Origin of the sequence: Lactobacillus gallinarum DSM 10532 = JCM 2011 (assembly GCF_001434975.1) — a bacterium.
GTDB lineage: Bacteria > Bacillota > Bacilli > Lactobacillales > Lactobacillaceae > Lactobacillus > Lactobacillus gallinarum.
In genome coordinates, this window is record NZ_AZEL01000011.1 from 1 (window position 1) to 56,434 (window position 56,434).

Here is a 56,434-nt window from a genome sequence, read left to right on the forward strand (position 1 = left end):
CATCACCTTGCCATGGTGGGGGTCGCGGGTTCGAATCCCGTCTTCCGCTCCAAGATAGAAGGCTCACCGAATGGTGAGTCTTTTTTTCGGGAAATAGCTCAGTTTGGTAGAGCGCTACGTTCGGGACGTAGAGGTCGCGCGTTCAAATCGCGTTTTCCCGATTATATTTAAGCTGTCTTAATAGACAGCTTTTTTCTTTTTGCTATAATACACACTAAAACTATAGGGGACATGAGAATGACAGCTACTACGAAAGAAAATTATGAATTGTTAGTGCAGCAGGCAAAGGCACTAGTTGATGGCGAAGATGACTGGATTGCCAATACTGCTAATTTATCTGCGCTTTTGTTTAATTCGCTTAATAATGTTAATTTTGCTGGTGTTTATCGCTTTGAAAACGGCGAGTTGATTTTAGGCCCATTCCAAGGGATGCCAGCTTGTGTGCATATTCAAATGGGTAAAGGCGTTTGCGGAACAGCAGCTAAGGAAGAAAAAACGCAAATTGTGCCCAACGTCCATGAATTTGCTGGTCACATCGCTTGCGACAGTGCTTCGAATTCTGAAATCGTCGTGCCTATTTTTAAGGATGAAAAATTATGGGGCGTTTTCGATTTTGATTCTACTAAGCTAAACAATTTTGATGAAACAGATCAAAAATATTTAACTGAAATTGCCGCCGCAATTTTTGATTAATTGCGCGTTTTTGATCATAATGATCACGGAGATAAGTTAAATTATTTTACTTACTGACAAAATAAAAGTAAAATACCATAACGTATTTTAAAGGGGTGGTGTTTGTATGGAAAACTCATATAGTAAAAGCGTTAATCAAGTATTGGAAATTGCACGTGAACAAGCACAGAATTTCCATCATCGCTTAATCGGAACAGAACACGTTTTATTGGCTTTAGTAATTGAAACAGACGGTGAAGCAGGGAAGATACTTCGTTCATGGGGCTTAACTCCTACTGCTGTGCGTGAAGAAATTGAGCGCTACACCGGCTACGGTTCAGCACCTAAAGCTAGTTATATGGAAATGTCACCTCGTTTAAGCTTGGCACTAGATTATGCAAAAAGACAAGCCGATCAAGGTGGATATAAAGAAATTGAAACTAATCATGTTTTGCTTGGAATAACAGCTAGTGAACAAGTCTTGTCGGCCATGATTCTCAAGAATTTAAATGTGGATATTGGTCGCTTACGTCAAGATGTTAATGATAGCTTAGATCAGGAACAAGATTTTGGCGACTCAGCAAGCTGGTTAGGTAATAGCAATACAGCTACAGGGCAAAAGAAACGTAAAAATAGTACTACACCAACTCTAGATAAAGTAGCTGTTAATTTGAATCAACGTACTCGTGAAGGCGGTATTGATCCAGTTATTGGCCGCGAAAAGGAAATTAAGCGAGTTATTCAAATTTTGTCTCGTCGTACTAAGAATAATCCAGTTTTAGTAGGTGAACCTGGTGTAGGTAAGACTGCAGTCGCTGAAGCAATTGCTACAGAAATTGTTAATAAAAGAGTGCCAGAAGATTTACTCAATAAACGAGTAATGGCTCTTAACATGGGCAGTTTAGTAGCAGGTACCAAGTATCGTGGCGAGTTTGAAGATAGAATGAAGAAGATTTTGGATGAAATTGCTAAAGATGGCAAGGTCATTCTGTTTGTTGATGAAATGCATACTTTGATTGGTGCTGGTGGTGCTGAAGGAGCAATCGATGCTTCTAATATCTTGAAGCCATCACTTGCTCGTGGCGATATTCAAATGATTGGCGCTACTACATTTGATGAATATCAAAAGTATATTGAAAAAGATCAAGCATTAGCCCGGCGTTTTCAACAAGTACGTTTGAATGAACCTACTAAGAAAGATACATTGGCTATATTGAAGGGACTTAGACCTAAATATGAGAAGTTCCACCATGTAACTATTTCAGATGCCAGTCTTGAGGATGCTGTTGATCTATCTAGCCGTTACATTACCAATCGTTTCTTACCCGATAAGGCAATTGATCTGGTAGATGAAGCCAGTGCAGCTGTTAAAATTAAGACTAATGTTGGTTCAAATAAAGATTTAGTTCAAATTAATGAAAAAATAAAGAGTATTATTGAGCAAAAAAATGAAGCTGCTGCAAGTCAAAACTTTGTTCAGGCTGCGCAACTTCAAGAAGCACAAAATAACTTGCAAATGCAACGAGAAAAAATGGAAAATGCGCTGCAAGTTAAAGTTAGTGCTGAGGCTATTGTTGAACCAGAAGATATTGCCAAGGTAGTGTCTGATTGGACAGGCGTACCAGTTACTCAAATGAAGAGGGATGAGAGTCGCCAATTAGCTAACCTCGAAAGTATTTTGCACAAACGAGTTATTGGACAAGATAAAGCTGTCTCTGCTGTAGCTCGTGCAATTCGTCGTAGTAGAAGTGGTATTAAAGATGAACGACGCCCAATTGGATCATTCTTATTCTTGGGCCCAACTGGTGTAGGTAAAACGGAACTTGCTAAGTCAGTTGCAGCCGCAATGTTTGGCTCAGAAGATAATTTGATCAGATTAGATATGTCAGAATATATGGATCAAATCGCTTCCAGCAAGTTAATCGGGTCAGCACCTGGTTATGTTGGTTATGAAGAGGGCGGTCAACTTTCTGAACAAGTTCGTCGTCATCCATATTCTGTTGTCTTGCTTGATGAAGTTGAAAAAGCTCACCCAGATGTATTCAATTTACTTTTGCAAGTCTTAGATGAAGGATTTTTGACAGATTCTAAAGGCAGAAAAGTTGATTTTAGAAATACGATTATTATCATGACTTCTAATCTGGGATCACGTACTTTATTTGACAGCAAGGCTGTAGGCTTTAATGCTGATAAGGTTGATCAAGCTAAGGCAAGACAAGCTAAGGTAGAGCAAGCAATTAAACAATTCTTCCGTCCAGAATTTTTGAATAGAATCGATGAGACGATTATCTTTGATGAATTAACTAAGAAACAATTGCGTGACATTGTTACCTTGTTGACTCATAAATTGGTAGTTCGTTTGCAGAAGAAAGGAATCACACTTAAGATTTCTCGCGCTGCTCTAGATAAAATCGTTCAAGATGGTTATGATCCCGAAAATGGTGCTCGACCACTTAGAAGAGCAATTCAAAATGATATCGAAGATAAATTGGCAGAAATGTTGATTACCAGTGAAGTAAAATCAAATGATACTTTAAAAATCGGTAGTCAACATGGCCATTTAAAATTTGATGTTGTTTCTGATAAAAAGCTGGTAAAAACTAAGTGATATCAGGCATTAGACCTTGACAAAAAGTAGAAAAAGGCATATAATTTTTGCTGGTTTAAAAAGACTGAGATTCAGGATTTTGCTGATCTATTGTCCAGCAAAATGATAAGGACAAAAACGAAAAAGCTTCGTTTTTGTCTTTTTTATGCCTAAAATTGCAGTTTTTTGAATTTGTAACAGAAATGTAATATTTGCTTTCTTAGACAGAAAGGATGTTTTTCCTTGTTAAATGGACACGTAGTGAACTACGGTAAGCATCGAACTAGACGTAGCTTCTCTCGCATTAAAGAAGTATTGAAGCTCCCTAACTTAACTGATGTTCAAACCGAATCATATAAGTGGTTTCTTGATAAAGGCATTAAAGAAGTCTTTGATGACATCATGCCTATTAGTGACTTCTCAGGTAAGCTTTCATTAGAATATGTTGGCTACAAGCTTCAAAAGCCTAAGTATACAGTTGATGAAGCTCGTGATCATGATGCAACTTATGCTGCACCAATGCACGTAACTTTGAAGCTTACTAACCAAGAAACTGGTGAAATTAAGACTCAAGATGTATTCTTTGGCGATTTACCATTAATGACTGAATCAGGTTCATTTATCGTCAATGGTGCCGAAAGAGTTATTGTTTCTCAATTAGTAAGATCTCCAGGTGTGTACTACACTGGTGATTACGACAAGAATGGTCGTCAAATCTTTGGTACTACTGTTATTCCTAACCGTGGTGCTTGGCTTGAATATGAAACTGATGCTAAGAATGTTTCATTCGTTCGTGTAGACCGTACTCGTAAGTTGCCACTTACTGTTTTAATTAGAGCTATGGGTATTGGCTCAGACAGTGACATCATCGATATGTTTGGTCAAAGCGATACTTTGCAATTTACTTTGGACAAAGATGTTCACAAGAATCCAGCAGATTCTCGTGTAGCCGAAGCTTTAAAGGATATTTACGAAAGATTACGTCCAGGTGAACCTAAGACAACTGATTCATCACGTTCACTTTTGTATGCTCGTTTCTTCGATCCACGTCGTTATGATTTAGCACCAGTTGGTCGTTACAAGATCAACAAGAAGCTTTCTCTTAAGAATCGTTTGTATGGTCAAACTTTAGCTGAAACTTTGGCTGATCCAGATACTGGTGAAATCATTGCTAAGAAGGATACTGTTGTTACTCACGAAGTAATGGACAAGTTAGCTCCATACCTTGATCGTGATGACTTCAAGATGGTAACTTACCAACCTTCAAAGGAAGGCGTATTACCAGATCCTATTACAGTTCAAGAAATTAAGGTTTACTCAAAGGTAGATCCTGAACGTGAAGTCAAGTTAATGTCAAATGGTCACATTGCTGCAGATGTTAAGCATTTAACTCCAGCAGATGTTTTGGCTTCAATCAACTACTTCTTCGCATTGCAAGACAAGATCGGTACAACTGATGATATTGACCACTTGGGTAACCGTCGTATTCGTCGTGTTGGTGAACTTCTTCAAAACCAATTCAGAATCGGTTTGGCAAGAATGGAACGTGTTGTTCGTGAAAGAATGTCAATCCAAGATCCTTCAACTGTTACTCCACAACAATTGATCAATATTCGTCCAATTGTTGCAAGTATCAAGGAATTCTTCGGTTCATCACAACTTTCACAGTTCATGGATCAACACAACCCATTGGGTGAATTGACTCACAAGCGTCGTATGTCAGCCTTAGGGCCTGGTGGTTTGACTCGTGACCGTGCTGGATATGAAGTTCGTGACGTTCACTATACTCACTATGGTCGTTTATGTCCTATCGAAACTCCAGAAGGTCCTAACATTGGGTTGATTAACTCACTTGCTTCATACGCAATCATTAACAAGTATGGTTTCATCGAAACTCCATACCGTCGTGTATCTTGGAAGACCCACAAGGTTACTGACAAGATCGACTACTTGACTGCTGATGAAGAAGATAACTACATCATTGCTGGTGCTAACACTCCTTTGAATGATGATGGTTCATTTAAGAGTGATTTAATCTTAGCTCGTCAAAAGGAAGATAACGTCGAAGTTACTCCAGACAAGATTGACTACATGGACGTTATTCCTAAACAAGTTGTTTCTGTAGCTTCAGCATGTATCCCATTCCTTGAAAACGATGACTCTAACCGTGCTTTGATGGGTGCCAACCAGCAACGTCAGGCTGCTCCTTTGATCAATCCACATGGCTCACTTGTTGGTACTGGTATGGAATATCGTGCAGCTCACGATTCAGGTGCTGCCTTAGTAGCTAAGGATGCTGGTACTGTTGAATACGTAGATGCAAACGAAATCCGTATTAGACGTGAAGATGGTACTTTAGACAAGTACACTCTTGAAAAGTATCGTCGTTCAAACAACTCTAAGTCATACAACCAAACTCCTAATGTTAAGTTGGGTGATCATGTTGATGCTAGTGATGTTATTGCTAACGGTCCAACTATGGATCATGGTGAACTTGCTTTAGGTCAAAACCCACTTATTGCCTTCATGACTTGGAACATGTACAACTATGAAGATGCCATCATGCTTTCAGAACGTTTGGTTAAGGATGATGTTTATACTTCAATTAGTATTGAAGACTACGAATCAGAAGCTCGTGATACTAAGCTTGGTCCTGAAGAAATCACAAGAGAACTTCCTAACATCGGTGAAGATGCTTTGAAGGACCTTGATGCTGATGGTATTGTCCGCGTCGGTGCTGAAGTTCACGATGGTGATATTTTGGTAGGTAAGGTAACTCCTAAGGGCGTAACTGAATTATCTGCTGAAGAAAGATTACTTCACGCTATCTTTGGTGAAAAAGCTCGTGAAGTTCGTGATACTTCACTTCGTGTACCACACGGTGGTGGCGGTATCGTTCAAGACGTTAAGGTTTACACCCGTGAAGCCGGCGATGAACTTTCACCAGGTGTTAATACTATGGTTCGTGTTTACATTGCACAAAAGAGAAAGATTCAAGTTGGGGACAAGATGTCTGGTCGTCACGGTAACAAGGGTACTGTTGCTGCTGTCGTTCCAGAAGAAGATATGCCATACTTACCAGATGGTACTCCAGTAGATATCTGTTTGAACCCAATGGGTGTTCCATCACGTATGAACATTGGACAGCTTCTTGAATTGCACTTGGGTGCTGCAGCACGTCAATTAGGTATTCACGTAGCTACTCCAGTATTTGATGGTGCTAATGAAAGTGATGTTTGGGACACTGTTCGTCAAGCTGGTGTTGATAAAGACGGTAAGACTGTTATCTACGATGGTCGTACCGGTGAACCATTCCACAACCGTGTTTCAGTTGGTGTCATGCACTACTTGAAACTTACTCACATGGTTGATGACAAGATCCACGCACGTTCAATTGGGCCTTACTCATTGGTTACTCAACAACCTTTGGGTGGTAAAGCTCAGTTTGGTGGTCAGCGTTTCGGTGAAATGGAAGTTTGGGCCCTTGAAGCTTATGGTGCAGCTTACACATTGCAAGAAATCTTGACTTATAAGTCAGATGACGTTGTTGGTCGTGTAAAGGCATATGAAGCAATTGTTAAGGGCGAAAGAATTCCTAAGCCAGGTGTTCCAGAATCATTCCGTGTGCTTGTTAAGGAACTTCAATCATTAGGTTTGGATATTCGTGTTCTTGATATGAATCATAATGAAATTGAACTTCGTGATATGGATGAAGATTCAAGTGAACATTTAAACATTGATTCATTGTCACGTATGGCAGAAGAACAAGAAAAAAAGAAGTTAGCCGAAGAAACTGGAAAATCAGAAGATAAAAAAGACGATAAGAAAGATGCAGATAAGCCAGTAGCTCCTGCAGATGAATCTGACGACAAAGTTTCTAAATAGTAGGAGGTTAAACTTTTGATCGACGTAAATAAATTTGAAAGTATGCAAATTGGTCTTGCATCACCTAACAAGATCAGAAGCTGGTCATATGGTGAAGTTAAGAAGCCTGAAACCATCAACTACCGTACTTTAAAACCTGAAAAAGATGGTCTATTTGATGAAAGAATCTTTGGACCAACTAAAGATTGGTCATGTGCCTGTGGTAAATATAAGGGTGTTAGATACCGTGGCATCGTTTGTGACCGTTGCGGTGTTGAAGTTACTTCTTCAAAAGTAAGAAGAGAACGTATGGGACACATTGAATTAGCTGCCCCTGTAACCCACATTTGGTACTTCAAAGGTATCCCTTCAAGAATGGGTTTAGTATTGGATATTTCTCCAAGATTGCTTGAAGAAGTTATCTACTTTGCTGCATATATCGTAATTGATCCAGGTGATACTGATCTTGAGCCTAAGCAATTATTAACTGAAGCAGAATACCGTGAACAAAAAGCTAAATACGGTAACCGTTTTGAAGCTAAGATGGGTGCTGAAGCTATTCGCGAATTGCTCAAGAAAGTTGACCTTGATAAAGAAGTTAAAGATTTGAAGAAAGAGCTTCAAACCGCAACTGGTCAAAAACGTACTCGTGCAATTAGACGTTTGGATATTTTGGACGCATTTAAGAATTCAGGTAATAAGCCTGAATGGATGGTTATGGATGCAGTTCCAGTTATTCCACCAGATCTTCGTCCAATGGTTCAACTTGAAGGTGGCCGTTTTGCTACCTCAGATTTGAACGATTTATATAGACGTGTAATTAACCGTAACAATCGTTTGAAGAGATTGCTTGATTTGAACGCTCCTAACATCATCGTTCAAAACGAAAAGCGTATGCTTCAAGAAGCTGTTGATGCTTTGATTGACAACGGTCGTCGTGGTCGTCCAGTTGTTGGACCAGGTAACCGTCCACTTAAGTCACTTTCACACATGCTTAAGGGTAAGCAAGGTCGTTTCCGTCAAAACTTGCTTGGTAAGCGTGTTGACTACTCCGGTCGTTCAGTTATCGATGTTTCACCAAAATTGAAGTTCTATCAATGTGGTGTTCCACGTCCAATGGCTTTGGAATTATTTAAGCCATTTGTAATGCACGAATTGGTTAAGCGCGGTATTGCTTCTAACATTAAGAATGCTAAGCGTAAGATTGATCGTGAAGATGATGATATTTGGGATGTACTTGAAGACGTTATTAAGGAACGTCCAGTTCTTTTGAACCGTGCACCTACTCTTCACCGTTTGAGTATTCAAGCATTTGAACCAGTTTTAGTACCAGGTAAGTCAATCAGACTTCACCCATTAGCTTGTGAAGCCTACAATGCCGACTTCGATGGTGACCAGATGGCCATCCACGTACCACTTTCTGATGAAGCTGTTGCTGAATCTCGTTTACTTATGCTTGCTGCTCACCACATCTTGGCTCCTAAGGATGGTAAGCCAATCGTTACTCCATCACAGGATATCGTTTTGGGTAACTACTGGTTGACTCAAGCTGAACGTGGTCGTGAAGGTGAAGGCATGATCTTTAGTTCACCAGCTGAAGCAACTGTAGCTTATGAAAATGGTGATATTCACTACCATACTATTATTGGTATGTCAGCTGATGCTATGCCTAAGAAGCCATGGCCACAAGGTCATGAACATGGCATTTTCATTACTACATACGGTAAGCTTGTCTTTAACCAATTATTCCCAGATGATTACTTCTACATCAATGAACCAAGTGAAGAAAACTTAAATAATCCTTTGGATGCTAAGTACTTCTTAGGTGAGGGTCAAGATATTCATGACAAGATTGATGAAGTTGGCGATGATTTAATTGCTACACCATTCAAGAGTAGTTTCTTGTCAGACTCTATTGCTACTATCTACAAGTACTACAAGGTTCAAAGAACTTCAGAATACTTGGATGACTTGAAGAAGTTAGGTTACACTAGTTCAACTACTTCAGGTATTACTATTGGTATGAATGACGTTCCAGAAATTCAAGATAAGGATGAAAAGGTAGCTAAGGCACGTAAGCAAGTTGATATTGTTTCTAAGCAATTCAGACGTGGTTTAATTACTGAACAAGAACGTCACGACCGGGTAATTAGTATTTGGAATGCATGTAAGGATGAAATCCAAAACGAAATTGCTCAAATTCACTCACCACGTAACCCAATTTCAATCATGGCCGACTCAGGTGCCCGTGGTAACATTTCTAACTTTACTCAGTTAGCTGGTATGCGTGGTTTGATGGCTACTCCTAACGGTGGTTTGTTCGAAATTCCTGTTACTTCAAACTTCAAGGAAGGTTTGTCAGTATTGGAATTATTCATGTCCACTCACGGTGCTCGTAAGGGTATGACGGATACTGCCTTGAAGACTGCTCAGTCAGGTTACTTAACTCGTCGTTTGGTTGATGTTGCTCAGGACGTTATTATTCGTGATGATGATTGTGGTACTGATCGTGGTATTACAGTTAGCGCCATCATGGAAGGTGACGAAATGATCGAACCATTATTTGATCGTTTGGTTGGTCGTTTCACTGCTGAAACAGTTAAGGATCCTAAGACTGGTGAAGCTATTGTTGGCAGAGATGTCATGATGGATGAAAACATGGCTCATAAGATCTGTGATGCAGGAGTAACCCATGTTAAGATTCGTTCAATTCTTACCTGTGATACTCCACACGGTGTATGTCGCAAGTGTTACGGTATGAACCTTGCTACTGGTGAAGAAGTTGAAGTTGGTGAAGCAGTAGGTACTGTTGCCGCTCAATCAATTGGTGAACCTGGTACTCAGCTTACTTTGAGAACTTTCCACAACGGTGGTGTTGCCGGTGCCGAAGATATTACTCAAGGTTTGCCTCGTGTGCAAGAATTGTTCGAAGCACGTAACCCTAAGGGTCGTGCAACCATTTCTGAAGTAGATGGTGTAATTGATTCAATTCAAGAAAATCCAGCAGAACATACTCGTGAAATTACTGTTAAAGGTAAGATTGATACTAGAAGTTACAGTGTTCCTTACACTGCTTCTGTTGCTGTATCTGAAGGCGATTATGTTCACCGTGGTGATAAGTTGACTCTCGGTTCTGTTGATCCTAAGGAATTGATCCAAGTTACTGATACTTTAACTACTGAAAAGTACATCTTGGCTGAAGTTCAAAAGGCATATAGAATGCAGGGTGTAGACATTGCCGACAAGCACGTCGAGGTATTGACTCGTCAAATGCTTCAAAAGGTACGTGTCCTTGATCCAGGTGAAACTGACATCTTGCCAGGTGAAGTTATGGATATCGGTCAATTTAGAGACCGTAACAAGGAAGTTATTATTTCTGGTGGTATTCCAGCAACTGCACAAAGCGTTATCTTGGGTATTACTAAGGCTGCTTTGGAAACTAATAGTTTCTTGTCAGCTGCTTCATTCCAGGAAACTACTCGTGTTCTTACTGATGCTTCAATCAGAGGTAAGAATGATCCACTTCTTGGACTTAAGGAAAACGTTATTATCGGTAAGATTATTCCAGCTGGTACTGGTATGCCTGTATACCGCAGCATGGAACCTGAAGCTGACGTTAAGAAGCCAGATTCAGTTTACTCAATTGCTGATATTGAAAAGCAAATGAAAGAAAAAGAACAAAGTAAGTAAAATTTAGTTCTTATAAAAAGCGTTTCTATTCATAAAGAATAGGAACGCTTTTTTAGTTTGAAAATTGTGTTAGAACTAAACCTAAGAAAATAAATGGTATGAAAGGATAATGATAGTTGGAATCTTTATGTTCAATTACGAAAAATAATAAAAGTGAGAAGCAAGCAAATAAAAATATTATGTTAGCAATAGAAGGAGTTAAGTAACTGGCAATAGTGAGATAAATTAATAGGTCGCCTAGCCCCATTTTATGCTTAAAAATATTCCAACTGAAAATTGAAATAATTAATATAAGAGAAATAAAATCTAAGGTCGTAAAAGCAGAGAACTTATTTTCTAAGATAGCGATAGTTATTGCAGGAAAAAGAAAGAAAAGATCAAATTCTTTTTCATAAAAATCAGCGATAGCCGTCAAAAGAAGAGAGGAAAGAAACACAGAAGATGTGATGCCACTAATAGAGCTGAAGTCAATCAAAGAAAAGGCAAATCCTCCAACTAATTCAAACAGAAATAATTCACTTGGAATAGATTGTTTACAATAATGACAACGTCCTTTCAATAATAAGTAAGAAATAAGAGGAATCTCGTCCAGCAAAGATAATTCAAAGTGACAATTTTTGCAATAAGAGCGAGAAAAAATGAAATTTCTGTTCTCCCATCGATCAAAAACTACTGCCATGTGGGATGCAATACAAGTTCCAATTGCAAAATTAGTAAAAGTATAAATTAAATTCAAAAAATCACCTCACTATTTAATACGCAAAAAATCATTGTTTTTCTTTTTTTATTTTGAAAAAGTTTGATTTCTATTAAAAACCGAGTACAATAGTGTTTGTATGTTTTGAAGAGTCTGTTCGTGAGTATAAAAAGAAACTCCCGGATGTGTGAACAAAATAGTAATTTTAGGAGGAAATTTTAATGCCAACCATTAATCAATTGGTAAGAAAAGGCCGTCATTCAAAGGTTACTAAGTCAAAGTCACCTGCTTTGAATTACAGCTACAACAGTATGAAGAAGGAATCAGTATTCAACCCAGCTCCACAAATGCGTGGTGTTGCAACTCGTGTGGGTACTATGACTCCAAGGAAGCCTAACTCAGCTTTACGTAAGTACGCTCGTGTTCGTCTTTCAAACTTAATCGAGGTTACTGCTTACATTCCAGGTGAAGGACACAACTTGCAAGAACACTCAGTTGTTTTAATTCGTGGTGGTCGTGTAAAGGACCTTCCTGGTGTTCGTTACCACATCATTCGTGGTGCCCTCGATACTGCTGGTGTTGATGGTAGAAAGCAAGGCCGTTCTAAGTACGGTACTAAGAAAGATTAAAGGAGGAGTTAAATAATGCCTAGAAAAGGTCACGTAACTAAAAGAGACGTTTTAGCAGATCCAGTTTACAACTCAAAGCTTGTTACCAAGTTAATTAACCACTTGATGATTGATGGTAAGAGAGCTAAGGCATCTTCAATCCTTTACGATGCTTTCAACATTGTTCAAGACAAGACTGGTAAGGAACCACTTGATGTATTTGAAGAAGCTATGAACAACGTTATGCCAGTTTTGGAAGTTAGAGCTCGCCGTATCGGTGGTTCAAACTACCAAATCCCAGTTGAAGTACGTCCTGAAAGAAGAACTACTTTAGGTTTAAGATGGCTTGTTTCATACGCTCGTTTACGTAACGAACACACTATGGATGAACGTTTAGCTAACGAAATCATCGATGCTTCAAACAACACTGGTTCAGCAGTTAAGAAGCGTGAAGACGTTCACCGTATGGCTGAAGCTAACCGTGCATTTGCACACTACCGCTTCTAATTCGTTCGTTTTATTTTAAGGAGAGAATAATTTATGGCTAACAAGCGTGAATTTCCATTAGCAAAGACACGTAACATTGGTATTATGGCCCACATCGATGCGGGTAAGACTACTACTACTGAACGTATCCTTTACTACACTGGTAAGATCCACAAAATTGGTGAAACTCACGAAGGTGATTCACAAATGGACTGGATGGATGAAGAAAAGGAACGTGGTATCACCATTACTTCTGCAGCCACTACTGCACAATGGAAGGACCACAGAATTAACATCATCGACACCCCAGGACACGTTGACTTCACTATCGAAGTAGAACGTTCACTTCGTGTTCTTGATGGTGCCGTAACTGTTCTTGATGCCCAAGCTGGTGTTGAACCACAAACTGAAAACGTATGGCGTCAAGCTGAAACTTACGGTGTTCCTCGTATTGTTTTCGTTAACAAGATGGATAAGATCGGTGCTGACTTCGATAAGTCAGTTAAGTCATTGCACGAACGTTTAAACGCTAATGCACATGCTGTTCAAATGCCAATTGGTTCAGCTGACACTTTTGAAGGTGTTATCGACTTAATCAACATGGTTGCCGACATCTACGACGAAGACAAGCTTGGTTCTAAGTGGGATACTGTTCCAGTTCCTGACGAATACAAGGAAGAAGCTGAAGCACGTCGTAACGACTTAATTGAAGCCGTAGCCGATGTTGATGACGGCATCATGGAAAAATTCCTTGGCGGTGAAGAAATTTCTAACGATGAATTAAAGGCAGCTATCCGTAAAGCAACTTTGAACTTGGAATTCTTCCCAGTATATGCTGGTTCAGCATTCAAGAACAAGGGTGTTCAAATGATGCTTGACGGTGTTATTGACTACTTGCCATCACCACTTGACGTTAAGCCTTACGTTGCTCACGATCCTAAGACTGGTGATGAAGTTGAACTTATGGCTGACGATAAGAAGCCATTTGCAGCTCTTGCATTCAAGATCGCTACTGACCCATTCGTAGGTCGTTTGACTTTCATCCGTGTTTACACCGGTTCTCTTGAATCAGGTTCATACGTATTGAACGCTTCAAAGAACAGTCGTGAACGTGTAGGTCGTTTGCTTCAAATGCACGCCAACTCAAGAACTGAAATTCCAGAAGTATTCTCAGGTGATATCGCTGGTGCCATCGGTTTGAAGAACACCACTACTGGTGACTCATTAACTGACCCAGATCACCCACTTATTTTGGAAAGCTTGAAAGTTCCAGATCCAGTTATCCAAGTATCAGTTGAACCTAAGTCAAAGGCTGACCGTGATAAGATGGACGTTGCTTTGCAAAAGCTTACTGAAGAAGACCCAACTTTCCGTGCTGAAACTAACCCAGAAACTGGTCAAACTTTGATCTCAGGTATGGGTGAACTTCACCTTGATATCATGGTTGAACGTATGAGACGTGAATTTAACGTTGATGCTAAGATCGGTGAACCACAAGTTGCTTACCGTGAAACCTTCACTAAGGAAGCTAAGGCACAAGGTAAGTTCGTTCGTCAATCAGGTGGTAAGGGTCAATACGGTGACGTTTGGATTGACTTTACTCCTAACGAAGAAGGTAAGGGTTACGAATTTGAAGATGCCATTGTTGGTGGTGTTGTTCCTCGTGAATTCATTCCTTCAGTTGACCAAGGTTTACAAGAAGCTATGAAGAATGGTGTTCTTGCAGGTTACCCATTGATCGATGTTAAGGCTAAGCTTTACGATGGTAGTTACCACGAAGTCGACTCATCAGAAGCTGCCTTCAAGGTTGCTGCTTCACTTGCTTTGAAGAACGCTGCTTCAAAAGCTGGCGCTGTTATCTTGGAACCAATTATGAAGGTTCAAGTAACCACTCCAGAAGAATACTTAGGTGATGTTATGGGTTCAATCACTGCTCGTCGTGGTACTATGGAAGGTATGGAAGACAGAGCAGGTGCTAAGATCATCAACTCATTTGTTCCACTTTCAGAAATGTTTGGTTACGCAACTACTTTGCGTTCATCAACTCAAGGTCGTGGTACATTTACTATGGTATTTGATCACTACTCACCAACACCTAAGTCAATTCAAGCTGACATTATTAAAAAGCGCGGCGGCGAAGCTGAATAATTTTTAATAGTGAAAAGCTTTATGCTTTTAGCTTAATTGAAAACAATTACATATAAAAAAGAGTTATTGAGAATTTTCAATAACTCTTTTTTTGTAAATCTTTTTTAGAAAAAATGCCCTTAAGCCTTGATATTTAAGGAAAGACAAAGTACAATAGTCTTTGTGCTTAAGGGACGATTGTGCCTTGAGTAATTAAAATTGTTGTAAAGCGTTGACGCAAAAGGTTGCGGCACGCCAGGCTGCATTGCCACAGTGGCGTGCGGGGAATTTTTGCCGAGCGAGTCATCTTTTAAAGAAGACGTTAAGGAGGTAATTTAATGGCAAGTCAAACAATTCGTATTAGACTTAAGTCATACGAACACGGTATTCTCGATGAATCAGCTGCTAAGATCGTAGCTACTGCAAAGAGAACTGGTGCTGAAATTTCAGGTCCAGTTCCTCTTCCAACAGAAAGAACTTTATTCACTGTTCTTCGTTCACCACACATGAACAAGGACTCACGTGAACAATTCGAAATGCGCACTCACAAGCGTTTAATCGATATTTTGAATCCAACACCTAAGACTGTTGATTCATTAATGAAGCTTGATCTTCCAAGCGGCGTAGACATCGAAATTAAGTTGTAATTTAAATAGAAAGAGGTGTAAACATGACCAAAGGAATCTTAGGAAGAAAAGTTGGTATGACTCAAATCTTTACTAAAGATGGTGTCCTTGTTCCTGTAACAGTTGTAGAAGCAACTCCTAACGTTGTTATGCAAGTTAAGACTGTTGAATCAGACGGTTACGAAGCTGTTCAATTAGGTTACCAAGACAAGCGTGAAGTTTTGAGCAACAAACCAGAAAAAGGTCATGCTGATAAGGCAAAGACTTCACCTAAGCGCTTCATTCGGGAAATCCGCGGTGTTGAGCTTAAGGACTATGAAGTCGGCTCAGAAGTTACTGTGGATACATTCAAGGAAGGTGACGTTGTAAACGTTACTGGTACTTCAAGAGGTCATGGATACCAAGGTAACATCAAGCGTTGGGGCCAATCAAGAGGACCAGAAACCCACGGTTCAAGATACCATAGAATTCCTGGTTCAATGGGTTCCATCATTAACCGTGTACCAAAGGGCAAGCGTTTGCCAGGTCACATGGGTATGAAGAAAGTTACCATTGAAAACTTAGTAATTGAAAAAGTTGTAGCAGACAAGAACGTATTGATGATCAAGGGCAATGTTCCAGGTGCTAAGAACTCATTAATCGTTGTTAAGACTGCTTCTAAAGCTGTTAAGGCTGATAAATAGGAAGGAGGACTAGAATGGCTAATTTAAAAGTTATGGATCAAAACGGTAAAGATTCTGGTGAAGTTACTTTAAACGATAAAGTTTTTGGTATTGAGCCTAACGAAAGTGTCGTTTTTGAAGCAATCATTAGACAAAGAGCCGGTAAGCGTCAAGGTACCTCAAAGGTTAAGAACAGATCTGCCGTTCGCGGTGGTGGTAAGAAGCCTTGGAGACAAAAGGGTACTGGTCGTGCTCGTCAAGGTTCTATCAGATCTCCACAATGGCGTGGTGGTGGTACAGTATTTGGCCCAACACCTCGTTCATACGCATACACGATGCCAAGAAAGCAACGTCGTTTGGCTATTAAGTCAGTTCTTTCCCAAAAGATGATTGATAAGGATTTGATCGTTTTAGATAAGTTGACTATGTCAGCACCTAAGACTAAAGATTTAGTATCAATGTTAAACAGCTTAAATGTTGATGGTAAGGTTTTAATTGTTTCAGATGATAACAATGTACAACTTTCCGCAAGAAACTTAGCTAAGGTTAAGGCTGTTCCAGTTAACGGTTTAAACGTTGAAGATGCAGTTAACTATGATAAGTTAATCTTGACTCAAGATGCTGTTAAGAAGATCGAGGAGGTTTTGGCTTAATGGACGCACGCGATATCATTTTAAGACCTGTCATTACTGAAAAGTCCACGAACTTAATGGATGATAAGAAGTACACATTCGACGTGCTTTTAACTGCAACCAAGACACAAGTTCGCAATGCTGTTGAAGAAATCTTCGATGTTAAGGTAAAGAGCGTTAACATTATGAATGTTCGCGGTAAAGACAAGCGAGTAGGTCGTTACACTGGTAAGACTGCTCGTCGTAGAAAGGCAATCGTCACTTTAACTAACGATTCAAACGACATCAAGATTTTCCAAGACGAAAATAAAGAAGACAACAAGTAATAGGAGGTCAGTCAATTGGCTATTAAGATTTACAAGCCAACCACTAATGGTCGTCGTCATATGACTTCTTCCGACTTTGCTGAGATTACCAAGACAAAGCCTGAAAAGACTTTACTTGAATCACAATCACATACTGCAGGTCGTAACTCATATGGTCACATCACTGTAAGACACCGTGGTGGTGGTCACAAACAAAAATACCGTATCATCGACTTTAAGCGTAATAAGGATAATGCAAAGGCAGTTGTAAAGGCTATCGAATACGATCCAAACAGAACTGCTAACATCGCATTACTTCACTACACTGATGGTATTAAAGCTTATATCTTAGCACCTAGGGGATTAAAGGTTGGCGATATCGTTGAATCAGGCGATTCAGTTGACATTAAGCCAGGTAACGCATTAGCATTAAAGAATATCCCATCTGGTACTTCAATCCACAACATTGAATTGAAGCCAGGTAAGGGTGGCCAACTTGTAAGAAGTGCTGGTACTTCTGCTCAAGTTTTGGGTGTTGATGGTGATTACACTTTAGTAAGATTACAAAGTGGTGAAGTTCGTAAGATCTTGTCATCATGCCGTGCAACTATTGGTGTTGTAGGTAATGAACAACATTCATTAATTCAATTAGGTAAAGCTGGTCGTAAGCGTTGGTTAGGCAAGCGCCCACAATCACGTGGTTCCGTAATGAACCCTAACGATCACCCACATGGTGGTGGTGAAGGTAAGGCTCCAGTTGGTCGTCCACAACCTATGACTCCATGGGGTAAGAAGGCTCGCGGTATCAAGACTAGAGACACCAAGAAGGCTAGCGAGAAGTTAATCATTCGTCACCGTAAAGGTAGCAAGTAATAGAAGGAGGGTTAATTAATGAGCCGTAGTATTAAAAAAGGTCCTTTTGCTGATGCATCATTATTAAAGAAGGTTGATGCACAAGCAGATGCAGATAAGAAGCAAGTTATTAAGACTTGGTCACGTCGTTCAACTATTTTCCCTTCCTTTGTTGGTTTGACTATAGCTGTTTACGATGGTAGAAAACATGTTCCAGTATACATTACTGAAGACATGGTTGGTCATAAGTTAGGTGAATTTGTTCCAACAAGAACTTTCCATGGACACAAATCCACTGAAGATAAAACCACAGCACAATAGAGGAAGGAGAAACATCTAAATGGCAGAACAAATTAGTTCAGCTAAGGCAGAAGCAAGAACTGTTCGCATCGCTCCAAGAAAAGCTCGTTTGGTCGTTGACTTAATTCGTGGTAAGAGCGTTGCCGAAGCATTAGCAATCTTAGAATTTACGCCTAGAGCTGCTTCCCCAATCGTTGAAAAAGTTTTACGTTCAGCAATTGCTAACGCAGAACACAACTACGATCTTGAAAGTGCAAATCTTTACGTATCAGAAGCATATGTAAACGAAGGTGCTACTTTAAAGAGATTCCGTCCCCGTGCTAAGGGTATGGCTTCCCCAATTAACAAGAGAACCAGTCACGTAGTTGTAGTAGTTTCAGAAAAGAACGATTAAGGGAGGTATATTAATGGGTCAAAAGATTAACCCAAACGGTTTTCGTCTCGGTGTCATCCGTGATTGGGAATCAAAATGGTATGCTGACAAAGGATACAAAGAAACTTTAAATGAAGACCTTCGAATCAGAAAGTTTATTTCAAAGAAATTGAAGGATGCTTCAGTATCTACTGTTGAAATTGAACGTGCAGCTAACAGAATTAACATTTCAATCCACACCGCAAAGCCTGGTATGGTAATTGGTAAAGGTGGTTCTGAGGTTGAAGCTTTAAGAAAACAATTAAATGCTTTAACTGGTAAGCAAGTTCACATTAATATTGTTGAAATTAAGAAACCAGATCTTGATGCTGAATTGGTAGCAGATAGTATTGCTCGTCAACTTGAAGCTCGTATTGCTTTTAGACGTGCTATGCGTCAAGCTACTCAAAGAGCTATGCGTGCTGGTGCCAAGGGTATCAAGGTTCAAACTTCTGGTCGTTTGAACGGTGCCGACATGGCAAGAAGAGAATGGCACACAGAAGGTCGTGTTCCATTACAAACTTTGAGAGCTGATATTGATTATGCTTGGGTAAATGCTTTCACTACTTATGGTGAAATTGGTGTTCAAGTTTGGATCAACCGTGGCGAAATCTTACCTACTCGTAAGAACAAGCCAGCTTCAAAGCCAGCGAAGGGAGGAAATAGATAATGCCTTTAGTACCAAAACGAGTAAAACACCGTCGTGAATTCCGTGGTAAGATGCGTGGTGCTGCTAAAGGTGGTAAATATATTGCCTTTGGTGAATATGGTCTTGAAGCCCTCGAATCACATTGGATTACTAACCGTCAAATCGAAGCAGCCCGTGTTGCTATGACACGTTACATGAAGCGTGGCGGTAAAGTTTGGATTAGAATTTTCCCTCAAAAGTCATACACTGCTAAAGGTGTAGGTGTACGTATGGGTTCCGGTAAAGGTGCACCTGCAGGTTGGGTAGCTGTAGTTAAGAGAGAAAAGATTATGTTTGAAATTGGTGGTGTTGATGAAGCAACTGCTCGTGAAGCTTTGAGACTTGCTTCAACTAAGTTACCAATTAAGACTAAGTTTGTAACTAGAAGTTCGGAAGTAGGTGGCGAATCTAATGAAGGCTAAAGATATCAGAGCATTAACCACTGATCAAATGTTAGAAAAAGAAAAGCAATATAAAGAAGAACTCTTTAATTTGCGTTTCCAACAAGCAACGGGTCAATTAGAAAATACCGCTCGCTTGAGTAAAGTCCGCAAGAATATCGCCAGAATCAAGACTGTTCTGAGCGAAAAAGCATTAGAAAACAATTAATGGAAGGGAGCTATTAACTTGAGCGAAACAAACGAAAGAAATCGTCGTCACGTATACCAAGGTCGTGTAGTTTCTGATAAGATGGACAAGACTATCGTAGTCGTTGTTGATACTTACAAGAACCACCCAGTTTACAACAAGCGTATTAGATATTCTAAGAAATACTACGCACAAGACGAAAATAACGAAGCTAAAGTTGGCGATACTGTACGTATCATGGAAACCCGTCCATTATCTCGTAAGAAGCGCTTCCGTTTAGTAAAGATTGTTAAGAAATCTGTTTAATTTGCGGATTTAGTGAGGGGAGGATTCTACAGTGATTCAAAACGAATCTCGTTTAAAGGTTGCTGATAACTCTGGTGCCAGAGAACTTTTAGTTATTAGAGTCTTAGGTGGATCAAAGCGTAAGACCGGTAACATTGGTGACATCGTTGTATGTACTGTTAAGCAAGCAACACCAGGTGGCGTTGTCAAAAAGGGCGACGTTGTAAAAGCTGTAATTGTTAGAACAAAGTCAGGTGCACGTCGTGAAGATGGTTCATACATCAAATTCGACGAAAATGCTGGAGTAATTATTAACGCAGATAAGAGCCCACGTGGTACTCGTATCTTTGGGCCAGTTGCACGTGAGTTACGTGAGTACGACTTTATGAAGATCGTCTCTCTTGCTCCTGAAGTCTTATAATTGATAGTGAGGTGCACTGATGTTCGTTAAAACTGGTGACAAGGTAAAAGTTATTGCCGGAAAAGATAAAGGTAAAGAAGGTACTGTTCTTTCTGTTAATGTTAAGAAGAACCGTGTAGTTGTTAAGGGTGTTAACAAGATTAAGAAGCACCAAAAGCCTTCTCAAACCAACGCTAATGGTGGTGTAGTTGAATCAGAAGGTTCAATTCACGCATCAAACGTTAAAGTTATTAGTAAAAAAGAAGATAAGTAGAAGGGAGGACACAAATGGCAAGTTATTTAGCTGAAGAATACAAAGAAAAAGTAGCTCCTGCATTGGCAGAAAAGTTTGATTACAAGTCATCAATGCAAATTCCAAAGATCGACAAGATCGTTTTGAACATGGGTGTCGGTGACGCTGTTTCTAACGCCAAGAACTTGGACGAAGCTGTTGAAGAATTAACTTTAATTTCTGGTCAAAAGCCATTAATTACTAAGGCAAAGAAGTCAATCGCTAACTTCCGTTTACGTGAAGGTATGTCTATCGGTGCTAAGGTAACTCTTAGAGGCGACAGAATGTACGACTTCTTATACAAGTTAATCAATGTTTCTCTTCCACGTGTTCGTGACTTCCGTGGTGTATCAGCTCGTTCATTTGATGGTCGTGGTAACTACACTTTAGGTGTTAAGGAACAATTGATTTTCCCAGAAATCGATTTTGATAAGGTTAACCGTACTAGAGGTTTAGACATTGTAATCGTAACTACTGCCAACACTGATGAAGAAGCTCGTGAACTTTTGACTCAATTTGGTATGCCGTTTGCAAGATAGTGGAGGACATTAATGGCTAAAACATCACAAAAAATCAGAAATCGTCGTCCTGCTAAGTTCTCTTCACGCGAATATACACGTTGCGAGAGATGTGGTCGTCCACATTCCGTATACCGTAAATTCGGTTTATGCCGTATTTGCTTAAAGGAATTAGCACACAAGGGTCAAATCCCTGGTCTTAAAAAGGCTAGTTGGTAGTATACGGTTAGGAGGATAGCTTAAATGGTCATGACAGATCCAATCGCAGATTACTTGACTAGAATCAGAAATGCCAACATGGCAAAGCACGATTCAGTTGAAATTCCTGCATCAAATATTAAAAAGTCTATTTCAGAAATTTTGAAACGTGAAGGTTTCATCCGTGATTACGAAGTTGCTGATGATAACAAGCAAGGCGTTATCAAGGTATTCTTGAAATATGGTCCAAATGGAGAACGCGTTATTTCAGGCTTAAAGCGTATTTCTAAGCCAGGTCTTAGAAACTACGTAAGTGCTGAAGACTTACCTAAAGTTCTTAATGGTTTAGGCATTGCCATCGTTTCTACTTCTGCTGGTGTTATTACTGACAAAGAAGCAAGACAAAAGAACGTTGGCGGCGAAGTAATTGCCTACGTTTGGTAATACTGACAGAAAGGAGAACAATTAATGAGCCGAATCGGTTTAAAGACTATTGAAGTCCCTGACAGTGTCACTGTTACCAAGGAAGGCGACAACATTACTGTTAAGGGCCCTAAGGGTGAATTAACTAGATACTTCGATCCAAAGATCACTTTTGAACAAAAAGACGGTGAAATTAACTTTTCACGTTCAAGTGAAAATGATAAAGCAATTCACGGTACTGAAAGAGCTAACTTAGCTTCAATGATCGAAGGTGTAGTTAACGGTTATAAGAAGACTTTAAAGTTAATCGGTGTTGGTTACCGTGCACAAGCACAAGGCAACAAGATTACTTTAAACGTTGGTTACTCACACCCAGTTGTATTGACCGCACCAGAAGGTGTTTCTGTTAAGGCAACTTCAGCAACTGATGTAGAAGTTGAAGGTGTTTCAAAGCAAGATGTAGGTCAATTTGCAGCTGAAATCCGCGCCGTACGTCCACCAGAACCTTACAAGGGTAAGGGTATTCGTTATGTTGATGAATACGTACGTCGTAAGGAAGGTAAGACAGGTAAGTAATAAGTAGTTATTTTGAGGTGAAATTGTGATTTCTAAACCAGATAAAAACAAGTTACGCTTAAAGCGTCATAAACGTATTCGTGGTAAGATTTCTGGTACTGCTGAGCGCCCACGCTTAAGCATTTTTCGTTCAAATAAAAACATCTACGCTCAATTAATTGATGACGTAGCGGGTGTTACGCTTGCAAGCGCCTCAACTTTGGATGAAAACGTATCAGAAGATGCAACTAAGGTAGAACAAGCTGCTGCTGTAGGTAAGGCTATTGCTGAAGCTGCAAAGGCTAAGAACATTTCTACAGTTGTATTTGATAGAAGTGGTTACTTATACCACGGCCGTATTCAAGCATTAGCTGATGCTGCTCGTGAAAACGGATTAGATTTCTAGGAAAGGAGAATTAACACATGGCAAACCGTAATGATTCTCGTAATAATCGCAGAAACAAAGACGATATCGAAGATCAATTAGTCGCTGTCAACCGTATCACTAAGGTTGTTAAAGGTGGTCGCCGTATGAGATTTGCTGCTCTTGTTGTTGTTGGCGACAAGAAAGGCCGTGTAGGTTTTGGTACTGGTAAAGCTCAAGAAGTCCCAGAAGCAATCCGTAAGGCTGTAGAAGACGGTAAGAAGAAGATGATTAACGTACCTAAAGTTGGTACTACTATTCCTCATGAAGTTATTGGTCACTACGGTTCAGGTAACATTTTATTGAAGCCTGCTGAAGCTGGTTCCGGTGTTGCTGCTGGTGGTGCCGTACGTATCGTTATGGATATGGCTGGTATTTCAGACGTAACTTCAAAGTCACTTGGTTCTAATACTCCAATCAACGTTGTTCGTGCAACTATCGATGGTTTGAAGAAGCTTAGAACTAGCGAAGAAGTAAATAAACTTCGTCAACCTGAAAGAGCTTAGATTAGGGAGATCATAGATGACTGATTTAAAGATTACTTTAATTAGAAGTGCTGCTCACCGTCTACCTGAACAAAGAAAGATTGTTAAAGCTCTTGGCTTAGGTAGAGTAAATAGTACTGTTGTTCTTCCAGACAACGCTGCTACTCGCGGTGCATTATTGAAAATTGCTCACTTAATCTCTGTTGAAGAGATTAATAAATAAGATATCAAGGAGGTGCCAAATTAATGAAGCTTCATGAATTACATTCTGCTGAAGGCTCACGTCGCAATAGAAAACGTGTTGGTCGTGGTACTTCAAGTGGTTACGGTAAAACTTCTGGCCGTGGTCAAAAGGGTCAATTAGCTCGTCAAGGCGGTCATACACGTTTAGGTTTTGAAGGTGGTCAAATGCCATTATTCAGAACTATGCCAAAGCGTGGTTTTAAGAATATTAACCGTAAAGAATATGCAATTGTAAACTTAGATGACTTAAATAAGTTCAATGACGGTAGTGAAGTAACTGTTGAAACTCTTAAGGAAAACGGTTTGGTAAAGAAAGAATTATCAGGCGTTAAGTTACTTGGCAACGGTGAATTGAAAGTTAAATTAACTGTAAAGGTTAACAAAGTTTCCGCAGCTGCTAAGAAGGCAGTTGAAGCCGCTGGCGGAACTGTTGAGGTGATCTAATGTTTTCGACCTTGAAGAACGCCTTTAAAGATAAAGAAATTAGAAATAAAATTTATTTTACACTCTTTATTCTTTTAATATACCGGATTGGTGCTAATATTGCTGTTCCTGGTGTTAATGCAAAGGCGATCACGCAGGTTGCTCAAACTGGATTAGTTCCAATGCTAGATACTGTATCTGGTGGTGGACTAGATAACTATTCAATATTTTCCTTAGGTGTTTCTCCCTATATTACGGCCCAAATTGTAATTCAATTATTACAAATGGATATCGTACCTACATTAGTAGAATGGGGGAAACAAGGTGAAGTTGGGCGTCGTAAGACTAATCAAGTAACTAGATATTTGACATTAGTTGTTGCTTTTGTTCAAAGTATTGGTATTACATTAGGTTTTAACGCCTTGACTGAAATGGGGTTGGTAAAGAATCAAACTCCACAAACTTATATAGAAATTGCTATTATCATGACCGCCGGAACTATGTTATTAACATGGTTAGGTGATGAAATCACAGATAAGGGACTTGGAAATGGTGTATCAGTAATTATCTTTGCTGGTATTATTGCAAGATTACCTAGTGGATTATGGCAAATCTATAAAGAAGGAATTATTAATAATAGTGCCAGTGATCGTTGGCAAGGTATTTTGTTCTTCATCGCGGTTATAGTTGCAATCCTTATTGTAACCCAATTGGTTACATGGGTTGAACAAGCTGATCGTCGTATTCCTATTCAATACACAAGAAGAGCGACGATTAGTGGTTCTGAAAGTTTTCTACCATTAAAGGTTAATGTATCTGGAGTTATTCCAGTTATTTTTGCCAGTTCTTTTATTGTTACACCGGCAACAATTTTAATGGCCTTTCAAAGAACCCAAGGTGATCAGCAATGGTTTAAAGTAATGAACCAGATCTTTAGTTTACAAACTACACCTGGAGTTATTATCTACACCTTTTTAATTATTCTATTTACATTCTTCTACGCTTTTGTACAGGTTAACCCTGAGAAGCTAGCAGAAAACTTACAAAAGCAAGGTGCTTATATTCCTAGCGTTTGGCCAGGTAAAGATACCCAGAATTATATTTCAAAAATGTTGATTAAATTATCAACTGTAGGTTCAGTATTTTTAGGCTTAGTTGCATTATTGCCTCAATTAGCTACTAACTTTTGGAATCTCCCAAGTTCCATTGGTTTAGGAGGAACAAGTCTTTTAATTGTTATTGGGGTTGTTCTTGAGTTATCTCGTCAAATTAACGGATTGTTAATGAAGAGAGAATATGTTGGATTCATCAGATAGGAACGGATAAATGATTAACTTAATTCTTTTAGGTTTACCGGGTGCTGGTAAAGGTACGGCATCAGAGAGAATCGTCGATAAATATCACTTAACTCATATTTCAACTGGAGATATGTTTAGGGAAGCAATGGCTAATAAGACTAAGGTTGGTCTTGAAGCTAAAAGTTACATTGATAAAGGTAACTTGGTACCAGATGAAGTTACTGCTAAGTTAGTTGAAGAACGTTTAAGCCAACCTGATATTAAAGAAGGTTTCATCTTAGACGGTTTCCCAAGAACTACTGTACAAGCAGAACTTCTTGATGGTATTACTAAACGCTTAAAGAAACCATTAACAAATGTTATTGCGCTTGAAGTTGATGAAGATACTTTGATTAAGCGTTTATCAGCTAGATACATGTGTAAAAATTGTGGTGCCACTTATAATAAACTTTCAAAGCAACCTAAAGTTGAAGGTACTTGTGATCGTTGTGGTGGTCATGAATTTTATCAACGTGAAGATGATAAGCCAGAAGTTGTTAAGAATCGTCTTGAAGTTAATGAAAAGATGAATGCACCTTTGAAAGACTTTTATCAAAAGAAAGGTTTGCTTACTGTAATTAATGGTGAACAAACTCCAGAAAAAGTCTTTGAAGATATTGATGCGGTATTGAGTAATAATCAATAGAATAAATTTGTATAATTTTTTATCCGTGTTATAATTTCAAAGTATGACTGTTTAATTGCGGAGGAACAACTTTGGCAAAAGATGATGTCATTGAAGTAGAGGGTAAGGTAGTAGATACCTTACCTAATGCTATGTTTAAAGTTGAATTAGAAAATGGGGCTACTATTTTAGCACATGTTTCAGGTAAAATCAGAATGCACTATATTCGCATTTTGCCTGGAGACCGTGTAACAGTAGAATTATCTCCATATGATTTAACTAAAGGTAGAATTACGTATCGGTTTATAAAGTAATATAACGGAGGGAAACATGAAGGTTAGACCATCTGTTAAACCAATGTGCGAACATTGTAAAGTTATTAAGAGACATGGCCGTGTAATGGTTATTTGCTCAGCAAATCCAAAGCACAAGCAACGTCAAGGTTAATAGTGTAGAAAAAGAGGAGGTGTAGTTTATGGCTCGTATTGCTGGTGTTGACTTACCAAGAGATAAAAGAATCGTTGTTGCTTTAACATACATTTATGGTATTGGTGATGCAACTGCTAAGAAGATTTGTGCTGATGCTGGTGTTTCTGAAGACGTTCGTTCAAAGGATTTAACTCCAGAAGATCAAGAAAAGCTTCGTACTGAAGTTGATAAGTATCGTGTTGAAGGTGACTTACGCCGTGAAGTAAGCATGAACATTAAGCGTTTAGTTGATATTGGTTCTTATCGTGGTATTCGTCACCGCCGTGGACTTCCAGTTCGTGGTCAAAATACCAAGAATAATGCTCGTACTCGTAAGGGTACTAAGAGAAACCGTTAATTTTATTTATAAGGAGGTTTATTGATGCCTGCAAAGAAAACAGCACGTAAGCGTCGTGTGAAGAAGCATGTTGAAAGCGGTGTGGCACACATTCACTCAACGTTTAATAATACTTTAGTCATGATTACTGACGTTCAAGGTAATGCAGTTGCTTGGTCTTCAGCTGGTGCATTGGGCTTTAAGGGTAGTCGTAAGTCTACTCCATTTGCAGCTCAAATGGCAGCAGAAGCAGCAGCTAAGAGTGCAATGGACCAAGGTATGAAACATGTAGAAGTTTCTGTAAAAGGTCCTGGTGCTGGTCGTGAATCTGCTATTAGATCACTTCAAGCAACTGGTCTTGAAATTACTGCAATTCGTGACGTTACGCCAGTTCCCCACAATGGTTCCAGACCACCAAAACGTCGTCGTGTTTAATATTGTCCTTGATATAGGACGTTACGTTTTGAAAGGGGCCCAGTAATGATTGAATTTGAAAAACCAAATATTACCGTTGTTGAACAAGAAGATTCTTACGGTAAGTTTGTTGTTGAACCACTTGAGCGAGGCTTTGGTACTACTTTAGGTAACTCTCTAAGAAGAGTCTTACTTACTTCTATTCCAGGTACTGGACTTGTTTATGTGCAAATTGATGGCGTTTTACACGAGTTCTCAACAGTTCCTGGCGTCAGAGAAGATGTAACCAAGATTATTCTTAATTTGAAGAAACTTGAATTAAAGTCTCTTTCAGATGAGAGAAAGGTTATTGAGTTAGACGTTGAAGGTCCTGCCACAGTAACTGCTGATGATCTTAAAGTTGATGCAGACGTTCAAGTCTTAAATCCGGATCAATACATTTGTACCATTGCTGAAGGTGGACACTTGCACATGGAAATTGCCGTGCAAAATGGTAGAGGTTATGTTGCTGCAAGTGACAATAAGAGTGATGACATGCCAATTGGAGTAATTCCTGTTGATTCTCTATTCTCACCAATTAAAAAGGTTAACTACCAAGTTGAATCAACTCGTGTTGGTAAGAGAGACGATTTTGACAAGCTCACTTTTGAGATTTGGACTGACGGTTCAATCAAGCCTAATGACGCCCTTAGTTTTGCTGCTAAGATTTTAGTTGAACATTTCAAGGTATTTGAATCAGCTGATGCAGATACTAAATTCAGCGAAGTAATGGTGGAAAAGGAAGACGATAAGAAAGAAAAGAAACTCGAAATGACAATTGAAGAGCTTGATCTTTCTGTTCGTTCATATAACTGCCTGAAACGTGCCGGCATTAACACTCTTCAAGAGTTAACTGATAAGACAGAATCAGATATGATGCGTGTACGTAACTTGGGACGTAAATCATTGGAAGAAGTTAAGAATAAATTAACCGACTTAGGTCTTTCACTTCGTCAAGAAGACTAAAGTAGGTAAATAAAGGAGGCAAACCCATGGCATACCGTAAATTAGGTCGCGATAGTGCTCACAGAAAAGCAATGCTAAGAGAAATGACTACTCAATTAATCATGAACGAACGTATTGTTACTACTGAAACTCGTGCTAAAGAAGTTCGTAAGACTGCCGAAAAGATGATCACTTTAGGTAAGCGCGGCGATTTAGCTTCAAGAAGAAAGGCTGCAGCATTCGTACGTAACGAAGTTGCAGATGTTCATGAAGAAAAAGATGCAGTTGTTGTTAAGTCAGCATTGCAAAAGCTTTTCAGCGATGTAGCACCTCGTTACAAGGATCGCAATGGTGGTTACACCAGAATTTTGAAGTTAGCTGTTCCTCGTAAAGGTGATGCTGCTCCAATGGTTATTCTTGAATTAGTTTAATTCAGAATTACCACAACTTAATACGTATTAAGAATTATCCATGAAAGTGAGAAAAAGCGTAAAGATGATGGCGAAAGCTTAGTCTAGCTTAGATGATAGAAATCATCCCTCTTCATGGATGATTTTTTTTGCTCTTTTTTCTGTTACAATTACTAATAAGTAGTTTAGAGGGGAAGTGTCAGCATGCCTAAGGATGATGCTGTTGAGTTTCAACATGTCAAGTTTACTTATCCAGATACAAAAAAAGCTGTTTTAAAGGATGTTAATTTTACAGTAAAAAAAGGGTCATGGACGTCTTTAATTGGACATAATGGTAGCGGAAAATCAACAATTTCCAAGTTGATCAATGGGTTACTGTTACCAGATGAGAATTCTAATAGTAAAATTACGGTTTTAGGTACACCTGTGACGGCTGAAAATATCTGGAATATTAGAGAAAAAGTTGGAATAGTTTTTCAAAATCCGGATAATCAATTTGTTGGTGCTACTGTAGGGGATGACGTAGCTTTTGGCTTAGAAAATCGCGGCGTACCTAGAGAAGAAATGATAAAAACAGTAAGGAACGTTTTATCTGAAGTAGGCATGTTGGAATATATTGACTCTGAACCCGCTAATCTCTCTGGTGGACAAAAGCAAAGAATAGCTATTGCTGGAATACTAGCTGTCGAACCCAAAATTATTATTTTAGATGAATCTACTTCTATGCTTGATCCGAGTGGGAGAAAACAAGTTCTTAAAATAATTAGTGAGTTGATGCAGAAAAAGGATTTAACGGTTATTTCCATTACACATGATATCGATGAAGCCAGTATGGCAGATAGTGTGATTGTTTTAAATGATGGTGAAATAATTGATCAGGATTCACCAGAAAAGATTTTTAATAAAACTTCTATGCTTAAACAAATAGGGTTAGATATTCCATTTACTAATAAATTAATACTGGAATTAAATAAAAATGGGATTCGAGTGCCCCAGAATGTAAAAACGAAAGATGAGTTGAAGCAATATCTATGTCAATTAAATTTGAAAATGTAAATTATGTTTATTCTCCTGGAACAACAATGGAGAAAAAAGGGTTAGACAATGTTTCTTTTGAATTATTAGACAATAGTTTTATTGCATTAATCGGACATACAGGTAGTGGAAAATCGACTTTAATGCAGCATTTTAATGCATTGCTAAAACCGAGTTCAGGAACAATTGATATAGCGGGATATCATATTACGTCCCAAACTGGAAATAAAAACTTAAAAAAACTGCGTAAAGAAGTAGGATTAGTGTTTCAATTTCCAGAAAGTCAATTATTTGAAAACACTGTACTTGATGATGTGAAATTTGGTCCAAAAAACTTTGGAATGAGTGATAAAGAGGCCGAAGCTAAAGCAAAGAAATGGCTAGAGCAAGTGGGGTTGTCAACGGATGTGATTTCTAAGTCTCCATTTGAGCTTTCTGGGGGACAGATGAGACGCGTTGCAATTGCAGGTGTAATGGTCAATGAACCTCAAATACTCTGTCTGGATGAGCCTGGAGCGGGATTAGATCCACGAGCTCGAGAAGAAATGATGCAGATTTTTGTGAATTATCAAAAGGCCGGTCATACTGTTATTTTGGTTACTCATAATATGGATGATGTTGCTAAATATGCGGATGATGTTTTAGTAATGGAACACGGAAAATTGATTAAACATGATAAACCACAAAAAGTTTTTGAAAATGAGGAATGGTTAAAAAAGCATTATTTAGATGAACCTACTTCTAGTTTGTTTGCATCATCGTTAAAGGGCTTCAGATTTAAAGAAAATCCGTTGACAATCAAAGAATTAGTTGATGGAATTAAGGAAAATGTGCAGGGGGGAGTTTAATGAGTAAGATAATTATTGGACGATATATTCCAGGTGATTCTCTTGTTTATAAAATGGATCCCCGAGGTAAATTATTAATCACTATTTTGTTTATTTTGACCATCTTTTTAGCCAATAATCCTATTACTTATGCAATTATTACCTTATTTTGCTTTTTAGCGATAATTGCTACAGGATTAAAAGCTCGAGTGTTTTGGAATGGTGTTAAACCTTTAATAGGCTTAATTTTCTTTACTTCCTTATTACAATTGTTTTTTATGACTGGTGGCAAAGTTTTTTGGCATTGGTGGATATTTAGTATTTCAAGCTATGGTATCGTAAATGCGATATATATTTTTGTCCGTTTCACGTTAATCATTTTGATTTCCACAGTAATGACGGTGACGACTATGCCTCTGGAGATAGCAGATGCAATGGAATGGTTACTTAAGCCTTTAAAAGTGGTGAAAGTTCCTGTAGATAAAATTGCACTCGTCATTTCGATTGCTTTACGTTTTGTTCCGACTTTATTTGATGAGACATTAAAAATCATGAATGCTCAAAGATCACGTGGAGCGGATTTTAATGATGGTGGCTTAATAAAAAGAGCTAAAGCAATCGCACCGATTCTTATCCCATTATTCATTCACTCACTTGAGACAGCGATTGATCTCTCTACTGCGATGGAATCACGTGGATATCGTGGGAGTGAAGGAAGAACCAAATATCGAGTTTTAAATTGGTCAAAATATGATTTGATTTCTTTGGCATATTTTGTTTTGTTGGTAGGACTATTGTTAATTTTTAGGACACATTAATTATGGCAACTAGATATAAGATGACAATGGCATATGATGGTCATTTATTTCATGGCTTTCAGCTGCAGCCAGATCAACGTACAGTTCAGGGAACCGTTGAAGATGCATTAAAGAAAATGACTAAGGGAAAACGCATTATTGTTCAAGGCTCTGGTAGAACAGATGCTGGAGTTCATGCTGTTGGACAGGTAATTCATTTTGATTATCCTGGTAAAACTATTCCAGCTAATCGAATGATCTTGGCGTTAAATTCAATGATGCCAACTGATATTATTTTTAATGATTGTGAAATAGTTAATGAAAATTTTCATGCTAGATATTCTATTAAAGGTAAATGGTATCGCTATCGTGTAAGTTTGGATCATTTTGTTAATCCATTTAAACGGTTTTATACAGGACATTTTCCATATGTGCTAGACGTAGAAAAAATGCAAGAAGCTGCGCAAGACTTGTTAGGCAAACATGATTTTACTAGTTTTGCGGCAAGCGGTGGGCAAATAGAAGATAAAGTTAGAACAATTTATTATGTAAACATTGTTAAGGACGAAAAAGAGAATGAAATAATATTCGATTTTATTGGTTCTGGTTTTTTATACAATATGGTTCGAATTATGGTTGCTGCATTGCTTGAAATCGGCAATGGACGGCGTCCAATTCATGATTTAAAGCGTGTAATTGCCGCTAAAGATAGGCAGGAAGTACGACAAACGGCTCAAGCAAGTGGTCTTTATCTTTATCATGTTTTTTATGATGAAATACCACAAAAATATAGATTAGACTAGCATTTATAATTGACTTTTTAGCAAAAAGGACGTACTCTAGTATAGTATGTTTGTCCACGATAGGCCCCGGAAACTTATTGTTTTCAAACTGCAAATAAACGGAGGAATTTAAATTGCGTACTACACCATTAGCAAAATCTAGTGAAATCGAACGTAAGTGGTACATTGTTGATGCAACCGACGTATCTTTAGGTCGTCTTTCTGCAGCTGTAGCCACTATTTTGAGAGGTAAGAACAAGCCTCAATACACACCTAATGTTGATACCGGTGATAACGTTATTGTTATCAACGCTTCAAAGATTAAGTTGACTGGTAAAAAGGCTTCAGACAAGTTCTACTACCACCACTCAGAATGGCGTGGTGGCTTGAAGGCTGTTTCATACGGCGAGTTGCTTGCTAATAACCCAGTTAAGATGGTTGAAATCTCAGTTAAGGGTATGCTTCCAAAGAACACTCTTGGTCATCATGAATTCATGAAGATGCATGTTTATGCTGGCGAAGACCACAAGCACGAAGCACAAAAGCCTGAAAAGTTAGATATCAACAAGTTAATTTAATTAGGAGGTTAAATAATGGCACAACAAGCTGCATACACAGGTACTGGTCGCCGCAAGGATTCAGTTGCGCGTGTTCGTTTAGTACCAGGTAACGGTAAGATCACTGTTAACGGTAAAGATGTTGATCAATACATTCCATACCCTAACTTGGTTAAAGATTTAAAGCAACCTTTAACATTAACTGAAACTGAAGGTCAATACGACGTTCACGTTAATGTTAACGGTGGTGGTTTCTCTGGCCAAGCTGGAGCTATCCGTCACGGTATTGCACGTGCTCTTCTTGAAGTTGACCCAGACTTCCGTGGTCCACTTAAGAAGGCAGGTTTCTTAACTCGTGACCCAAGAATGAAGGAAAGAAAGAAGCCAGGTTTGAAGAAAGCCCGTAAAGCTTCACAATTCTCAAAACGTTAATCTTTGGATTTACGTTTATACAAAAAGCATCCCAATCAGGGATGCTTTTTTGGTGCAATAAAAAACTAAGAGCATTTTAGCTCTTAGTTTTCCACAAATTATAAACTATCTTGAATATTATCAGCTAAGTAGTCGTAAAGCATACCATGCTTCAATTGCTTAGTATCAACACCAAGTGCTTCTGCAATAGCGTAAGCAAATGCCCAAGCAGTAGCTGGACCACGGCTAGTCAAAACTTTGTGTTCTTTGTCAGTGACAGTAATTCTTTCACTGAAATGAGCGCTTGGATCATACTTAGCACATTCTTCTTCAATACCTGGATAGCAAGTGAACTCAGCATCTTTTAATACACCATAGCGAGCTAATGCACGAGGAGCAGCACACATTGCAGCATCCCACTTTCCAGCTTCATGACGCTTAACCATTAAATCGCGTAACTTTTCATCATCACGTAAGTTAGCTGAACCAGTCATTCCACCTGGAAAAGCAACTAAATCGTAGTCAAGCAAACTGTTGTCCACAACTTTGTCACAAGTTAACTTAATGTGGTGATCACCATCTACGTCTTTACTGTGCAAGCCGACCATATCACATTCAACATTTAGACGGCGTAATACATCGACTACACTTAAACCTTCAACTTCTTCACAACCATCTGCAAAGATAACAGCAACTTTTGTCATCAAAATCATCCTTTCTAAGTGACATATATTTATTATAACTATTAATCAAGGTCTAGATAAAAATCAAGGTCTGCTAATTTGCTTAAATGTAGGGTAGGACGAGGTGAGATAGGAATTTTATCCTTTTTTGGTGCAAGCCATAAAGATTTTAGATTTGCGTTTTCTGCGCCTTGAATTTCTTCATCTAGATTTGTGCCAATCACGAGAGTACTGTCAGGATCAATCTCAGGATGATCCTTCAATATTTTGAAAAAGATATTTTTACTAGGCAGCTTATCTTTAAAATCGTCTGCAAAATAAGCAAAGTTAAAAGAACTGAGTAATTCAGTTGGCGCAAGACGTGGCTCAATTTGAGCTTTGGTTTCTTTAGCAAGTAGAATTAGACGAAGAGAACCAGTAATTTCATCTAAAAAATCTGTAGCGCCTTTAACTAAGCGAGTTTGTTCTTGCATTTTTTGTGCAAAAACAGCTCGTGTTTCAGCTAAATCTTCTTTTAGGTATGTGGACAAAGCTAGATCGATTTGTTCATCTGTGGATAAAAGCTTAAATTGCTTTTGCAAACTAGTATATTTAATCCGTTCAGCTGGTCCCCAATCTATGCCGTAATGTTTTAAAGTTTGGCGAAGAGCATTTTTTTCAGCTAGTTTTTCATTTAAAAGACTGCCCTCAGGAATAAAAATTAAAGTATTGAATGTAGACATTTGATAACTTCCTTTATGTTAGTAACTACTAGAATTATAATGGATTGGATGATGTAAAGAAAGGGAATAGAAAATGACGATTTGGACGATAATCTTTTTATTGTTAGGTGGAGTAGCTGGCGGCTTACTTTCTTCTATTGCATCAATGGCATCACTTGCCTCGTATCCGGTGCTTTTAGCTGTGGGTATTCCGCCGGTTTTTGCCAATGTAACAAACGATGCCGCATTAATTTGGACTAGTATAGGTTCAACTGTCTCCTCTACGAAAGAGTTAAAGGGACATTGGAAACAGGTCTGGTTTTACACTATTTTTACTGTAGTCGGTTCAATTATTGGTTGCATGCTTTTACTTTCATTTCCATCCAGTGTCTTTGAAAAAGCAGCCGATGTGGTTAAAGGTGATCTATTTCATTGCGCTTTTAATAATGGGAGCCTACACTGGCTATTTCGGTGCAGCCGGTGGTGTAATAGTACTCGTGCTTTTGACCTACATTACTAATGAAAAATTCATCGTGATTAACGCAATCAAAAATGTGATTTGTGGTTTTGCTAATTTAGTGGCTCTTATTATTTTTATGTTTACTTCGCACATCTATTGGCTGCAGGCAATACCATTAGCCATAGGGATGTTTGCTGGTGGCTATATTGGACCTGCAATTTTAAGGCGAGTGCCAGAGAAGCCAGTTCGAATTTTCATTGCTACACTTGCATTTGTTCAAGCATCATATTTCTTTTATACAGCATATATTCGTTAAGTTTGATACAATGTTTATTAATGTAAAGGGAGGGTTGATATGTCAACAGAAGTTTATTTAGTTCGTCATGGTGAAACCATGTTTAATCAATTGAATAAGGTGCAAGGCTGGTGTGATTCACCACTGACTGTTAAGGGAATTAACGATTTAAAAGTGACTGCTAATGCTTTGAGTCAAGTTCACTTTGATAATATGTATTCATCTGATTTAAAAAGAGCAATTGATACTGTTCATTTAATGAAAGATGCTAACTTGGTCTCAGATATTGGTAAAATTAAAAAGTTGCCTGAATTTCGTGAAGTATTCTTCGGAACTTTTGAAGGTGATGATATTAACCAAACCTGGGATCAAGTAGCAATGGCAGCAGGTATAGGGCATGAAGATAATGTTGCTAAGATTATCAACCAAGTAGGTTTGCGTGAATTTCGTGAAGCTACTAAGAGAGCTGATCCAAGACACTTAGCCGAAGATAAAGATGAGTTAGATAAACGTATGGTTCGTGCCATCGATGTGTTAAAAGATGTGACTAAAAATGAACAAAGAGTTTTATTAGTAACTCATGGTGATTTTATCAAGACTTTATCTATTAAATATTGGAATAAGAGCGATGGTAAGCACGATATCATTTTCCCAGATAATGGAAGTGTCACTCGTGGAATTTTGCACGATAATGGTAAATTTGAAATTGTAGATTACAATGTCAATGCCGAAAAACTGTAAAAATAAGTCCTACTGCATAAGTAGGGCTTTTTTGGTACACTGATAACGGAAGGAAAATATTTATGAATAAAGATCATACAACAAAGCGTTATGTATTTGTTACATTGCTTAATGTGATAATTACTATTGCGGAATTTTTAGGTGGTATTTTATCAGGTTCACTGGCATTGCTTTCAGATGCTGTGCATAACTTAAGCGATGTGGGGGCCATTATTTTATCTTTTGTAGCTCACTTAATTAGTAGAAGAAGTCGCAATCAACGAAAGACTTTTGGCTATGATCGAGCCGAAACCTTGGCTGCGTTTACTAATGGAGTTGTGCTAATAGTTATCAGTGTTGTATTATTCGTCGAAGCTATTCAAAGATTTTGGCAACCGGAACATATTCATGGTGGAATTATGTTAGTTGTATCAATTATCGGACTAGTCGCCAATATTATTTCTATGTTAGCGATGCATCATGATGCTAAAGGAAACTTAAATGTCCGTTCAACATTTATCCACATGCTTAGTGATGCACTATCTAGTGTGGCTGTTGTAATTGGTGCGATTTTTATTTACTTTTGGAATGTAACTTGGCTTGACCCTGTTTTGACAATTCTAGTTTCAGTCTTTGTTTTACATGAGGCTTATGAGATCACGATGAAGGCTGCTAATGTATTGATGGAATCAAATCCTGATATTGATTTAAATTCGGTTAATGACATTGTGCTTTCTTTTCCAGAAGTAAAGAATATTCACCATGTCCATGTATGGCGCTATAGTGATGACTTTATTATGATGGATGCCCATATTAATGTTGATCGCAATCTTCATGCAGATGAGCTTGAGAATCTTTATCAAGATATTGGTAAAAAACTTAAAGCCAAATTGGGTATTAACCATGTGACGTTACAAGCTGAATGCGAACGTGGACGCAATGATAAAATGATCGTTCCAGGCCGTGGGACTAATGAGGATTAGGTGAAAAGATGTTCTCAGTTAATATTTTTACAGCGATAATTGTTTTAATCATGGGAATCTATGACATGTCTTATGCCTTTAATAGACGCAAGCAGCCCAATAATAAGGGCGGCATTAAGGCGTTTATGATTTTGGGGATAATTTTTACAATTGCTGGTATAGTTATGATTGTTAGATGTTTACTTAAATAAAGGATCGATAAAATGGCGAAATTAGTATTGGTTCGACATGGTGAAAGTGTTGCTAACGCCGCAAATGTTTATACGGGCTGGAATGATGTGCCATTAACTAAAAAGGGCAAGCAACAAGCTAAAAAAGCAGGTGAATTGATTAATACTATTTCTGATTTTGCACCAACGCATATTCATACTTCTGTCTTATCTCGTGCCATTGTGACGGCCAATATTGTAGCTGAAACATGCGATTTTTTGTGGCTACCTATGACTAAGACGTGGCGCTTAAATGAACGGCATTATGGCGCCTTGAGAGGCCTCAACAAGGATATCTCACGCAAAGTCTTTGGTGTAGAACAGGTTTTATTATGGCGGCGCAGTTTTGATTCCATTCCGCCCAAGCAGGGATCGCCAATTATTGATCGTCGCTATAAGTTGTGTGATCAACATTTAATGCCGCGTGCAGAGAGTTTGCATCAAACGCAAAAGAGATTGATGCCATATTATTATGATCACATTGCCTCAAGATTGCTTAATGGAGAAGATCAATTAATAGTAGCTCATGGTTCAAGCCTGCGAGCTTTAATCAAAAAACTAGAAAATATTAACAATCACGATATTGTAAACTTGGAAGTGCCTAACGCAGAACCAATTGTTTATACTATGGATGATCAGTTAAATATTGTTAAAAAAGAAATACTTCGGGGGTAAAATGCAGCTTGTTGCATTTTTTTAGTGCTCTTAATAATGATTTTCGCGTATCTATGGTAAAATCTATAATGATTTCTAGTATATTTAGTTTGGAGTATTAGGCATGCGTAAATTATTTTTATTACGAGGTGCACCTGGCTCCGGTAAATCTTCTTTTATTGCACGCCATCACTTAACGCCTTATGCGATTAGTCGAGATCAAATAAGGTTATTATTGGCGGATTTGACAGTTTATTATCAAGAGGATGCGGATGTATTACACCAAGTTATTCCGCGGCACGTAACAGTGCGTACTGAGCAAATGGTGGATCACCTTGTAGAACACAAGATGGAACATGGGGAAACCGTAATTGTCGATGGAACGCATATTGTTCCAAGTGCAATTGAACATTTTAAGTCATGGGTGGATAAGTATCATTATGAATGTTTTGTGGTTGATTTGATGCAACACAATACATTAGAGAATTTGCTTAAACGTAACCAGACAAGAATGCATTATGACTGGGTAAAACCAGAAGTAGTTAAGCAAATGTATCGTTCATATGAAGCCCATCCTGAAGTACCATATTGGGCACACAAGATTGTCCCTAATCAGATGGATCACGCTTTGTCCCAAAGAGAAAGTAATTTAGATAGTTATGCACATGTGATTGCAGTTCCAGATCAAGTGGAAGAAGAAGATTTTCCACATGTGCATATCTCTAATTTCTATTTTTCATTTAATGAAAAGTTTACTGAAAAATATGGTACATATCGCAATGTAGTTTCAATTGCTAAGACCGAAGATGAAGCTGTAAAACAATTTAAGTTACCATACTTTGTATTCAAGTTTCATCACAAGCATTTCTTGATTTCTGCTTACCCAATCAGAAATGAAATGCTTGACCCAATTAGAAAAGTGAAGGGTGTATGGACATATTCAACTGGACTGTACAACGTTGCTGATTTTATTAAAGAATTTCCAGAAAATTCTAAGCAGCACGTTCATCAGTTTAACTTAAGCAAGTTAGACCCAACACGTTTGTTACATATTTGGTAAAAACAAAAAAACACAGTTGGTAAGATTTTCTTACCTAACTGTGTCTTTTTTATTTTACTGAATAAATTATTCTAATTTACCAGCTTTTGCTAAAACTTCCTTAGCTTTTTCAAGTGAGTGGTGTTCTTCACGATAACGTTTAATATCGTAGCCATCAGTATCACTTAACTTATCAAGCTTTTCATCAGCTTTAGCATCGATCTTAGCGTCATATTCACCGACTTTTCTAGCATGCTTTAAAATGGACTTAATGTCCTTAATTGTTTCATGTTGCGACGGTCAGGAACTGAATCTTCGATTCTAGCTAAGTGACTTTCAGCGTCACTAATCTTCTTAGAAAATCTGTCTAAAGCTTTCAATTGTCTCTTTGAATAATCTGTCATGTTTATTACCTCCTAGGTAAATGATAATCTCTACTAAATACGCTTTCATTGTATGTTTCATTTTTGAATAAAGCAAGAATATGCACTTGGAAATGTGAAAGCATTATAGATTTATGATATTGATAGTAAATACAAAAAGACTTCAGAATAAATCATCTGGAGTCTTTGTTAGTTTTAGTATTTCATTGAATAGCTGCACCAATGATAATTAAGATCAAGCCAACGAAAGTTGCAACTAATTCTAACTTAGTCTTATTTTCACCAATGAAGAAAATACCGCCTAAGGTAGAAATTATTACGCAAAGTTGACTATAAATAAAAGCAGTAATAACACCATTTAGTTGAGCTGAAAAGATATATGCGAATGCGGCAATACCGAATGAAAAGCCGGAAAAGATATTAAGCCAGGTAGTTTTTTCTTTTAATACCTTGGTTTGATGAGATACCAATAAAAATACCGATCATTTGTGGTAAAAATAGGGTCTGCGCATCGGCTGTAATAGCTTTTGGAAATGATGAATAAATCCAATAACCAACTGATGTGAAGAGCAATAAAATAATATCTCTTATTTTGAGCTTTGCACTTTTATCTTTGCTGAGAGCGGTCAAGCTAACGCCAATGATAATTAATACCAAGGCTAAAGTACCAATTAAATATTGAGAACTGCTAGTCCATTCTCCGAAAATTATGCATCCAATTAAGGTATTACCAATCAACTGTAAACCTGTCGATAAAGGCATCGTTTTACTGATGCCAATATTGCGCATTGAAATAAATTATCCAGATTGTCCAATCGTCCAAAAGATTCCGGAAATCAATGATAATGAAAATATCGTAAGGTTGGAATTGGTAGGATGGATAATGGCTATAATAATACCGACTATTAATGCACCAGTTCCCAATCCCATTAATTCATTAGCAGGTTGACTGTTTTTGATTTTACCAGCAATAAGCGGAAAAATACCCCAACCAAGTGCTGGAATTAAAGCAATGAGTATATTCATAAATCACCCTACTTATTTTTTATAAGTATAAACATAATAATAAACTAAATAAAATTAAATTGCTAGCAAATTATTTTGATTTATGGAGAAAAAAGACTAGGAATGCCTAACTTACATTCCTAGTCTTTCAAGTATGTTGAATAAAATTATTTATTAATACTTAAATGCTAAAGCACCCATTGGGTCCCATGGCAATAATTGAATTGGGTTATCCTTGCCTTCGTCGTAAGCCTTCTTGAGGTCTTCTGGCAAGATATCCTTGTTGATAACTGCTTGGTAAACAAATGAGTCAAACCATGAATCACTCATTACGAAGTAGCCCTTAAAGCCCGGCTTTTCACCCCATGAATTTTCAATTTTCCACTTAGTTGGCTTGCCATCAACAATGTCAACACCGGTGATGACCATTGCGTGGTCCATCATGCTTTCGCCTGAGTCAAGCTTGTCAGCCTTAGACATTGAGAAGTCAACATCAAACAATTGATCACGGCGGTAAAGGTTAGTGTCAAGCAGACCAGCCCGACGTTCAGAATCCTTAACAACGTTTGAACCAAACCAAACAACTTCACCGCTCTTCAATTGCTTGATGATTAAATCCTTCATTTCATCAACCTTTAAGTTCAAGTGACGAACTTGACGACCGCCCTCAACGTTACCCAAGTATTCAACTGAGAATACCTTGTGGAAAGGCTTATCGCTGGTTGGGGCATTGATAGTTGAAATGTGGTTAGCTAAATCCATACCAACATATTTATCGAAGAATTCTTTAGGTGTAATGTCCTTGTCGATGTGATAATTGTGATCATCATCACGGTATTCAAAGTTGAACTTCTTTGGTGGAACACCAAGTGAAATTGCGAGAACACGGAAGACATCGTTTAACATTTCTTCTTTGCGAGCTTGTACTTCGTCTTCTGATTTGCCAGCATTAACAAGTCTGCGTAATTCAAGACCGTCCTTACGAAGCAAAGTGTTCAAAGTATCGTTTAATGCACTTGAATTAGTTGCGTTAGCAGTTTCTGGGTAAACGCTCTTTGGCACAATACCGTATTTTTCGATGATGCCGCAAAGCATGTCCCATTGACCACCATCTTGTTGTGGGGTAGTGAATAAGAATGAAACCTTACGATCGCCTAAGTCTTTATCAGCTGTTGCAATTACGTTTTCAAAGAACCAGTTAGATTTTTCAAATTTATCCCAGAAGTTAGTGTAGTTTTGAGATAATTCAAAGTCCTTTAACTTAAACTTCTTTTGTAATGGGTGGCGCATAGTGTTTAAAGCACTAAACATCCAGCAACGGCCTGATTGTTTTTGATCAGCTGGCTTACCAGTATCAATTTCAATTGAGAAAGTTGGGTCTAGGTCGATCTTAGTTTGTAAGTTTTGACTTGCTTTGTAAATGCCATTTTCTTGTGCTGCGTGACTTGCAACGTTAAAAACAGGATGATTGATTAAATCATTTTCAAATTTTGCAATGGTATCATTATTAATTTCTTTTGCCATTAAAAATCCTCCTTTTAATGTATACCTCTTTATTTTATATTTTAGCTGATAAAAAGGAAGTAGTCTATTATTAGTATTGATATACCTATTTTAGATAAGATATATAAAAATTTTATATCACGATAAAGATTAATTAAAAAGTTCGACCTATCTCGATTTTAGTAATGGGTACGATGCAGGGGTATTAAGATGTAGTAGTGAAAATAATGAAACTAAATTGGTAGAGCAACAAACGACTTGGAATGGCTATAACAAAATAGATTTCAAGTTACCAGATGGTGCAAAATATAATCAATTGCAAAGAAAATAAGAGCCCACGTATGTGGACTCTTATTTTGTGTAAGGCTGATGATACCAAATACTGTGAAATTCGGGATGCTTTTCAAAATAGTTGATAACTATTGGATCAAGTGGCCAAATAGGGTAGCCGGATTCTTGGGCAACGGATAAAGCGGTAGGCATTTCCTTTTCTAATGCCTCTTCTAAATTAGAATTAGGATTAATAAAGAAATGATTCATCACCCAAACGGTACCGTCATTTCTTTTTATTTTATCCATCGTCCAGCTACTGGTTAAAACGTTGCTATCATCATGATCTTCAAATGATAGATGTGATTTATTAATGTCAAACATAAAATTTCACCTTTTTAAAAGAAAAAATCACTCTTTTTTGCGTAATAAATAATAGAGAGTTAAATATTTTGTGTTTACTCAAAACATTGTAGAATATATATCTGTTAAATGAAAAGTAGTAAATGGAGTTATCGAAATGAAAACACGCGGATTTGAAGTAGTAAAGAAGTATCAAGATAAGGAAATTAATTTACCACGTCGTCAAACTTTAGCTAGTGCGGGTTATGATATTGAAGCTGCTGAAGATATCACTATTCCTAGCATTTGGCGCTTGGATTTCGTTAGAATCTTTCGCTTGATTCGTAATGGACATCAACTGTATCAACGCGATTTTGAAATGGCTGATAAAATTTTAAAGCCGATTTTGGTGCCAACTGGTTTAAAAGTTTATATGCCAGAGGATGAAGTGTTAATTTTGGCTAATCGCTCATCCAATACATTTAAGAAACACTTATCTTTACCTAACGGTATCGGTGTGATTGATGCAGATTATTACAATAATCCCAATAATGAGGGTGAGTTATTTGTTCAAATGTTAAATTACGGAGTTTGTCCACTGCATATCCATAAAGGCGATCGAATTGCACAAGGAATTTTTATGAAGTATTTAAAAACCGATGATGACAATCCGATTAGTCGTGCGCGATTAAGTGGCTTTGGTTCAACTAATGAAGAGGAAGATGATTAATGGCTAGAGTAAAAACACAATATAAATGTCGTTCCTGTGGCTATATCTCTGCTAGTTACTTAGGACGCTGTCCTAATTGTGGTGCATGGAATCAATTTGAAAAAGAAACTGAAGAAGTGCAAAAGCGGTCTACTAAGGCAACCGCCAGTCGTTTAATTCAAAAAACGGGAATTAATGAGCCAGTTCATTTGGATAAAATTAAGGCGGAAAAAGAAGAGCGAATTCCAACTAAATCTGAGGAATTAAACCGTGTCTTAGGTGGCGGAATTGTCCCCGGATCTCTTGTCTTAATTGGTGGTGACCCTGGAATTGGTAAATCAACTTTAATGTTGCAGATTATGAGTGATTTGGCAGAAAAATATAAGGTTCTTTATGTTTCAGGGGAAGAGTCAGCTAACCAAATTAAATTGAGAGCGGACCGTCTTGGAGTCGGTCAAAGCAATATGTTGCTTTATCCAGAAACGGATATGCATGATATTCGCGAACAGATTAATGATGTTAAGCCGGATTTTGTCGTTATTGATTCTATTCAAACGATGAATGAACCAAGTCTTGATTCAATGACCGGTTCTGCTTCACAAGTACGTGAAGTCACTAGTGAATTGATGAAAATTGCTAAAATGGACGCGATTACCGTTTTCGTAATTGGACACGTGACTAAAGAAGGTGCAATTGCTGGTCCAAAAATTTTGGAACATATGGTGGATACTGTCCTTTATTTTGAGGGGGATGAACATCATACGTATCGGATTTTGCATTCCGTGAAAAATCGTTTTGGTGCTGCTAATGAAATCGGGATGTTTGAGATGGAAAATGAAGGATTACGTGAAGTAACTAATCCATCATCGATTTTTCTTGATCAAAGACTGCCTAACTCAACCGGTTCAGCCGTGGTAGTTTCACTAGAAGGAACACGTCCGCTTTTGGCAGAAATTCAAGCTTTGGTAACACCAACTGCATTTGGTTATGCTAAAAGAACTACTTCAGGAATTAGTTTTAATAAAGCATCATTATTGTTAGCCGTGCTTGAAAAAAGAGGCAATTTGATGCTTCAAAATCAGGATGTTTATTTAACGGCTACCGGTGGTATTAAGTTAAATGAACCGGCAATCGATTTGGCAATTGCAATGTCAGTTGCATCAAGTTATACCGATAAAGAAATTTCGCCTACTGATTGTTTCGTAGGTGAAGTAGGGTTGACCGGCGAAGTACGCCGCGTTGATAAAATCGAAGCAAGAGTAAAGGAAGCTGCTAAGGTAGGTTTTAAACGTATTTTTATTCCTAAACACAATATGTATCAAAGCTTAACGGAAAACGGGATTGAAGTAATTCCGGTTTCTAGTATTCCTCAAGCATTAAAATTAGTTTTTGGTTAGCACAGATTGAATTCTTCCTATATAACGAGTAAACTAAAATTGTTTGAATTTACTATTTTGAAAGAGGCATGAATTTTGGCTAAAGAAAAAATCCGTGTAAGATATGCACCAAGTCCAACTGGTCACTTGCACATTGGTAACGCACGTACTGCACTTTTTAACTATTTATTCGCCCGTCATAACAAGGGTACTATGGTATTGAGAATTGAAGATACCGACCAAAAACGTAACGTTAAGGGTGGTTCCAAGTCTCAGATGGAAAACCTTCACTGGTTAGGTATTGACTGGGATGAAGGTCCAGATAAAGGTGGAGACTACGGTCCATACCGTCAATCAGAAAGAAAAGAAATTTACCAAAAGTACATTGATCAATTGATCGATGAAGGTAAGGCATACTACTCATACAAGACTGAAGAAGAACTTGAAGCTCAACGTGAAGAACAACGTGCTATGGGTGTTGCACCTCACTACACTTATGAATATGAAGGCATGACTGCTGATGAAATCAAGCAAGCTCAAGAAGAAGCTAAGGCTAAGGGCTTAAAGCCAGTTGTTCGTATTCATATTCCAGAAATGGAAACCTACTCATGGGATGATATCGTTAAGGGCCACCTTGAATTCGAATCAGACACCATCGGTGGTGACTTCGTTATTCAAAAACGTGATGGTATGCCAACTTACAACTTCGCCGTTGTAATTGATGACCACTTGATGAAGATTACCCACGTACTTCGTGGTGATGACCACGTTTCAAATACACCTAAGCAATTAGTTGTTTATGAAGCACTTGGTTGGAAACCACCTAAGTTCGGTCACATGACTTTGATCATTAACTCAGAAACTGGTAAGAAGCTTTCTAAGCGTGATGAATCAGTTCTTCAATTTATTGAACAATATCGTGACCTTGGTTACTTGCCAGAAGCTATGTTTAACTTCATTACTCTTCTTGGTTGGTCACCAAAGGGTGAAAACGAAATCTTTAACAAGCGCGAATTCATCAAGCAATTTGATCCAGCTCGTTTGTCTAAGTCACCTGCTGCATTTGACCAAAAGAAGCTTGAATGGATTAACAACCAATACATCAAGAAGGCTGATCGTGATACCTTGCTTGACCTTGCTTTGAACAACTTGCAAGAAGCAGGTTTAGTTGATGAACATCCAGCTCCAGAAAAGATGGAATGGATTCGTCAATTGGTTAACATTTACTCAGTACAAATGTCATACACTAAGCAAATCGTTGACATGGCTAGGATCTTCTTTGAAGATACTAAGGATCTTTCAGATGAAGAAATTGAAGAAATCAAGAATGATGATGGTCGTGGTGTAATTGAAGAATTCAAGAAGCAATTAGACCTTATCCCAAGATTTACTTCAGTTCAAATTATGGGTGCTATTCAAGCTACTCGTAAGGCAACTGGCGTTAAGGGCAGAAAGCTCTTTATGCCAATCAGAATTGCTACTACTCGTTCAATGGTGGGCCCTGGTATTGGTGAAGCTATGGAACTTTTGGGTAAGAAGCGTGTGGTTGAACACATCGACTTAACCTTAAAGCAAATGAGTGAAAATGGTCTTTAATTAAAGACGATTAGAAAAAGAAGCTGCAGATAACTGCAACTTCTTTTTTCATTTGCTAAAATAAGGATAGCTATTTTTACAGAAGGGATAAGTGTTAGCCGTGAAAGTATATAATACACTGACGCGTAAAAAAGAAGAATTTAAACCTTTAGTTCCAGGACAAATTAGCATGTACGTCTGTGGACCTACTGTGTATAACTATATTCACATCGGAAATGCTCGTAGCTCAATTGCCTTTGATACTATTAGACGCTATTTGGAGTACAAGGGCTATAAGGTTAAGTATGTTTCTAACTTTACTGATGTTGATGACAAGATGATTAACGAAGCCCGTGCTGAAGGCACCACGGTTCCTAAGTTAGCTGAAAAGTTTATTAATGCGTTTTTAGAGGATACAACTGCTTTAAATATCGAGCCGGCAACACTGCATCCCCGTGCTACTCATGAAATTAAAGAGATCATCAATTTTGTTCAAACTTTAATTGATAAGGGCTATGCTTATGAGAGTCATGGTGATGTTTATTACCGTGCTAAGAAATTTAAGCATTATGGACAGCTCAGTGATCAAAATATTGAACAACTTGAAGAGGGCGCTTCAGAACATATCAATGATGAAGAACAAAATCGAAAGGAAGACCCAATTGATTTTGCTCTTTGGAAAGCTCAAAAAGAACCAGATGAAATTGCTTGGAATTCTCCATGGGGCAAGGGGCGTCCAGGTTGGCATATTGAATGTTCAGTAATGTCTACTAAATATTTAGGTGACACAATTGATATCCATGGCGGTGGTCAAGACTTGGAATTTCCGCACCATGAAAATGAAATTGCCCAAAGTGAAGCTAAAACTGGTAAAAAATTCGTTAATTACTGGCTTCACAATGGTTTTGTGACTGTGGGTAAGGATCAAGAAAAAATGTCTAAGTCATTACACAACTTTGTGACTGTACACGACATTTTAAAAGAAGTTGATCCACAAGTTTTGCGTTTCTTTATGGCAAGCGTACAATATCGTCGTCAGATTAATTATTCTGCAGAAAACTTGCAACAAGCTGCTACTATTTTAGATAGATTTAAAAATACTTTAGTTAACATCAATTACCGTCTTGAAGATGACACGCCAAGTGAAGATTCAAGTGAGTTAGCAACTGCTATTAATAAAACAAATGAAGAATTTGAAGCTGCAATGGATGATGACTTTAATGTTCAAAATGCTTTAACCGCTATTTATGATTTGTTGCCAGTAATTAACGCTAATGCCAATGCAGAAAAAGCTGATAAAGAATCATTGAAGCTTTTTAAGGATAAGCTTTCCGCATGGCTGTTGGTATTTGGTATCGATACTGAAAAGCTCTGCAGTCAAAGTGCAGGTTCAAATGATGATGAAATTGATCAATTGGTTAAAAAGCGTGATGAAGCACGTAAGAACAAGGATTGGGAAACTAGTGATCAAATCCGTGATCAATTAAAAGAAATGGGTATCACTATTCAAGATACTCCACAAGGGACAAGGTGGACTCGTGATTAAAATAAAGAAATTAACGGAAGAAGAAGTAAATCCGGATACTTTGAATGGACAAACGCTTGCCTATTTGGGGGATGCAGTTTATGAAGTAATCATTCGCCGTCATTTAGTTAAAGGCGGAATTGTTAAGCCGCAGGTCTTGCAGCGTGAAGCGACTCATTATGTTTCAGCTAAAGCTCAAGCCGGCTTAGTTACTAAATTGCAAGATGAAGAGCGATTAACTGAAGCTGAATTAACAGCTTTCCGCCGCGGTCGTAATGCCAAGAGTCATACTAAAGCTAAAAATACTAGTTTAAAGACCTATCAATTATCCACTGGTTTTGAAGCTATGATTGGTTATCTTGATTTATTGAATAAAAATGATCGCGTTCAAGAGTTGACTGAATGGTGCATTAATACCGTAGAAGAGGATGGATTAAAAGATTATGACTTCAAGTAAAGATTTCGTTTTTGGGCGCCATGCTGGTCTTGATTATTTAAAGACACAAAGTGCTGATAAAATTAATAAAGTATTTTTACAACATGGTATTCAAGAAGATTTTGCTAATCAGGTTTATGTTATTTGTAAAAAGAAGCGATTAGTAATTCAAAATGTGCCTAAAAATAAACTTGATCGTTTGGTTGATGGTGGTAATCATCAAGGCTTAGTTTTGGCTATTTCTAGTTTTGAATATGCCGATTTAAGCAAATTATTGGATCAATTTGATGATGAAGGTAAAGAACCATTTTTATTGATGCTTGATTCAATTGAAGATCCTCATAATTTAGGTTCAATTTTGCGTTCTGCTGATGCCACTGGTGTTGACGGGATTATTATTCCTAAGCGCCATGCAACAGGATTGACCTCAGTTGTAGCAAAAACTTCAACAGGGGCAATCGATTATGTGCCAGTTGCTCGCGTCAATAATTTGGTACAAACTACCAAAGAATTAAAAAAGCGCGGCTATTGGGTATTCGGAACAGATATGGCTGGTACGGATTATCGTGAATGGAATGCTAAAGGGAAAACGGTTTTAGTAATTGGTAATGAAGGTAAGGGAATTGCGCCATTGCTTAAAAAGCAAATGGATCAAACAATCACTTTACCAATGATTGGACATGTGCAATCTTTGAATGCGAGTGTGGCTACAGGAGTTTTACTTTATCAGGCTTATAATAGTAGACACCCGTTGCATTAATTAATAGAGGTGGACAAAGAGATGGCTTTGTCCATCTTTTTTTATACAGGGAAATAGTTGTGTGACAATAAACGTTTGTTTTCTTCTCGACTTCAGAGGGCTACAGGTATTCTCAACGAAGAAAAGTTGAGAGGAAATATAAATGCAAGCTAAAGAAAAGAAGTTGATTAAGCAAGTTAAAAGAGGAGATGACGAAGCCTTAAAGGAGTTGTTTACTTTATATCAACCCCTAGTCAACAAAGTGCTGAAGGGATATTATTTACGTCATTATGATCAAAATGATTGGCAGCAAGAGGCGATGATTATTTGTTATGAAGCGGCCATGGTTTATTCTGAGCGTAAAGGCAATTTTGCGGGTTTATATAAAGCTAAGTTGACTAATCATGCGCGAACTTTGGTACGCTATCATACTGCATTAAGGCGGCGAACGTATAATAATTCGGTTTCTTTAGAGAGACTTGATTTGCAAAGTATTAATGAGCCTAAACGTTCTGAACTCGCGATTCCAATTGATGATACTTATAATAATTTTGTCAAAAGCTTATCCCGGCTTGAACTAATTGCATTATTAACAATTTTAGGTGAGATGAGCGTTGAGTATGTAATTAATCATTTGAATATTGGAGCTGCCAAACTATTACGGGCGAGATCTAGAACGATTCAAAAGATGAGGAATGTTCTTTTTTAATATTTCAATTTGTAGCTGATCAAAAGAAAGTGCGGTATAATACTAAATGTAGAATATTTTAGGAGGTAATTTAAGATGGCAGACGAAATTATTAAGACTGCATTGTTAGACCGTCACATGAAGGAAGCTTTTGACTGGAGTGATTCAAACATGCCAGTTAGAGATGCCCTTTGGGACTACTTTATGGAAAAGAATGGTAGAGATACCATGAAGGCGGAAGAAGATATGCTTCCATTTTTGAAAGACTCAGATGATAAAATCGAAGCCTTCGTTAACGAAAATCTTAAGAAGTAAATCCGACTAAAAAACAATGTTCTACGCACCGTGGTCACGCATGTTTGACTACCAAAGACAGCTACTCTCCGGTAGCTGTTTTTTTGTTGCAAAGAATGAATAAGGATTAAATTTATGAAATACATAATTGGCATAGATATTGGAACAACTGCAACTAAGGGAGTGCTATATGATTTAGATGGTCAAACTATTATGATTGTAAGTCAAAGCTATCCATTAATTCAAAAGGAATTAGGGCAAGCAGAAGAAGATCCACAGGTAATCTTTAATGCGGTGCAAAAGATTATTTTTAAATTGGCTAAAGAAGTGCAGGGGAAAATTGCGGCAATCTCATGGTCGAGTCAAATGCACAGTTTAATTGGGCTAGGGAAAAATAATCAAGTTTTGACTAATAGCATTACCTGGGCAGATAATCGCTGCATCACTGTAGTTGAAGAAGCAAAAGAGACTGACTTAGCACAGAAGATTTATCAAAAAACGGGAATGCCGCTCCATCCGATGGCTCCGATTTATAAATTGATATGGCTAAAGCAGAGTAATCCTGATCTTTTTCACCTGGTACAAAAATGGATTGGGATTAAGGAATATATTATTTATCGTTTGACTGGCAAAATTGTGACAGATACAACGATGGCAGCTGGAACAGGGATGCTTAATCTAAAAACATTAGATTGGGATCAAGATTTGTTAAAAGCGGCAGAAATTGATGCAGCTAAATTACCGAGTTTAGCTGATCCGGCAACGGTTGTGGGAGAAATTTGCGCAAAGTATGTGCATAAGCTGGGGATAAGTGCGGACGCGAAGATTGTTTTAGGCGCAAGCGATGGCTATTTGTCCACGATTGGTGTAAATGTTGTGGACAAAAATCATTTTGCATTAAATGTTGGTACTTCCGGTGCCGTGCGAACGATTGTTAAAAGGGCACAAATAGATCAAGATGCGCGTTATTTTTGCTATCCAGCAAGCAAACGGCAATTTTTATTAGGCGGTCCCGTAAATAATGGTGGAATTGTACTGGATTGGGCAAGACGAACTTTGCTAGATGAAAAAGCAACAGTAGAGGATTTCTTGCAATTGGCTAAAAATGCACCGGTTGGTAGTAAAGGCTTGATCTTTTTACCATATTTAGGTGGAGAGCGTGCACCTATTTGGGATGCAAAGGCTCGCGGTTCTTTTGTTGGCCTGACTCGTCAGCATACCAAGTCTGAGATGGCACAAGCAGTAATCGAAGGGATTATCTTTAATCTTTACGATGCAGCAACGGGGTTAATTGAAAGTACTAAAAAACCAGCTGCGATAAATGCAACTGGCGGATTTATGCAAAGTGATTTTATTAGACAGATGTGTGCTGATATTTTTGATGTGCCGATTGTCACGATGAAGGAGCAACAAAGTGGAACGCTTGCAGCTATGTTTTTAGCAAGACAGGTATTAGGGCTAAATAAAAAGATTGATGAAATAGGACAATTTGTTGAAAATGACAAAGTTTATTATCCCCACAAAAAAGAAGCAGCTATTTATCAAAAAATGGTTCCACTTTATCGTGAAATTGAGAACGATTTAGCTACTTCTTATCAGAAATTATCTTCTTTTCAAAAGATGTATTTTAAAAATTAGAGAATATATCTAGTCTATTTTCTTAATAGGCAGCAGTTCAATGTAACCTCTGCTTCCGATAGGTTCAAGTTGAATTCTTGGATTAGATTCATCCCAAAGATAGCCTTTAGTTTTAGGATCATATTCTTTAATTGCTGCTCTTACATCTTCAATAGTTGCACCGCAGTTTTCTTCTGCAAATGGTGCACTTTTAAACATTAAATATTTAGCAGCGGGTAATTCAATAACGTCAAACCCTTTTGGCACTGGAGCGTTATAATCTGTTGCTACTTCAACACCTTGAACATATTCGGAAGTATTGGGCTGACGATATTTAGCAGGTAGCCAGAGGCAAACAGGTTCTCCACTGATTGATTTAATGCTTTTAAGCAATCCCCATACTTCACAGCCAACTTCATCACAGTAGTCTAAGTAATCAGTTGCCTTAATGCCGCGTTTAATAATTACTTTTCTTTTAGGTTTATCAACAACCTGAATAGAAATTTTCTTAGTAGTATTCATGGGAGACTCCTTTCTATATCTATTAGGTTTGTATTTAACGCCATAAGGATTAAATAGATAAATTGGAACAGGATGTGCAGCATATTCACTAGGATTGCATTTAAATTCGCGGTAGAAAGCTCGCTGAAAACCATCTACACTCTTAAAGCCACTTTCTAATGCAATGTCAGTAATGCGATCTTGATAATCTCGCAATTTTAACGCAGCTTGTGATAAACGTACCCGTCTGATATATTGTGCTGGCGTCATGTTGAGATAGCTTACGAATAGACGATAGGAATACCAAGGTGAATATAATGAAACCTTTGATAATGCAGTAAGTGTGATCTGTTCAGACAAATGATTTTGAATAAATTCTTGCATCCGGTGAACTGATTCAATTTGTTCCAAAATTTTTACCTCCTTACAGCTTGTATTATGCAGGATTAATTGAAAAACTACTCGACTTATTTTGCCATGAAAAAATCTTCGGATAAATCACCCGAAGATTTTTTTAGATATAATTATTAATTTCTAAGCATTTTTGATATCTTCAACAATTTGTTCAACCGTCATTCGGTTGTCTTTTAAAATATCCTTTAATGGCGTTTGATCAGTGTAAACTCTCTTTTGACCATAGTTCAAAACTTTGACATCTTTGTCGCCTAAGTAGGAAGCTACTTTTTCACCAAACCCACCATCTAAAGTATTGTCTTCAATAGTGACGATGACTTTATTTTCTTTAGCTAATTTATCTAGAGCATCTTTGTCTAAAATATTAGCTGAAACTGGGTTAACTAAGGTCGCGTTAAGTTCTTGCGCTACTTTTTCACCAAGTATTGCATACATGTCACCCAAAGCTAAGATAGCAACGTCTTTACCTGGCTTAATTTGGTAGGTGATTTCACTGTAATCTTCTTGAGCGTCACCATTTTCAGGGACAGCCTTAGTTGGTATCTTAATAGCTACAGGGTGTTTTCTTTGCTTGATTGCCCACTTCATCATGGCTTTTTCTTCAGCTAAATTAGTAGGAGCTAAGTAAATCCAGTTAGGCAAGTTAGAAATCATTACTTGGTCAAAAATACCAAGGTGAGTTTTACTGGTGCCCGAGACTCCGCCACCAGCAACCATCATGACTACTGGTAAATCATTAGCTGCGACATCATGTGATAATTGGTCAAATGCACGTTGCAAGAAAGTGGAATTTTCAAATAAAACTGGAACTGCGCCTTCCTTAGCAGCACCAGCTGCAAAAGCAACAGATTCTTGTTCAGCAATACCAACATCTGTGTAGTGGTCTGGATATTTGTTCTTAATTTTATCTAAGCCAAAGACACCAGGAATAGCAGCGTTGATTGCCATTAAGTTAGTGCCTTTTTCGATTTCTTCACTAACAACATCTAAAGCAACTGAATTAGCAGTTGGTGCCTCACTAGCAGGTGCTAATGGCCTATCAGTCTTTAAATCGAATGGCATTACCCAGTGGTGAGCCTCTTCTTCATCAATTGCTGGTTTGTAGCCTTTACCTTTTAAAGTATTGATATGCAAAAGAATAGGGTGATCAACATCTTTGACTGCTTTAAAGGCTTCAATCATTGATTTAATATCATTACCATCGGCAACATAACGATAGTCGAAGCCTATTGCAGTAAATGGATTTTCCTTAGTTTCACCATTTGAATCACGTAACTTCTTTAAAGCAGTGACTAAACCACCAACGTTTTCATCGATGGACATTTGGTTATCATTAACTACCACAACTAAATTATGTTTTTCAATTGCGGCATTGTTTAAGCCTTCATAAGCAAGACCACCAGTCATTGAACCATCACCAATTAAGGCCATGATGTTTTCGTGATTACCCATTAGGTCTCTAGCCTTTGCCATTCCAGTTGCAAGTCCAATTGAAGTAGAGGTGTGGCCAACGGCGTAGTAATCGTATGGACTTTCGTCAGGATTGCTGTATGGAGTAACATCTTCATAATGATCAGGGTCAAGCCAAGCAAGAGCACGGCCGGTTAACATCTTGTGTGGGTAGGTTTGGTGAGATACATCCCATACAATCTTGTCTTTTGGAGCATCGAAAACATAATGATAAGCAATAGTAGCTTCGACAATTCCGAGATCAGGTCCTAAGTGCCCACCTTCAGCAGCGTCTTTTTCTAAGATTAAGGTTCTAATTTCTTGTGCCAATTGTTGCATTTGAGCGATAGATAATTTCTTTAAGTCTTGTGGACCAGAGATTTTATTTAATAAATATTCTGGATGTTTGCTCATTTAAAGTAGTCCTTTCTAAAAACTCGTTAAACTTATTATAGATAAGTGATAGAACTATTTGAAATATTAAGTTGCTATGGATTAGGATAGGTTTTAGTTATTGGTAATTCTAATTTAGAATATTGACGTAATTGCATTTGACAGTATAAAATACTGAATAAGTATGTGTTTTTATATAAAAGTTTGGAAGTGAGATTATGGCAGTGAAAAAAGCAGCTTTAGCCTGCAGTGTATGTGGGTCACGCAACTACTCAATCACCGCAAGTAAAAATCGCACTCAGCGACTTGAACTGAAGAAGTTCTGCAAGCATTGCGGTAAGATGACTTTACACAAGGAAACGAGGTAAAAAGGTTAATGATTAAGTTCTTTAAAAGCGTTGCCCATGAAATGAAATTGGTTACTTGGCCAACTGCAAAACAAAATAGACATGATACTATGATTGTTATTACAAGTTCAATTTTGTTTGCTGCATATTTGGGTGCACTTGACTGGCTCTTTAGCTGGTTAACTCAACATATGTAATCAGAATAGAAATTATTATTGGTTCATGTTATAATAATGACAGCTAAGAAAAACCTCTGTGGGAGGTTTTTTTGTTTACCCAAAAACAAGGAGAAGAATTATGGTCGAAACTGCAAAAAAGCAATGGTACGTTTTACATACTTATTCTGGCTACGAAGACAAGGTTAAGTCAGATTTACTTTCTCGTGCTCAAAGCATGGGGATGCAAGATTATATCTTTCGTGTAATGGTTCCCGAAGAAGAAAAAGTTGAAACTGTTCGCGGTAAGAAACAAGAAATTGAAGAAAAGATTTTCCCAGGTTATGTTTTAGTCGAAATGGTTATGACCGACGAAAGTTGGTTTATCGTTAGAAATACCCCTAACGTAACTGGCTTTGTTGGTTCACACGGTGGTGGTTCAAAACCTTCACCACTTCTTCCTGAAGAAGTAGAACGTCTTCTTAGAAATCAAGGCAAACCTGCTAAGAAGCCAACTGAAAACTTTGAAATTGGTGAATCAGTAACTATTATTGAAGGTGCATTTAATGGCATGGTAGGTAAGATTACTGATATTCAACCTGATAAATACAAGTTATATGTTTCAGTTGATATGTTTGGTCGTGCTACTACTGCTGAACTTGATTACGATCAAGTTAAAAAGCTAGATGTAAACGAATAACTATAAATTTTAGTTGTAATTGCAGCTAAACGATGTTATCCTAATACGGTACGTTTATTATTGTGGGAGGAGAAAAAAAGGAAAATTCTCCATTTTAACCGCATCACGGAATCAAGGAGGTTTTGACCGTGGCAAAGAAAGTTATTAACGTAGTTAAGTTACAAATCCCAGCTGGTGCTGCTACCCCAGCTCCTCCAGTTGGTCCTGCTTTGGGTCAAGCTGGTATTAACATTGTTGGTTTTACTAAGGACTTCAATGCTAGAACTGCTGACCAAAAGGGCATGATTATCCCTGTAGTTATTACAGTATATGAAGATCGTTCATTCGAATTCATTACTAAGACTCCACCAGCACCAGTGCTTTTAAAGCAAGCTGCTAAGATCAAGAAGGCTTCAGGTGAACCTAACACCAAGAAGGTTGGTAAGGTAACCAAGGATCAAGTCAAGGAAATTGCTGAGACTAAGATGAAAGACCTTAACGCTGCTGATATTGAAGCTGCTATGCGCATGGTTGAAGGTACCGCTAGAAGTATGGGTATCGAAGTCGAAGACTAATCCTGTTAATTTTATTTAGTTAACACTTTAGGTGGGAGAGTTAGAGAAGCTCATTTGACCACATATACAAGGAGGAAATCACATGCCAAAGCATGGTAAGAAATATTTAGATGCTGCCAAGAAGGTAGACTCAAATAAATTATACTCAGTAGCAGAAGCTATGAAACTTGTTAAGGAAACTTCATACGCTAACTTCGACGCTACAATTGATGTAGCTTACAACTTAAGCGTAGATCCTAAGCAAGCAGATCAACAAATTCGTGGTTCACTTGTTTTGCCAAATGGTACTGGTAAGACTCAAACCGTTGTAGTATTTGCTGAAGGTCCACAAGCTGATCAAGCTAAGGCTGCAGGTGCTGACTTTGTTGGTTCAGATGATTTAGTACAAAAGATCCAAGACGGTTGGTTGGACTTTGACGTTGTAGTTGCAACCCCAATGATGATGGCTAAGGTAGGTCGTTTGGGTCGTATCCTTGGACCTAAGGGCTTAATGCCAAACCCTAAGACTGGTACTGTAACTATGGACATCGAAAAGGCTGTTAAGAACGTTAAGGCAGGTCAAGTAGAATACCGTGTTGACCGTCAAGCAGCTATTCATACTCCAATTGGTAAGGTTTCATTCACTGAAGATCAATTAGTTGAAAACTTTGATGCTTTACGTGATGTTATCTTACGTGCACGTCCAGCTT

At 38.0% G+C, this 56,434-nt stretch carries 68 protein-coding genes, 1 tRNA gene and 3 pseudogenes (1 of these 72 cut by a window edge); 63 read left to right on the forward strand and 9 right to left on the reverse strand.

The features are described 5' to 3' along the window. Window positions 1-87: 87 nt before the first annotated feature. The 5 genes from FC37_RS01910 (at window position 88) to rpoC (ending at window position 10,813) form a co-directional block, all read left to right on the forward strand. Window positions 88-161: transfer RNA gene (locus FC37_RS01910), tRNA-Pro, on the forward strand. A gap of 76 nt (window positions 162-237) precedes the next feature. Then, a complete protein-coding gene (locus FC37_RS01915) occupies window positions 238-693 on the forward strand; it encodes a GAF domain-containing protein (protein ID WP_025005272.1) in 456 nt (151 codons plus the stop codon). 106 nt (window positions 694-799) lie between these two features. Continuing rightward, window positions 800-3,280 (forward strand): ATP-dependent Clp protease ATP-binding subunit, encoded by a 2,481-nt coding sequence (locus tag FC37_RS01920; protein ID WP_025005271.1) that lies wholly within the window; start codon window positions 800-802, stop codon window positions 3,278-3,280. Window positions 3,281-3,502: 222 nt separating this feature from the next. Next, on the forward strand, window positions 3,503-7,144 hold the full coding sequence (gene rpoB / locus FC37_RS01925; RefSeq protein WP_025005270.1) for a DNA-directed RNA polymerase subunit beta: 3,642 nt from the start codon (window positions 3,503-3,505) through the stop codon (window positions 7,142-7,144). A gap of 15 nt (window positions 7,145-7,159) precedes the next feature. After that, window positions 7,160-10,813, forward strand: a complete 3,654-nt coding sequence (rpoC, locus tag FC37_RS01930; RefSeq protein ID WP_025005269.1) for a DNA-directed RNA polymerase subunit beta' — start codon at window positions 7,160-7,162, stop codon at window positions 10,811-10,813. A 52-nt stretch (window positions 10,814-10,865) separates the two neighbouring features. On the opposite strand, the gene FC37_RS01935 is transcribed toward rpoC, so the two are convergent. Next, a complete protein-coding gene (locus FC37_RS01935) occupies window positions 10,866-11,549 on the reverse strand; it encodes a prepilin peptidase (protein ID WP_025005268.1) in 684 nt (227 codons plus the stop codon). A 182-nt stretch (window positions 11,550-11,731) separates the two neighbouring features. Between FC37_RS01935 and rpsL the strand changes: the two genes are divergently transcribed. The 38 genes from rpsL to rpsI all read left to right on the forward strand — a co-directional run bounded on the left by rpsL (window position 11,732) and on the right by rpsI (window position 33,047). Beyond that, on the forward strand, window positions 11,732-12,139 hold the full coding sequence (gene rpsL / locus FC37_RS01940) for a 30S ribosomal protein S12 (protein ID WP_025005267.1): 408 nt from the start codon (window positions 11,732-11,734) through the stop codon (window positions 12,137-12,139). Between the two features lie 15 nt (window positions 12,140-12,154). Beyond that, complete coding sequence (gene rpsG / locus FC37_RS01945) at window positions 12,155-12,625, forward strand: 30S ribosomal protein S7 (protein WP_003549021.1); 471 nt, start codon at window positions 12,155-12,157, stop codon at window positions 12,623-12,625. A 33-nt stretch (window positions 12,626-12,658) separates the two neighbouring features. Beyond that, a complete protein-coding gene (fusA, locus tag FC37_RS01950) occupies window positions 12,659-14,752 on the forward strand; it encodes an elongation factor G (protein WP_025005266.1) in 2,094 nt (697 codons plus the stop codon). Window positions 14,753-15,069: 317 nt separating this feature from the next. Further along, the gene (rpsJ, locus tag FC37_RS01955) at window positions 15,070-15,378 is read left to right on the forward strand and encodes a 30S ribosomal protein S10 (protein ID WP_013641475.1); all 309 of its coding nucleotides are present in this window, start codon (window positions 15,070-15,072) and stop codon (window positions 15,376-15,378) included. 23 nt (window positions 15,379-15,401) lie between these two features. Beyond that, window positions 15,402-16,040, forward strand: a complete 639-nt coding sequence (gene rplC, locus FC37_RS01960; protein ID WP_003625776.1) for a 50S ribosomal protein L3 — start codon at window positions 15,402-15,404, stop codon at window positions 16,038-16,040. A 14-nt stretch (window positions 16,041-16,054) separates the two neighbouring features. Next, the gene (gene rplD, locus FC37_RS01965; RefSeq protein ID WP_025005265.1) at window positions 16,055-16,672 is read left to right on the forward strand and encodes a 50S ribosomal protein L4; all 618 of its coding nucleotides are present in this window, start codon (window positions 16,055-16,057) and stop codon (window positions 16,670-16,672) included. After that, complete coding sequence (rplW, locus tag FC37_RS01970) at window positions 16,672-16,977, forward strand: 50S ribosomal protein L23 (protein ID WP_025005264.1); 306 nt, start codon at window positions 16,672-16,674, stop codon at window positions 16,975-16,977. The genes rplD and rplW overlap by 1 nt, the downstream gene beginning before the upstream one ends. A gap of 15 nt (window positions 16,978-16,992) precedes the next feature. Then, entirely contained in the window at window positions 16,993-17,829 is an 837-nt protein-coding gene (gene rplB / locus FC37_RS01975; protein WP_025005263.1) for a 50S ribosomal protein L2, read from the forward strand. An 18-nt stretch (window positions 17,830-17,847) separates the two neighbouring features. After that, window positions 17,848-18,129, forward strand: a complete 282-nt coding sequence (gene rpsS, locus FC37_RS01980) for a 30S ribosomal protein S19 (RefSeq protein ID WP_025005262.1) — start codon at window positions 17,848-17,850, stop codon at window positions 18,127-18,129. A 19-nt stretch (window positions 18,130-18,148) separates the two neighbouring features. After that, the gene (rplV, locus tag FC37_RS01985) at window positions 18,149-18,502 is read left to right on the forward strand and encodes a 50S ribosomal protein L22 (protein WP_003625788.1); all 354 of its coding nucleotides are present in this window, start codon (window positions 18,149-18,151) and stop codon (window positions 18,500-18,502) included. Between the two features lie 13 nt (window positions 18,503-18,515). Beyond that, window positions 18,516-19,190, forward strand: a complete 675-nt coding sequence (rpsC, locus tag FC37_RS01990) for a 30S ribosomal protein S3 (protein WP_014918229.1) — start codon at window positions 18,516-18,518, stop codon at window positions 19,188-19,190. Continuing rightward, window positions 19,190-19,630, forward strand: coding sequence for a 50S ribosomal protein L16 (gene rplP / locus FC37_RS01995; RefSeq protein ID WP_003625792.1), 441 nt, complete (start codon window positions 19,190-19,192; stop codon window positions 19,628-19,630). Before rpsC ends, rplP begins: the two co-directional genes overlap by 1 nt. Continuing rightward, entirely contained in the window at window positions 19,620-19,817 is a 198-nt protein-coding gene (gene rpmC, locus FC37_RS02000) for a 50S ribosomal protein L29 (RefSeq protein WP_025005260.1), read from the forward strand. Before rplP ends, rpmC begins: the two co-directional genes overlap by 11 nt. An 18-nt stretch (window positions 19,818-19,835) precedes the next feature. After that, on the forward strand, window positions 19,836-20,102 hold the full coding sequence (gene rpsQ / locus FC37_RS02005; RefSeq protein ID WP_005721626.1) for a 30S ribosomal protein S17: 267 nt from the start codon (window positions 19,836-19,838) through the stop codon (window positions 20,100-20,102). 31 nt (window positions 20,103-20,133) lie between these two features. After that, window positions 20,134-20,502 carry a 50S ribosomal protein L14 gene (gene rplN / locus FC37_RS02010; protein ID WP_012211380.1) on the forward strand — a complete coding sequence of 123 codons (369 nt, stop codon included), beginning with the start codon at window positions 20,134-20,136 and terminating at the stop codon, window positions 20,500-20,502. 19 nt (window positions 20,503-20,521) lie between these two features. Then, window positions 20,522-20,755, forward strand: a complete 234-nt coding sequence (rplX, locus tag FC37_RS02015; protein WP_003549035.1) for a 50S ribosomal protein L24 — start codon at window positions 20,522-20,524, stop codon at window positions 20,753-20,755. Window positions 20,756-20,769: 14 nt separating this feature from the next. After that, window positions 20,770-21,312: a 50S ribosomal protein L5 gene (gene rplE / locus FC37_RS02020; protein ID WP_025005259.1), complete on the forward strand. Its 543-nt coding sequence runs from the start codon at window positions 20,770-20,772 to the stop codon at window positions 21,310-21,312. A 12-nt stretch (window positions 21,313-21,324) separates the two neighbouring features. Next, complete coding sequence (locus tag FC37_RS02025; RefSeq protein ID WP_003549037.1) at window positions 21,325-21,510, forward strand: type Z 30S ribosomal protein S14; 186 nt, start codon at window positions 21,325-21,327, stop codon at window positions 21,508-21,510. 24 nt (window positions 21,511-21,534) lie between these two features. Next, the gene (gene rpsH / locus FC37_RS02030) at window positions 21,535-21,933 is read left to right on the forward strand and encodes a 30S ribosomal protein S8 (RefSeq protein ID WP_003625802.1); all 399 of its coding nucleotides are present in this window, start codon (window positions 21,535-21,537) and stop codon (window positions 21,931-21,933) included. Between the two features lie 24 nt (window positions 21,934-21,957). Next, window positions 21,958-22,488, forward strand: a complete 531-nt coding sequence (gene rplF / locus FC37_RS02035; protein ID WP_025005258.1) for a 50S ribosomal protein L6 — start codon at window positions 21,958-21,960, stop codon at window positions 22,486-22,488. A gap of 25 nt (window positions 22,489-22,513) precedes the next feature. After that, a complete protein-coding gene (gene rplR, locus FC37_RS02040; protein WP_007126808.1) occupies window positions 22,514-22,873 on the forward strand; it encodes a 50S ribosomal protein L18 in 360 nt (119 codons plus the stop codon). A 17-nt stretch (window positions 22,874-22,890) separates the two neighbouring features. Then, complete coding sequence (rpsE, locus tag FC37_RS02045; protein WP_003625807.1) at window positions 22,891-23,397, forward strand: 30S ribosomal protein S5; 507 nt, start codon at window positions 22,891-22,893, stop codon at window positions 23,395-23,397. Window positions 23,398-23,413: 16 nt separating this feature from the next. Beyond that, the gene (gene rpmD / locus FC37_RS02050; RefSeq protein WP_025005257.1) at window positions 23,414-23,599 is read left to right on the forward strand and encodes a 50S ribosomal protein L30; all 186 of its coding nucleotides are present in this window, start codon (window positions 23,414-23,416) and stop codon (window positions 23,597-23,599) included. A 23-nt stretch (window positions 23,600-23,622) separates the two neighbouring features. After that, window positions 23,623-24,063 (forward strand): 50S ribosomal protein L15, encoded by a 441-nt coding sequence (rplO, locus tag FC37_RS02055; protein WP_003625809.1) that lies wholly within the window; start codon window positions 23,623-23,625, stop codon window positions 24,061-24,063. Continuing rightward, window positions 24,063-25,358 (forward strand): preprotein translocase subunit SecY, encoded by a 1,296-nt coding sequence (gene secY, locus FC37_RS02060; protein WP_025005256.1) that lies wholly within the window; start codon window positions 24,063-24,065, stop codon window positions 25,356-25,358. The genes rplO and secY overlap by 1 nt, the downstream gene beginning before the upstream one ends. Before the next feature lie 10 nt (window positions 25,359-25,368). Next, window positions 25,369-26,025 (forward strand): adenylate kinase, encoded by a 657-nt coding sequence (locus tag FC37_RS02065; protein WP_025005255.1) that lies wholly within the window; start codon window positions 25,369-25,371, stop codon window positions 26,023-26,025. 71 nt (window positions 26,026-26,096) lie between these two features. Further along, window positions 26,097-26,318 carry a translation initiation factor IF-1 gene (gene infA, locus FC37_RS02070; RefSeq protein WP_002878178.1) on the forward strand — a complete coding sequence of 74 codons (222 nt, stop codon included), beginning with the start codon at window positions 26,097-26,099 and terminating at the stop codon, window positions 26,316-26,318. 16 nt (window positions 26,319-26,334) lie between these two features. After that, window positions 26,335-26,451, forward strand: coding sequence for a 50S ribosomal protein L36 (gene rpmJ, locus FC37_RS02075; RefSeq protein ID WP_005721621.1), 117 nt, complete (start codon window positions 26,335-26,337; stop codon window positions 26,449-26,451). A gap of 28 nt (window positions 26,452-26,479) precedes the next feature. Beyond that, a complete protein-coding gene (rpsM, locus tag FC37_RS02080) occupies window positions 26,480-26,830 on the forward strand; it encodes a 30S ribosomal protein S13 (protein WP_003625815.1) in 351 nt (116 codons plus the stop codon). 24 nt (window positions 26,831-26,854) lie between these two features. Beyond that, complete coding sequence (gene rpsK, locus FC37_RS02085) at window positions 26,855-27,244, forward strand: 30S ribosomal protein S11 (protein WP_003625817.1); 390 nt, start codon at window positions 26,855-26,857, stop codon at window positions 27,242-27,244. Window positions 27,245-27,289: 45 nt separating this feature from the next. After that, the gene (locus tag FC37_RS02090) at window positions 27,290-28,228 is read left to right on the forward strand and encodes a DNA-directed RNA polymerase subunit alpha (protein WP_025005254.1); all 939 of its coding nucleotides are present in this window, start codon (window positions 27,290-27,292) and stop codon (window positions 28,226-28,228) included. A gap of 26 nt (window positions 28,229-28,254) precedes the next feature. Next, window positions 28,255-28,638, forward strand: coding sequence for a 50S ribosomal protein L17 (rplQ, locus tag FC37_RS02095; RefSeq protein ID WP_003625821.1), 384 nt, complete (start codon window positions 28,255-28,257; stop codon window positions 28,636-28,638). Window positions 28,639-28,821: 183 nt separating this feature from the next. Then, complete coding sequence (locus FC37_RS02100; protein WP_025005253.1) at window positions 28,822-29,673, forward strand: energy-coupling factor transporter ATPase; 852 nt, start codon at window positions 28,822-28,824, stop codon at window positions 29,671-29,673. Then, entirely contained in the window at window positions 29,649-30,500 is an 852-nt protein-coding gene (locus tag FC37_RS02105; RefSeq protein ID WP_025005252.1) for an energy-coupling factor transporter ATPase, read from the forward strand. Before FC37_RS02100 ends, FC37_RS02105 begins: the two co-directional genes overlap by 25 nt. Continuing rightward, window positions 30,500-31,297, forward strand: a complete 798-nt coding sequence (locus FC37_RS02110) for an energy-coupling factor transporter transmembrane component T family protein (RefSeq protein ID WP_025005251.1) — start codon at window positions 30,500-30,502, stop codon at window positions 31,295-31,297. The genes FC37_RS02105 and FC37_RS02110 overlap by 1 nt, the downstream gene beginning before the upstream one ends. Before the next feature lie 2 nt (window positions 31,298-31,299). Next, window positions 31,300-32,079: a tRNA pseudouridine(38-40) synthase TruA gene (truA, locus tag FC37_RS02115; RefSeq protein WP_056945456.1), complete on the forward strand. Its 780-nt coding sequence runs from the start codon at window positions 31,300-31,302 to the stop codon at window positions 32,077-32,079. Between the two features lie 113 nt (window positions 32,080-32,192). Continuing rightward, window positions 32,193-32,636 (forward strand): 50S ribosomal protein L13, encoded by a 444-nt coding sequence (gene rplM / locus FC37_RS02120; RefSeq protein ID WP_025005250.1) that lies wholly within the window; start codon window positions 32,193-32,195, stop codon window positions 32,634-32,636. Between the two features lie 15 nt (window positions 32,637-32,651). Beyond that, on the forward strand, window positions 32,652-33,047 hold the full coding sequence (rpsI, locus tag FC37_RS02125) for a 30S ribosomal protein S9 (protein ID WP_003625832.1): 396 nt from the start codon (window positions 32,652-32,654) through the stop codon (window positions 33,045-33,047). 98 nt (window positions 33,048-33,145) lie between these two features. On the opposite strand, the gene FC37_RS02130 is transcribed toward rpsI, so the two are convergent. Together FC37_RS02130 and FC37_RS02135 are read right to left on the reverse strand one after the other, a co-directional pair. Further along, window positions 33,146-33,730 carry a DJ-1 family glyoxalase III gene (locus FC37_RS02130; protein WP_025005249.1) on the reverse strand — a complete coding sequence of 195 codons (585 nt, stop codon included), beginning with the start codon at window positions 33,728-33,730 and terminating at the stop codon, window positions 33,146-33,148. Between the two features lie 41 nt (window positions 33,731-33,771). Then, window positions 33,772-34,431, reverse strand: a complete 660-nt coding sequence (locus tag FC37_RS02135) for an HAD family hydrolase (RefSeq protein WP_025005248.1) — start codon at window positions 34,429-34,431, stop codon at window positions 33,772-33,774. Between the two features lie 145 nt (window positions 34,432-34,576). Here FC37_RS02135 and FC37_RS09960 point away from each other — a divergent pair. From FC37_RS09960 to FC37_RS02165, 6 genes and pseudogenes are all read left to right on the forward strand, one after another. Continuing rightward, window positions 34,577-35,186, forward strand: a pseudogene (locus FC37_RS09960) (sulfite exporter TauE/SafE family protein). Between the two features lie 39 nt (window positions 35,187-35,225). Beyond that, window positions 35,226-35,906, forward strand: coding sequence for a histidine phosphatase family protein (locus FC37_RS02145; RefSeq protein ID WP_025005247.1), 681 nt, complete (start codon window positions 35,226-35,228; stop codon window positions 35,904-35,906). A 62-nt stretch (window positions 35,907-35,968) separates the two neighbouring features. Next, window positions 35,969-36,868: a cation diffusion facilitator family transporter gene (locus tag FC37_RS02150; protein ID WP_025005246.1), complete on the forward strand. Its 900-nt coding sequence runs from the start codon at window positions 35,969-35,971 to the stop codon at window positions 36,866-36,868. Window positions 36,869-36,876: 8 nt separating this feature from the next. Then, on the forward strand, window positions 36,877-37,059 hold the full coding sequence (locus tag FC37_RS02155) for a DUF308 domain-containing protein (RefSeq protein ID WP_025005245.1): 183 nt from the start codon (window positions 36,877-36,879) through the stop codon (window positions 37,057-37,059). A gap of 12 nt (window positions 37,060-37,071) precedes the next feature. Beyond that, entirely contained in the window at window positions 37,072-37,752 is a 681-nt protein-coding gene (locus FC37_RS02160) for a 2,3-bisphosphoglycerate-dependent phosphoglycerate mutase (RefSeq protein WP_025005244.1), read from the forward strand. A gap of 103 nt (window positions 37,753-37,855) precedes the next feature. Beyond that, window positions 37,856-38,791, forward strand: a complete 936-nt coding sequence (locus FC37_RS02165; protein ID WP_025005243.1) for an AAA family ATPase — start codon at window positions 37,856-37,858, stop codon at window positions 38,789-38,791. Between the two features lie 66 nt (window positions 38,792-38,857). Here the strand turns inward: FC37_RS02165 and FC37_RS02170 are convergent. The 4 genes and pseudogenes from FC37_RS02170 to FC37_RS02185 all read right to left on the reverse strand — a co-directional run bounded on the left by FC37_RS02170 (window position 38,858) and on the right by FC37_RS02185 (window position 42,315). Next, a pseudogene (locus tag FC37_RS02170) lies at window positions 38,858-39,174 on the reverse strand (hypothetical protein). A gap of 182 nt (window positions 39,175-39,356) precedes the next feature. Beyond that, window positions 39,357-40,179, reverse strand: a pseudogene (locus FC37_RS02175) (RhaT/GlcU family sugar-proton symporter). Between the two features lie 153 nt (window positions 40,180-40,332). Continuing rightward, complete coding sequence (gene pepC, locus FC37_RS02180; RefSeq protein ID WP_025005240.1) at window positions 40,333-41,682, reverse strand: aminopeptidase C; 1,350 nt, start codon at window positions 41,680-41,682, stop codon at window positions 40,333-40,335. Window positions 41,683-42,012: 330 nt separating this feature from the next. Next, window positions 42,013-42,315, reverse strand: coding sequence for a GNAT family protein (locus tag FC37_RS02185; protein WP_025005239.1), 303 nt, complete (start codon window positions 42,313-42,315; stop codon window positions 42,013-42,015). 136 nt (window positions 42,316-42,451) lie between these two features. Between FC37_RS02185 and FC37_RS02190 the strand changes: the two genes are divergently transcribed. The 9 genes from FC37_RS02190 (at window position 42,452) to FC37_RS02230 (ending at window position 51,253) form a co-directional block, all read left to right on the forward strand. Continuing rightward, window positions 42,452-43,003: a dCTP deaminase/dUTPase family protein gene (locus tag FC37_RS02190; RefSeq protein ID WP_025005238.1), complete on the forward strand. Its 552-nt coding sequence runs from the start codon at window positions 42,452-42,454 to the stop codon at window positions 43,001-43,003. After that, window positions 43,003-44,379 (forward strand): DNA repair protein RadA, encoded by a 1,377-nt coding sequence (gene radA, locus FC37_RS02195; protein ID WP_025005237.1) that lies wholly within the window; start codon window positions 43,003-43,005, stop codon window positions 44,377-44,379. Before FC37_RS02190 ends, radA begins: the two co-directional genes overlap by 1 nt. Before the next feature lie 75 nt (window positions 44,380-44,454). Then, complete coding sequence (gene gltX, locus FC37_RS02200; protein WP_056945457.1) at window positions 44,455-45,954, forward strand: glutamate--tRNA ligase; 1,500 nt, start codon at window positions 44,455-44,457, stop codon at window positions 45,952-45,954. A gap of 100 nt (window positions 45,955-46,054) precedes the next feature. Beyond that, complete coding sequence (cysS, locus tag FC37_RS02205) at window positions 46,055-47,479, forward strand: cysteine--tRNA ligase (protein ID WP_420889354.1); 1,425 nt, start codon at window positions 46,055-46,057, stop codon at window positions 47,477-47,479. Continuing rightward, window positions 47,472-47,915, forward strand: coding sequence for a Mini-ribonuclease 3 (locus tag FC37_RS02210; protein WP_025005235.1), 444 nt, complete (start codon window positions 47,472-47,474; stop codon window positions 47,913-47,915). Before cysS ends, FC37_RS02210 begins: the two co-directional genes overlap by 8 nt. Further along, window positions 47,902-48,654, forward strand: a complete 753-nt coding sequence (rlmB, locus tag FC37_RS02215) for a 23S rRNA (guanosine(2251)-2'-O)-methyltransferase RlmB (RefSeq protein ID WP_025005234.1) — start codon at window positions 47,902-47,904, stop codon at window positions 48,652-48,654. Before FC37_RS02210 ends, rlmB begins: the two co-directional genes overlap by 14 nt. A 142-nt stretch (window positions 48,655-48,796) precedes the next feature. Then, window positions 48,797-49,342 carry a sigma-70 RNA polymerase sigma factor region 4 domain-containing protein gene (locus tag FC37_RS02220; RefSeq protein ID WP_025005233.1) on the forward strand — a complete coding sequence of 182 codons (546 nt, stop codon included), beginning with the start codon at window positions 48,797-48,799 and terminating at the stop codon, window positions 49,340-49,342. A gap of 75 nt (window positions 49,343-49,417) precedes the next feature. Next, window positions 49,418-49,636 carry a P8 family protein gene (locus FC37_RS02225; protein WP_025005232.1) on the forward strand — a complete coding sequence of 73 codons (219 nt, stop codon included), beginning with the start codon at window positions 49,418-49,420 and terminating at the stop codon, window positions 49,634-49,636. Window positions 49,637-49,750: 114 nt separating this feature from the next. After that, complete coding sequence (locus FC37_RS02230) at window positions 49,751-51,253, forward strand: gluconokinase (RefSeq protein ID WP_025005231.1); 1,503 nt, start codon at window positions 49,751-49,753, stop codon at window positions 51,251-51,253. A 9-nt stretch (window positions 51,254-51,262) separates the two neighbouring features. On the opposite strand, the gene FC37_RS02235 is transcribed toward FC37_RS02230, so the two are convergent. Both FC37_RS02235 and FC37_RS02240 read right to left on the reverse strand, forming a co-directional pair. Then, window positions 51,263-52,144 carry a helix-turn-helix domain-containing protein gene (locus tag FC37_RS02235; protein WP_025005230.1) on the reverse strand — a complete coding sequence of 294 codons (882 nt, stop codon included), beginning with the start codon at window positions 52,142-52,144 and terminating at the stop codon, window positions 51,263-51,265. 123 nt (window positions 52,145-52,267) lie between these two features. Further along, a complete protein-coding gene (locus FC37_RS02240; RefSeq protein ID WP_025005229.1) occupies window positions 52,268-54,010 on the reverse strand; it encodes a 1-deoxy-D-xylulose-5-phosphate synthase in 1,743 nt (580 codons plus the stop codon). A gap of 197 nt (window positions 54,011-54,207) precedes the next feature. Between FC37_RS02240 and rpmG the strand changes: the two genes are divergently transcribed. From rpmG to rplA, 5 genes are all read left to right on the forward strand, one after another. Beyond that, on the forward strand, window positions 54,208-54,357 hold the full coding sequence (rpmG, locus tag FC37_RS09965) for a 50S ribosomal protein L33 (RefSeq protein ID WP_003549092.1): 150 nt from the start codon (window positions 54,208-54,210) through the stop codon (window positions 54,355-54,357). An 8-nt stretch (window positions 54,358-54,365) separates the two neighbouring features. Further along, window positions 54,366-54,533 carry a preprotein translocase subunit SecE gene (gene secE, locus FC37_RS02245; protein WP_025005228.1) on the forward strand — a complete coding sequence of 56 codons (168 nt, stop codon included), beginning with the start codon at window positions 54,366-54,368 and terminating at the stop codon, window positions 54,531-54,533. Between the two features lie 100 nt (window positions 54,534-54,633). After that, window positions 54,634-55,191, forward strand: coding sequence for a transcription termination/antitermination protein NusG (gene nusG, locus FC37_RS02250; RefSeq protein WP_025005227.1), 558 nt, complete (start codon window positions 54,634-54,636; stop codon window positions 55,189-55,191). Between the two features lie 128 nt (window positions 55,192-55,319). Next, window positions 55,320-55,745: a 50S ribosomal protein L11 gene (gene rplK / locus FC37_RS02255; protein WP_013853556.1), complete on the forward strand. Its 426-nt coding sequence runs from the start codon at window positions 55,320-55,322 to the stop codon at window positions 55,743-55,745. An 82-nt stretch (window positions 55,746-55,827) separates the two neighbouring features. Continuing rightward, on the forward strand, window positions 55,828-56,434 hold the 5' portion of the coding sequence (rplA, locus tag FC37_RS02260; protein WP_056945458.1) for a 50S ribosomal protein L1. It continues 86 nt past the right edge of the window; the window shows 607 of its 693 coding nt (coding positions 1-607); it begins with the start codon at window positions 55,828-55,830; its stop codon lies beyond the right edge, outside the window.

Bases quoted from the DNA above. Each gene is read 5' to 3' on its own strand.
- FC37_RS01915 (WP_025005272.1), top strand. From the start codon at position 238: ATGACAGCTACTACGAAAGAAAATTATGAATTGTTAGTGCAGCAGGCA.
- FC37_RS01920 (WP_025005271.1), top strand. From the start codon at position 800: ATGGAAAACTCATATAGTAAAAGCGTTAATCAAGTATTGGAAATTGCA.
- rpsL (WP_025005267.1), top strand. From the start codon at position 11,732: ATGCCAACCATTAATCAATTGGTAAGAAAAGGCCGTCATTCAAAGGTT.
- rpsG (WP_003549021.1), top strand. From the start codon at position 12,155: ATGCCTAGAAAAGGTCACGTAACTAAAAGAGACGTTTTAGCAGATCCA.
- fusA (WP_025005266.1), top strand. From the start codon at position 12,659: ATGGCTAACAAGCGTGAATTTCCATTAGCAAAGACACGTAACATTGGT.
- rpsJ (WP_013641475.1), top strand. From the start codon at position 15,070: ATGGCAAGTCAAACAATTCGTATTAGACTTAAGTCATACGAACACGGT.
- rplC (WP_003625776.1), top strand. From the start codon at position 15,402: ATGACCAAAGGAATCTTAGGAAGAAAAGTTGGTATGACTCAAATCTTT.
- rplD (WP_025005265.1), top strand. From the start codon at position 16,055: ATGGCTAATTTAAAAGTTATGGATCAAAACGGTAAAGATTCTGGTGAA.
- rplW (WP_025005264.1), top strand. From the start codon at position 16,672: ATGGACGCACGCGATATCATTTTAAGACCTGTCATTACTGAAAAGTCC.
- rpsS (WP_025005262.1), top strand. From the start codon at position 17,848: ATGAGCCGTAGTATTAAAAAAGGTCCTTTTGCTGATGCATCATTATTA.
- rplV (WP_003625788.1), top strand. From the start codon at position 18,149: ATGGCAGAACAAATTAGTTCAGCTAAGGCAGAAGCAAGAACTGTTCGC.
- rpsC (WP_014918229.1), top strand. From the start codon at position 18,516: ATGGGTCAAAAGATTAACCCAAACGGTTTTCGTCTCGGTGTCATCCGT.
- rplP (WP_003625792.1), top strand. From the start codon at position 19,190: ATGCCTTTAGTACCAAAACGAGTAAAACACCGTCGTGAATTCCGTGGT.
- rpmC (WP_025005260.1), top strand. From the start codon at position 19,620: ATGAAGGCTAAAGATATCAGAGCATTAACCACTGATCAAATGTTAGAA.
- rplX (WP_003549035.1), top strand. From the start codon at position 20,522: ATGTTCGTTAAAACTGGTGACAAGGTAAAAGTTATTGCCGGAAAAGAT.
- rplE (WP_025005259.1), top strand. From the start codon at position 20,770: ATGGCAAGTTATTTAGCTGAAGAATACAAAGAAAAAGTAGCTCCTGCA.
- FC37_RS02025 (WP_003549037.1), top strand. From the start codon at position 21,325: ATGGCTAAAACATCACAAAAAATCAGAAATCGTCGTCCTGCTAAGTTC.
- rpsH (WP_003625802.1), top strand. From the start codon at position 21,535: ATGGTCATGACAGATCCAATCGCAGATTACTTGACTAGAATCAGAAAT.
- rplF (WP_025005258.1), top strand. From the start codon at position 21,958: ATGAGCCGAATCGGTTTAAAGACTATTGAAGTCCCTGACAGTGTCACT.
- rpsE (WP_003625807.1), top strand. From the start codon at position 22,891: ATGGCAAACCGTAATGATTCTCGTAATAATCGCAGAAACAAAGACGAT.
- rpmD (WP_025005257.1), top strand. From the start codon at position 23,414: ATGACTGATTTAAAGATTACTTTAATTAGAAGTGCTGCTCACCGTCTA.
- rplO (WP_003625809.1), top strand. From the start codon at position 23,623: ATGAAGCTTCATGAATTACATTCTGCTGAAGGCTCACGTCGCAATAGA.
- secY (WP_025005256.1), top strand. From the start codon at position 24,063: ATGTTTTCGACCTTGAAGAACGCCTTTAAAGATAAAGAAATTAGAAAT.
- FC37_RS02065 (WP_025005255.1), top strand. From the start codon at position 25,369: ATGATTAACTTAATTCTTTTAGGTTTACCGGGTGCTGGTAAAGGTACG.
- rpmJ (WP_005721621.1), top strand. From the start codon at position 26,335: ATGAAGGTTAGACCATCTGTTAAACCAATGTGCGAACATTGTAAAGTT.
- rpsM (WP_003625815.1), top strand. From the start codon at position 26,480: ATGGCTCGTATTGCTGGTGTTGACTTACCAAGAGATAAAAGAATCGTT.
- rpsK (WP_003625817.1), top strand. From the start codon at position 26,855: ATGCCTGCAAAGAAAACAGCACGTAAGCGTCGTGTGAAGAAGCATGTT.
- FC37_RS02090 (WP_025005254.1), top strand. From the start codon at position 27,290: ATGATTGAATTTGAAAAACCAAATATTACCGTTGTTGAACAAGAAGAT.
- rplQ (WP_003625821.1), top strand. From the start codon at position 28,255: ATGGCATACCGTAAATTAGGTCGCGATAGTGCTCACAGAAAAGCAATG.
- FC37_RS02100 (WP_025005253.1), top strand. From the start codon at position 28,822: ATGCCTAAGGATGATGCTGTTGAGTTTCAACATGTCAAGTTTACTTAT.
- FC37_RS02105 (WP_025005252.1), top strand. From the start codon at position 29,649: ATGTCAATTAAATTTGAAAATGTAAATTATGTTTATTCTCCTGGAACA.
- FC37_RS02110 (WP_025005251.1), top strand. From the start codon at position 30,500: ATGAGTAAGATAATTATTGGACGATATATTCCAGGTGATTCTCTTGTT.
- truA (WP_056945456.1), top strand. From the start codon at position 31,300: ATGGCAACTAGATATAAGATGACAATGGCATATGATGGTCATTTATTT.
- rpsI (WP_003625832.1), top strand. From the start codon at position 32,652: ATGGCACAACAAGCTGCATACACAGGTACTGGTCGCCGCAAGGATTCA.
- FC37_RS02130 (WP_025005249.1), bottom strand. From the start codon at position 33,730: ATGACAAAAGTTGCTGTTATCTTTGCAGATGGTTGTGAAGAAGTTGAA.
- FC37_RS02135 (WP_025005248.1), bottom strand. From the start codon at position 34,431: ATGTCTACATTCAATACTTTAATTTTTATTCCTGAGGGCAGTCTTTTA.
- FC37_RS02145 (WP_025005247.1), top strand. From the start codon at position 35,226: ATGTCAACAGAAGTTTATTTAGTTCGTCATGGTGAAACCATGTTTAAT.
- FC37_RS02150 (WP_025005246.1), top strand. From the start codon at position 35,969: ATGAATAAAGATCATACAACAAAGCGTTATGTATTTGTTACATTGCTT.
- FC37_RS02155 (WP_025005245.1), top strand. From the start codon at position 36,877: ATGTTCTCAGTTAATATTTTTACAGCGATAATTGTTTTAATCATGGGA.
- FC37_RS02160 (WP_025005244.1), top strand. From the start codon at position 37,072: ATGGCGAAATTAGTATTGGTTCGACATGGTGAAAGTGTTGCTAACGCC.
- FC37_RS02165 (WP_025005243.1), top strand. From the start codon at position 37,856: ATGCGTAAATTATTTTTATTACGAGGTGCACCTGGCTCCGGTAAATCT.
- pepC (WP_025005240.1), bottom strand. From the start codon at position 41,682: ATGGCAAAAGAAATTAATAATGATACCATTGCAAAATTTGAAAATGAT.
- FC37_RS02185 (WP_025005239.1), bottom strand. From the start codon at position 42,315: ATGTTTGACATTAATAAATCACATCTATCATTTGAAGATCATGATGAT.
- FC37_RS02190 (WP_025005238.1), top strand. From the start codon at position 42,452: ATGAAAACACGCGGATTTGAAGTAGTAAAGAAGTATCAAGATAAGGAA.
- radA (WP_025005237.1), top strand. From the start codon at position 43,003: ATGGCTAGAGTAAAAACACAATATAAATGTCGTTCCTGTGGCTATATC.
- rlmB (WP_025005234.1), top strand. From the start codon at position 47,902: ATGACTTCAAGTAAAGATTTCGTTTTTGGGCGCCATGCTGGTCTTGAT.
- FC37_RS02220 (WP_025005233.1), top strand. From the start codon at position 48,797: ATGCAAGCTAAAGAAAAGAAGTTGATTAAGCAAGTTAAAAGAGGAGAT.
- FC37_RS02225 (WP_025005232.1), top strand. From the start codon at position 49,418: ATGGCAGACGAAATTATTAAGACTGCATTGTTAGACCGTCACATGAAG.
- FC37_RS02230 (WP_025005231.1), top strand. From the start codon at position 49,751: ATGAAATACATAATTGGCATAGATATTGGAACAACTGCAACTAAGGGA.
- FC37_RS02240 (WP_025005229.1), bottom strand. From the start codon at position 54,010: ATGAGCAAACATCCAGAATATTTATTAAATAAAATCTCTGGTCCACAA.
- rpmG (WP_003549092.1), top strand. From the start codon at position 54,208: ATGGCAGTGAAAAAAGCAGCTTTAGCCTGCAGTGTATGTGGGTCACGC.
- secE (WP_025005228.1), top strand. From the start codon at position 54,366: ATGATTAAGTTCTTTAAAAGCGTTGCCCATGAAATGAAATTGGTTACT.
- nusG (WP_025005227.1), top strand. From the start codon at position 54,634: ATGGTCGAAACTGCAAAAAAGCAATGGTACGTTTTACATACTTATTCT.